At 56.7% G+C, this 57,334-nt stretch carries 53 protein-coding genes and 6 tRNA genes (2 of these 59 running past the window's edge); 32 read left to right on the top strand and 27 right to left on the bottom strand.

Going from position 1 to position 57,334, the window contains the following annotated elements:
* Positions 1–431 carry the 5' end (the start) of a hypothetical protein gene (locus MID00_RS03775; protein ID WP_009455144.1) on the bottom strand. 469 nt of this gene lie to the left of the window's left edge, so the window shows 431 of its 900 coding nt (coding positions 1–431); its start codon is at positions 429–431; its stop codon lies off the left edge, out of view.
* 142 nt (positions 432–573) lie between these two features.
* Between MID00_RS03775 and MID00_RS03780 the strand changes: the two genes are divergently transcribed.
* Complete coding sequence (locus tag MID00_RS03780) at positions 574–1,734, top strand: pyridoxal phosphate-dependent aminotransferase (RefSeq protein ID WP_022983433.1); 1,161 nt, start codon at positions 574–576, stop codon at positions 1,732–1,734.
* A 94-nt stretch (positions 1,735–1,828) separates the two neighbouring features.
* On the opposite strand, the gene MID00_RS03785 is transcribed toward MID00_RS03780, so the two are convergent.
* Positions 1,829–2,668 (bottom strand): lytic transglycosylase domain-containing protein, encoded by an 840-nt coding sequence (locus MID00_RS03785; RefSeq protein WP_254499717.1) that lies wholly within the window; start codon positions 2,666–2,668, stop codon positions 1,829–1,831.
* A 96-nt stretch (positions 2,669–2,764) separates the two neighbouring features.
* On the opposite strand from MID00_RS03785, the gene MID00_RS03790 reads away from it, so the two are divergent.
* Positions 2,765–4,309, top strand: a complete 1,545-nt coding sequence (locus MID00_RS03790) for a UbiD family decarboxylase (protein WP_250756741.1) — start codon at positions 2,765–2,767, stop codon at positions 4,307–4,309.
* A 125-nt stretch (positions 4,310–4,434) separates the two neighbouring features.
* Here MID00_RS03790 and MID00_RS03795 read toward each other — a convergent pair whose 3' ends face one another.
* Together MID00_RS03795 and MID00_RS03800 are read right to left on the bottom strand one after the other, a co-directional pair.
* The gene (locus tag MID00_RS03795) at positions 4,435–4,908 is read right to left on the bottom strand and encodes a VOC family protein (RefSeq protein WP_368044558.1); all 474 of its coding nucleotides are present in this window, start codon (positions 4,906–4,908) and stop codon (positions 4,435–4,437) included.
* Positions 4,909–4,945: 37 nt separating this feature from the next.
* On the bottom strand, positions 4,946–5,869 hold the full coding sequence (locus MID00_RS03800; RefSeq protein ID WP_230940579.1) for a LysR family transcriptional regulator: 924 nt from the start codon (positions 5,867–5,869) through the stop codon (positions 4,946–4,948).
* A gap of 306 nt (positions 5,870–6,175) precedes the next feature.
* On the opposite strand from MID00_RS03800, the gene MID00_RS03805 reads away from it, so the two are divergent.
* Both MID00_RS03805 and MID00_RS03810 read left to right on the top strand, forming a co-directional pair.
* Positions 6,176–7,555 carry an MFS transporter gene (locus tag MID00_RS03805; protein WP_022983431.1) on the top strand — a complete coding sequence of 460 codons (1,380 nt, stop codon included), beginning with the start codon at positions 6,176–6,178 and terminating at the stop codon, positions 7,553–7,555.
* A gap of 246 nt (positions 7,556–7,801) precedes the next feature.
* Positions 7,802–8,236: a hypothetical protein gene (locus MID00_RS03810; RefSeq protein WP_035271159.1), complete on the top strand. Its 435-nt coding sequence runs from the start codon at positions 7,802–7,804 to the stop codon at positions 8,234–8,236.
* Between the two features lie 58 nt (positions 8,237–8,294).
* Here the strand turns inward: MID00_RS03810 and MID00_RS03815 are convergent, their stop codons facing one another.
* The 13 genes from MID00_RS03815 to dacB all read right to left on the bottom strand — a co-directional run bounded on the left by MID00_RS03815 (position 8,295) and on the right by dacB (position 20,472).
* Positions 8,295–9,605, bottom strand: coding sequence for an amidase (locus MID00_RS03815; protein ID WP_254499719.1), 1,311 nt, complete (start codon positions 9,603–9,605; stop codon positions 8,295–8,297).
* A complete protein-coding gene (locus MID00_RS03820; RefSeq protein ID WP_250756738.1) occupies positions 9,586–10,752 on the bottom strand; it encodes a DUF1116 domain-containing protein in 1,167 nt (388 codons plus the stop codon). Before MID00_RS03820 ends, MID00_RS03815 begins: the two co-directional genes overlap by 20 nt.
* Before the next feature lie 9 nt (positions 10,753–10,761).
* Entirely contained in the window at positions 10,762–11,376 is a 615-nt protein-coding gene (locus MID00_RS03825) for an NAD-dependent dehydratase (protein ID WP_254499720.1), read from the bottom strand.
* A gap of 47 nt (positions 11,377–11,423) precedes the next feature.
* Positions 11,424–12,296, bottom strand: coding sequence for an NAD(P)-dependent oxidoreductase (locus MID00_RS03830; protein ID WP_254499721.1), 873 nt, complete (start codon positions 12,294–12,296; stop codon positions 11,424–11,426).
* Between the two features lie 20 nt (positions 12,297–12,316).
* Positions 12,317–13,282 (bottom strand): PDR/VanB family oxidoreductase, encoded by a 966-nt coding sequence (locus tag MID00_RS03835; RefSeq protein WP_254499722.1) that lies wholly within the window; start codon positions 13,280–13,282, stop codon positions 12,317–12,319.
* 18 nt (positions 13,283–13,300) lie between these two features.
* The gene (locus tag MID00_RS03840) at positions 13,301–14,524 is read right to left on the bottom strand and encodes an aromatic ring-hydroxylating dioxygenase subunit alpha (protein ID WP_254499723.1); all 1,224 of its coding nucleotides are present in this window, start codon (positions 14,522–14,524) and stop codon (positions 13,301–13,303) included.
* Positions 14,525–15,044: 520 nt separating this feature from the next.
* Complete coding sequence (locus MID00_RS03845; protein ID WP_254499724.1) at positions 15,045–15,923, bottom strand: LysR substrate-binding domain-containing protein; 879 nt, start codon at positions 15,921–15,923, stop codon at positions 15,045–15,047.
* 158 nt (positions 15,924–16,081) lie between these two features.
* On the bottom strand, positions 16,082–16,471 hold the full coding sequence (locus MID00_RS03850) for a hypothetical protein (RefSeq protein ID WP_035271170.1): 390 nt from the start codon (positions 16,469–16,471) through the stop codon (positions 16,082–16,084).
* Entirely contained in the window at positions 16,468–16,857 is a 390-nt protein-coding gene (locus MID00_RS03855) for a phage holin family protein (protein ID WP_009455164.1), read from the bottom strand. The genes MID00_RS03850 and MID00_RS03855 overlap by 4 nt, the downstream gene beginning before the upstream one ends.
* Positions 16,858–17,015: 158 nt before the next feature.
* Positions 17,016–17,333, bottom strand: coding sequence for a YqjD family protein (locus MID00_RS03860; RefSeq protein ID WP_009455165.1), 318 nt, complete (start codon positions 17,331–17,333; stop codon positions 17,016–17,018).
* A gap of 145 nt (positions 17,334–17,478) precedes the next feature.
* Positions 17,479–18,201: a hypothetical protein gene (locus tag MID00_RS03865; protein ID WP_009455166.1), complete on the bottom strand. Its 723-nt coding sequence runs from the start codon at positions 18,199–18,201 to the stop codon at positions 17,479–17,481.
* Between the two features lie 101 nt (positions 18,202–18,302).
* Positions 18,303–18,953: a uracil phosphoribosyltransferase gene (gene upp, locus MID00_RS03870; RefSeq protein WP_009455167.1), complete on the bottom strand. Its 651-nt coding sequence runs from the start codon at positions 18,951–18,953 to the stop codon at positions 18,303–18,305.
* 70 nt (positions 18,954–19,023) lie between these two features.
* On the bottom strand, positions 19,024–20,472 hold the full coding sequence (gene dacB, locus MID00_RS03875; protein ID WP_022983426.1) for a D-alanyl-D-alanine carboxypeptidase/D-alanyl-D-alanine-endopeptidase: 1,449 nt from the start codon (positions 20,470–20,472) through the stop codon (positions 19,024–19,026).
* A gap of 158 nt (positions 20,473–20,630) precedes the next feature.
* Between dacB and queA the strand changes: the two genes are divergently transcribed.
* From queA to secF, 5 genes are all read left to right on the top strand, one after another.
* Positions 20,631–21,695 (top strand): tRNA preQ1(34) S-adenosylmethionine ribosyltransferase-isomerase QueA, encoded by a 1,065-nt coding sequence (gene queA, locus MID00_RS03880; protein ID WP_009463844.1) that lies wholly within the window; start codon positions 20,631–20,633, stop codon positions 21,693–21,695.
* The gene (gene tgt / locus MID00_RS03885; protein WP_009463845.1) at positions 21,692–22,828 is read left to right on the top strand and encodes a tRNA guanosine(34) transglycosylase Tgt; all 1,137 of its coding nucleotides are present in this window, start codon (positions 21,692–21,694) and stop codon (positions 22,826–22,828) included. The genes queA and tgt overlap by 4 nt, the downstream gene beginning before the upstream one ends.
* A gap of 89 nt (positions 22,829–22,917) precedes the next feature.
* Positions 22,918–23,262, top strand: coding sequence for a preprotein translocase subunit YajC (gene yajC, locus MID00_RS03890; protein ID WP_003803689.1), 345 nt, complete (start codon positions 22,918–22,920; stop codon positions 23,260–23,262).
* Between the two features lie 60 nt (positions 23,263–23,322).
* Positions 23,323–25,194: a protein translocase subunit SecD gene (gene secD, locus MID00_RS03895; RefSeq protein ID WP_254499725.1), complete on the top strand. Its 1,872-nt coding sequence runs from the start codon at positions 23,323–23,325 to the stop codon at positions 25,192–25,194.
* A 52-nt stretch (positions 25,195–25,246) separates the two neighbouring features.
* Positions 25,247–26,185 (top strand): protein translocase subunit SecF, encoded by a 939-nt coding sequence (gene secF / locus MID00_RS03900; RefSeq protein ID WP_009463846.1) that lies wholly within the window; start codon positions 25,247–25,249, stop codon positions 26,183–26,185.
* A gap of 594 nt (positions 26,186–26,779) precedes the next feature.
* Here the strand turns inward: secF and map are convergent.
* Positions 26,780–27,547 carry a type I methionyl aminopeptidase gene (gene map / locus MID00_RS03905; protein ID WP_254499726.1) on the bottom strand — a complete coding sequence of 256 codons (768 nt, stop codon included), beginning with the start codon at positions 27,545–27,547 and terminating at the stop codon, positions 26,780–26,782.
* On the bottom strand, positions 27,544–27,765 hold the full coding sequence (locus MID00_RS03910) for a ParD-like family protein (RefSeq protein ID WP_009463848.1): 222 nt from the start codon (positions 27,763–27,765) through the stop codon (positions 27,544–27,546). Before MID00_RS03910 ends, map begins: the two co-directional genes overlap by 4 nt.
* A 262-nt stretch (positions 27,766–28,027) precedes the next feature.
* Between MID00_RS03910 and miaB the strand changes: the two genes are divergently transcribed.
* The 5 genes from miaB (at position 28,028) to lnt (ending at position 33,532) form a co-directional block, all read left to right on the top strand.
* On the top strand, positions 28,028–29,428 hold the full coding sequence (gene miaB / locus MID00_RS03915) for a tRNA (N6-isopentenyl adenosine(37)-C2)-methylthiotransferase MiaB (RefSeq protein ID WP_009463849.1): 1,401 nt from the start codon (positions 28,028–28,030) through the stop codon (positions 29,426–29,428).
* Between the two features lie 3 nt (positions 29,429–29,431).
* On the top strand, positions 29,432–30,427 hold the full coding sequence (locus MID00_RS03920; RefSeq protein ID WP_254499727.1) for a PhoH family protein: 996 nt from the start codon (positions 29,432–29,434) through the stop codon (positions 30,425–30,427).
* The gene (gene ybeY / locus MID00_RS03925) at positions 30,420–30,896 is read left to right on the top strand and encodes an rRNA maturation RNase YbeY (protein ID WP_254500290.1); all 477 of its coding nucleotides are present in this window, start codon (positions 30,420–30,422) and stop codon (positions 30,894–30,896) included. The genes MID00_RS03920 and ybeY overlap by 8 nt, the downstream gene beginning before the upstream one ends.
* A gap of 148 nt (positions 30,897–31,044) precedes the next feature.
* Entirely contained in the window at positions 31,045–31,926 is an 882-nt protein-coding gene (locus MID00_RS03930) for an HlyC/CorC family transporter (protein WP_009463852.1), read from the top strand.
* On the top strand, positions 31,913–33,532 hold the full coding sequence (gene lnt, locus MID00_RS03935; RefSeq protein WP_009463854.1) for an apolipoprotein N-acyltransferase: 1,620 nt from the start codon (positions 31,913–31,915) through the stop codon (positions 33,530–33,532). Before MID00_RS03930 ends, lnt begins: the two co-directional genes overlap by 14 nt.
* Positions 33,533–33,589: 57 nt before the next feature.
* Here lnt and MID00_RS03940 read toward each other — a convergent pair whose 3' ends face one another.
* Complete coding sequence (locus MID00_RS03940) at positions 33,590–36,412, bottom strand: EAL domain-containing protein (RefSeq protein WP_009463855.1); 2,823 nt, start codon at positions 36,410–36,412, stop codon at positions 33,590–33,592.
* Positions 36,413–36,967: 555 nt separating this feature from the next.
* On the opposite strand from MID00_RS03940, the gene MID00_RS03945 reads away from it, so the two are divergent.
* The 6 genes from MID00_RS03945 to MID00_RS03970 all read left to right on the top strand — a co-directional run bounded on the left by MID00_RS03945 (position 36,968) and on the right by MID00_RS03970 (position 37,639).
* Positions 36,968–37,043: transfer RNA gene (locus tag MID00_RS03945), tRNA-Ala, on the top strand.
* A 27-nt stretch (positions 37,044–37,070) separates the two neighbouring features.
* Positions 37,071–37,146, top strand: a tRNA-Glu gene (locus MID00_RS03950).
* 20 nt (positions 37,147–37,166) lie between these two features.
* Positions 37,167–37,243, top strand: a tRNA-Asp gene (locus MID00_RS03955).
* Between the two features lie 123 nt (positions 37,244–37,366).
* Positions 37,367–37,442: transfer RNA gene (locus MID00_RS03960), tRNA-Ala, on the top strand.
* Between the two features lie 25 nt (positions 37,443–37,467).
* Positions 37,468–37,543 (top strand) — tRNA-Glu (locus tag MID00_RS03965).
* A 19-nt stretch (positions 37,544–37,562) separates the two neighbouring features.
* Positions 37,563–37,639: transfer RNA gene (locus tag MID00_RS03970), tRNA-Asp, on the top strand.
* Positions 37,640–37,790: 151 nt separating this feature from the next.
* Here MID00_RS03970 and MID00_RS03975 read toward each other — a convergent pair.
* Positions 37,791–38,105: a hypothetical protein gene (locus MID00_RS03975; protein WP_250756732.1), complete on the bottom strand. Its 315-nt coding sequence runs from the start codon at positions 38,103–38,105 to the stop codon at positions 37,791–37,793.
* 245 nt (positions 38,106–38,350) lie between these two features.
* Between MID00_RS03975 and MID00_RS03980 the strand changes: the two genes are divergently transcribed.
* From MID00_RS03980 to MID00_RS03995, 4 genes are all read left to right on the top strand, one after another.
* Positions 38,351–38,962, top strand: coding sequence for a TetR/AcrR family transcriptional regulator (locus MID00_RS03980; RefSeq protein ID WP_009463857.1), 612 nt, complete (start codon positions 38,351–38,353; stop codon positions 38,960–38,962).
* Between the two features lie 54 nt (positions 38,963–39,016).
* Positions 39,017–40,102, top strand: coding sequence for an efflux RND transporter periplasmic adaptor subunit (locus MID00_RS03985; protein ID WP_254499728.1), 1,086 nt, complete (start codon positions 39,017–39,019; stop codon positions 40,100–40,102).
* Entirely contained in the window at positions 40,084–43,161 is a 3,078-nt protein-coding gene (locus MID00_RS03990) for an efflux RND transporter permease subunit (protein ID WP_254499729.1), read from the top strand. Before MID00_RS03985 ends, MID00_RS03990 begins: the two co-directional genes overlap by 19 nt.
* A 115-nt stretch (positions 43,162–43,276) precedes the next feature.
* Entirely contained in the window at positions 43,277–43,759 is a 483-nt protein-coding gene (locus MID00_RS03995; protein ID WP_009463860.1) for a DUF3293 domain-containing protein, read from the top strand.
* Here MID00_RS03995 and MID00_RS04000 read toward each other — a convergent pair.
* A complete protein-coding gene (locus MID00_RS04000; RefSeq protein WP_009463861.1) occupies positions 43,736–44,158 on the bottom strand; it encodes a thioesterase family protein in 423 nt (140 codons plus the stop codon). The two genes, MID00_RS03995 and MID00_RS04000, sit on opposite strands and share 24 nt — an antisense overlap.
* A gap of 288 nt (positions 44,159–44,446) precedes the next feature.
* On the opposite strand from MID00_RS04000, the gene bioB reads away from it, so the two are divergent.
* The 3 genes from bioB (at position 44,447) to MID00_RS04015 (ending at position 47,500) form a co-directional block, all read left to right on the top strand.
* Positions 44,447–45,463 carry a biotin synthase BioB gene (gene bioB / locus MID00_RS04005; RefSeq protein WP_254499730.1) on the top strand — a complete coding sequence of 339 codons (1,017 nt, stop codon included), beginning with the start codon at positions 44,447–44,449 and terminating at the stop codon, positions 45,461–45,463.
* Position 45,464: 1 nt separating this feature from the next.
* The gene (locus MID00_RS04010; protein WP_022983422.1) at positions 45,465–46,316 is read left to right on the top strand and encodes a hypothetical protein; all 852 of its coding nucleotides are present in this window, start codon (positions 45,465–45,467) and stop codon (positions 46,314–46,316) included.
* Between the two features lie 164 nt (positions 46,317–46,480).
* A complete protein-coding gene (locus MID00_RS04015) occupies positions 46,481–47,500 on the top strand; it encodes a BMP family protein (RefSeq protein ID WP_254499731.1) in 1,020 nt (339 codons plus the stop codon).
* A 101-nt stretch (positions 47,501–47,601) separates the two neighbouring features.
* Here MID00_RS04015 and MID00_RS04020 read toward each other — a convergent pair whose 3' ends face one another.
* The 5 genes from MID00_RS04020 to MID00_RS04040 form a co-directional block, all read right to left on the bottom strand.
* Complete coding sequence (locus MID00_RS04020) at positions 47,602–49,146, bottom strand: MFS transporter (RefSeq protein ID WP_009463865.1); 1,545 nt, start codon at positions 49,144–49,146, stop codon at positions 47,602–47,604.
* A gap of 167 nt (positions 49,147–49,313) precedes the next feature.
* Positions 49,314–49,823 (bottom strand): peroxiredoxin, encoded by a 510-nt coding sequence (locus MID00_RS04025; RefSeq protein WP_009463866.1) that lies wholly within the window; start codon positions 49,821–49,823, stop codon positions 49,314–49,316.
* A 411-nt stretch (positions 49,824–50,234) separates the two neighbouring features.
* Complete coding sequence (locus MID00_RS04030; protein ID WP_022983420.1) at positions 50,235–51,560, bottom strand: TRAP transporter large permease; 1,326 nt, start codon at positions 51,558–51,560, stop codon at positions 50,235–50,237.
* Positions 51,557–52,192, bottom strand: a complete 636-nt coding sequence (locus tag MID00_RS04035; RefSeq protein WP_035271196.1) for a TRAP transporter small permease — start codon at positions 52,190–52,192, stop codon at positions 51,557–51,559. Before MID00_RS04035 ends, MID00_RS04030 begins: the two co-directional genes overlap by 4 nt.
* A gap of 119 nt (positions 52,193–52,311) precedes the next feature.
* Entirely contained in the window at positions 52,312–53,295 is a 984-nt protein-coding gene (locus MID00_RS04040) for a TRAP transporter substrate-binding protein (protein ID WP_254499732.1), read from the bottom strand.
* A gap of 115 nt (positions 53,296–53,410) precedes the next feature.
* Between MID00_RS04040 and MID00_RS04045 the strand changes: the two genes are divergently transcribed.
* The 5 genes from MID00_RS04045 to MID00_RS04065 all read left to right on the top strand — a co-directional run.
* Complete coding sequence (locus MID00_RS04045; RefSeq protein WP_254499733.1) at positions 53,411–55,381, top strand: PAS domain S-box protein; 1,971 nt, start codon at positions 53,411–53,413, stop codon at positions 55,379–55,381.
* A complete protein-coding gene (locus MID00_RS04050; RefSeq protein ID WP_254499734.1) occupies positions 55,374–56,012 on the top strand; it encodes a response regulator transcription factor in 639 nt (212 codons plus the stop codon). The genes MID00_RS04045 and MID00_RS04050 overlap by 8 nt, the downstream gene beginning before the upstream one ends.
* Before the next feature lie 79 nt (positions 56,013–56,091).
* On the top strand, positions 56,092–56,595 hold the full coding sequence (moaC, locus tag MID00_RS04055; RefSeq protein WP_009463872.1) for a cyclic pyranopterin monophosphate synthase MoaC: 504 nt from the start codon (positions 56,092–56,094) through the stop codon (positions 56,593–56,595).
* Between the two features lie 19 nt (positions 56,596–56,614).
* On the top strand, positions 56,615–56,872 hold the full coding sequence (gene moaD, locus MID00_RS04060) for a molybdopterin converting factor subunit 1 (RefSeq protein ID WP_009463873.1): 258 nt from the start codon (positions 56,615–56,617) through the stop codon (positions 56,870–56,872).
* Position 56,873: 1 nt separating this feature from the next.
* On the top strand, positions 56,874–57,334 hold the 5' portion of the coding sequence (locus MID00_RS04065; protein ID WP_254499735.1) for a molybdenum cofactor biosynthesis protein MoaE. The gene runs 19 nt beyond the window's last position; the window shows 461 of its 480 coding nt (coding positions 1–461); the start codon lies at positions 56,874–56,876; its stop codon lies off the right edge, out of view.

The raw sequence follows: 57,334 nt of genomic DNA on the forward strand, positions 1-57,334 counted from the left end.
CGTCGATCCGCCAGCCAGGCGGCCACGGTCATCCCGGCAGGCGCATTGGCCAGTCCTTGAAAACCTTTGGCTTCCATTTCACCCAGCAGACAGCCAGGCTGAACAAACCAGCGATTGGAGTTGGGTTCCAGACGGTCGCAGCGGGCCATCTGTCGGCCCGGTGCCAGAACAATCAAGGGTCCATCGGTTTCACTGGCCTGCGGCACACCTTCCAGACACACCGTCACACCGTACTCGGCGGCCAGCGTCAACACCATATGGACATCCGCGCTGGAGGCAGGCTCCAGACGAGCCTGCTCGTGATCCGGTTCCGCACTGAGTTCTGACCACTCACCTTGAACCCGAGCTTTCAGACGTGAGCAAAATGTCTGCCACGCTGTTTGGGGAGGACGACGTCCCATCAAAAATGCACGCCGCGACGAAGAAACCATAGACTTTTCCTGCAACAAACCTAAACTTGAGTCTCACTGGCCCGACGGTTTGTACCCCTACAGGGCACACGCACATGCCACAGCCACCTGACGCCCTTTTGAGCAAGGTCCTACAATACACTTTTTACCCGAGATTTGCCGTATGTCCCGCCTCGCCAGTCGTACCGAACATGTTCTTCCTTTTCATGCTGTTGAACTCTTCAAACAGGCTAATGCCCTGAAGGCCACGGGCCGCGACATTATCAGCCTGGGCATAGGCGAACCGGACTTCACCGCCCCGCAAGCCGTGGTCGATGCGCTGCATCAGGCCAGTAATCAAGGCTTGAGTCAGTACACCGCCCCTGCCGGTCTGACGGCTTTACGTGAACGCATCGCCCTGTATTACGAGCAGCAGTTCCAGGCCCGTGTCGACCCTTCGCGTATTGTGGTCACGGCCGGCGCATCCGGTGCCCTGTCTCTGGCTACGCTGGCTCTGATCAATCCTGGTGACGAAGTGCTGATGCCCGATCCGTCCTACCCGGCCAACCAGAACTTCATCATGGCAGCCGGTGGTACGGCCCGCCTGATCCCGGCCTCGGCGGAGGAACGCTTTCAACTAAGTGCCCAGCATATTCGCGAGCACTGGGGCCCCAAGACCCGCGGCGTTCTGATTGCGTCGCCCAACAATCCCACCGGCGCAACGATTTCCCGCCTTGCCCTGCAAGAACTGATCAAGGAAGTGCGCGCCCGTGACGGCTTCATCATCATGGACGAGATTTATCTGGGTCTGTTTTATGAAGAAGCACCGCTCAGCGCCCTGACCCTGGATCAGGACATTATTGTTATCAATAGCTTTTCCAAGTACTTCCACATGACGGGCTGGCGTCTGGGCTGGTTGATCCTGCCCACCTGGATGACAGAGGCTTGCGAGCGCATGGCTGCCAGTCTGGCAATTTGCGCTCCCTCCCTGGCCCAACATGCCGCCCTGGCCTGCTTCGAGCCTGAAACCATGGCGATTTATGAAGAGCGTCGCCTGGCCTTCAAGCAGCGTCGTGATTATCTGCTGCCCGAGCTGGAGCGTCTGGGCCTGCGCGTGCCCGTCCGCCCTGACGGCGCTTTCTATATTTATACGGATATTCGTGAATACAGTCAGGACAGCGATGCCTTCTCGCAGCAACTGCTGCACGAGGCCGGAGTGGCCGCTGTGCCGGGCCGGGACTTCGGTACGGCCCACGCACCTTATACCTTGCGCCTGTCCTACGCCACTGGCATGGACCGCTTGCAGGAAGCGATCAGTCGTCTGGGACAATTTCTGGGCCGCTAAACCCGGCATCGTTTCAGTCTGCCGGGCAGTGCAGCCCGACACCAGTAAAGTATTTCGGGCCGCAAGGCCCGATTTCTTTTTCCATTCAGACCACTTAGCGTGCCCGGATCGGAATGCCCGAGGCCAAGGCAATACGGCGACGTTCAGCCAGCACCTTCGCGCCATAGCCGCCATCGCTAGGCCCGGTTGCGCCCACATAACAGGCCAGGCCACCTTCAAGAGACCCTCGGCGGCGAATACAGTCCGACAGAATCTGCGCACCCACCCGAATATTTGCCTCGGGGCTCAGCACCGCCAACGTCCCTTCCATATAGATATCGAACTTCTCTTTATGGACTTTGGTCATCACCTGCATCAAGCCCTGCGCACCTACATGACTTTCCGCATAGGGGTTGTAGCGTGACTCAATGGCGATCACCGCCAGAATCAATTGCGGGTCCAGGTTCTTTTCCTTGCCCACAATAAAAGCGGTGTGGATCAAGGCCCCCGCCACCGAATAGGCAATCTTGTACTTGCGCGCCAAATAGCTGCGCAAGGCCTGCTGCTGAGCCGCCGTGACGCCCGCAATGGGCTGCCCGGTGACCGAAGCACGCAGGTTCTTCATAAAGCCCTGATAAGTAGAGACAGCTTGCTGCTGTTCTGTCTGGCTCAAGTCCTCGCCCTCTTCGGACAGGTTGGGCTGTATCTTGTCCGCTGGCCAGACTGCCTGGCTGTACGCATCGTATTTCACCGCCTCGGGGCGCAGGGTTTGCACGAGACCGGTATAAAGCTGGTTAAACTGAGCGCGCATCGACGGCACAACCACACAGGCTGCAATCGTCACCAGTACGGCAATGCCCAGGTACATGGCACACACGTGCACAAACTCACCGATGCGATACGTCAGGGTGCGGGCCGAGCGACTAAGTACATAGTCCATATCTTGGAAGCCCATGGGATCATCCTTAGTATTGCTAACTGCCCGATGTTAACCTTAGAACCTGTTCAAGGTCTTAACCAAAAATATCTGCAAGCGGAGCCCCGTTCTTCTGTGAAATACCGTGACTTGAGAGACTTTATTGCCCAGCTGGAAGCCAAGGGCGATCTGAAGCGGATTACGCAGCCAGTTTCCACCTCGCTGGAAATGACTGAAATCAGTGACCGGGTACTGCGTGCCGGTGGACCGGCGCTTTTGTTTGAAAACGCCCAGCATCAAGGCTCCAAAGCCGCCATGCCTGTCCTGGCCAATTTGTTCGGCACGCCACAACGCGTCGCCTGGGGCATGGGTGCACAGGATGTGTCGGCATTACGCGACACTGGCGAACTGCTGGCCAATCTGAAAGAGCCACAGGCCCCCACCGGAATGCGTGATGCACTGTCCAAAGTGTCCATGCTCAAGTCCGCCCTGTGGGATATGAGCCCCAAGAATGTCCGCTCTCCCGCCTGTCAGGAAGTAGTGCTGGAAGGCAAGGACGTGGACCTGAACCAGATCCCCTTGCAGCTATGCTGGCCCGGCGACGTGGCCCCCTTGCTAACCTGGGGTTTGGTGATTACCAAAGGCCCCCATGCTAAACGCCAGAACCTGGGTATCTACCGTCAGCAACTGATTGGCCGTAACAAGCTCATCATGCGCTGGTTGTCCCACCGTGGCGGTGCCTTGGACTTCCGCGATCATGCACTGACCAACCCTGGCAAGCCCTTCCCGATTGCCGTTGCCCTGGGCACCGACCCCGCCACCATTCTGGGTGCGGTCACCCCCGTGCCCGATAGTCTGTCCGAATACCAGTTTGCCGGTTTGCTGCGCGGCTCGCGCACCGAAGTGGCCAAAGCCCTGGGTAGCGACTTGTCTGTCCCCGCCTGGGCCGAGATTGTGCTGGAAGGCCATATCCTGCCCAGCAATCACCCGGATGCCCTGGCCGCCGAGGTGCCTGAAGGGATGAAGCCGCCCGCAGACAGCAGCTACGAAATGGCACTGGAAGGCCCTTACGGCGACCACACCGGCTACTACAACGAGCAGGACTGGTTCCCGGTCTTTACTGTCGAGCGCATCACCATGCGCCGCAACCCGATTTACCACAGCACCTACACCGGCAAGCCGCCCGATGAGCCTGCCGTTCTGGGCGTTGCGCTGAACGAAGTCTTTGTACCCCTTCTGCGCAAGCAATTGCCTGAAATTGTGGACTTCTACCTGCCTCCCGAGGGCTGCAGCTACCGCCTGGCCGTGGTGTCGATTCGCAAGCAATACGCAGGCCATGCCAAGCGCGTGATGTTTGGTGTCTGGAGCATCTTGCGCCAGTTCATGTACACCAAGTTCATCGTGGTGGTGGACGAGGATGTGAACACGCGCGACTGGAAAGAAGTGATCTGGGCCATGACTACCCGTATGGACCCGGTACGCGATACCGTGCTGGTGGAAAACACGCCTATCGACTATCTGGACTTTGCCTCGCCCGTTTCGGGACTGGGCGGCAAGATGGGCATGGATGCCACCAATAAATGGCCCGGAGAAACCCAGCGCGAATGGGGTACGCCTATCCAGATGGATGAGTCCACCAAGAAGAAAGTGGACGATATGTGGAGTTCGCTGGGGCTGTAAGCCAGAACGCGCCTTCATATGGCATGTTCCAAAAACAAACAAAGACCATCACCGCGACGGTGCATGGTCTTTGTTTTATTCTGCTCTTCAATGCGGGCCAGTCAACGCTACGCCCAAGGCCAGTATCAGGTCGGCGAGGCCAAAGGCTCCACCAGTTCAATCAGGTACTCATCCGGGTCAAACACAAAGGCGATCGTGCGTTTACCGTGATTCATCTGCTTGGGAGGTGTCTTGATCCTGACGCCCTGCTCTTCCAGATAACGCACCGCCTGATGCACGCCCTGGACCATCAAGGCCAGATGACCAAAGGCCCCGCCCTTTTCATACGGCTCTTTTTGATCCCAGTTCCAGGTCAACTCCAGACTGAACTGCGTGCTCTGATCAAAGCTGAGAAACACATTGGTAAAGCGGCCGGACTCATAGTCCGTGTGGCGCACCACATGCATGCCCAGAATATCGCGGTAGAACGCCAGGGATCGCTCCAGATCCAGGACGCGCAACATGACATGATCAAGGCCAAACTGTATTTGGGAAGTGCTCATAGCAAGGGGTAGAGGGTTGAAAATTGCAATGTAGCAAAGCCGCCATCCTTGCATCATGACCGCTCATCAAGGGTCCATGAGAAATACTCAAGCCTTACGCACTGGCTGCCATCAGCTCCGACGAGATGGTCTGGATGAATAAAGGCACACAGGGATTGGCATTGCTTTCCTGCCACATGATGTTGATGAAGGACTGCGGATGCTGGCCCGACAAGTCCAGATCAATCGCCACCAGATCACGGTGCACGTACTTGCGCAAGGACTGCGACAAAACGGCAATGCCGATATTGGCCGCCACCATGCTCATGATGCCGGTAATGGTGCTGGCTTCCTGTACGGAATTGGGATGGAAACCGGCATGTCGACACAGGGAATAGAAATAACGCCGCCAGACCTGCCAATGCGTCTTGCTGCCCACCACAAAACGCTCATTGGCCAGTTCCACCAAGGGAATGGATTTTTCCTTTGCCAAAGGATGATCGCTCTGCAAAAGAACGATGGGATCATCACGACATACCGGCTTCCACAGCACGCCCAGTTCCTCGGGGTCATCAGAGAAAGCAAAGCCAAAGCCCAGGTCCAGACTGCCCTGCTGCAAGCCCTGTATTTGCTGCTGCGTGGGCATATATAACAAATCGGTTGTGATGTTCGAATACTGCTGCTTGAAGTGCTCCAGCGTTCTGGGCAGCACGTCCTGCACCGCATAGTCGTTATAGGCAATGATCAGGTGTCCGATATCGCCAAACTTGGCTTTCTGGGCCAGCTCGATACCGCGCTCCAAATGCACAAAAACCTGTTCGATTTCCTGCAGCAATAAAAAGCCTGCCGCTGTGAGCTTGACCTGGCGGGTGCTGCGTTCAAACAGGTCCACCTGCAAATCATCTTCCAGCTTTTTGATGATGCGCGTCAGGCCCGGTTGCGTGATGTGCAGCAGCTCCGCCGCCTTCTTGAAATGCAATTGTTCGGCCACCGTTTTAAAGGCGCGCAGGTGATGCAAATCCAGGCGTGCGGGAATCATGGTTTTGCTCATATTTTAGATTGATAACATCGCGATCAATAATAGTGCGCGAATAGTGAATGGACAAGCAATTTGCAGAGGATTAGCTTATCTAGCACGCACTGGATGGCGCTTTGCAAGCATGCCAGGACCGGATGCCCAGCCCCACGGAAAGGAGGAACTCATCCTGTTGCAGCCGATGCTCTAGCCGAGCTTTCAACCAATACCAAGAAAAGATAGACACGTAGAAATAATAAAAAAACCAGCTACCCCCACAGGGTTTGATTTCAAAAAACAGATAGTCCCAATACTTGAGGAGACATAAGTATGCAAAGGGAAAGCACCGTGGCCGAATCGGAACATACCGATACGGGTCACATCAAGAAAGTAATGATGGGTTCAGCGGCCGGTACGATCGTTGAATGGTTTGACTTTGCCTTGTTCGGCTATATGGCCGTCTACATCGCACAAAACTTCTTCCCCTCGGAAGACAAGATGGCGGGCCTGCTGGCCACCTTTGCCGTATTTCTGGTGTCCTTTATTGTTCGCCCCCTGGGCGGCATCTACTTTGGCAGGCTGGGCGACCGCATTGGCCGCAAGAAGATTCTGGCCCTGACTGTCTTGCTGATGTCCGGGTCCACCGCCGCCATTGGTCTGATTCCAACCTATGAAAGTATTGGCATCTGGGCTCCGGTTCTGCTGATCATCATCCGCTGTATTCAGGGGCTGTCGGCCGGTGGCGAATATACGGGCGCCACCATCTACACCGTTGAACACAGCCCCATGAACAAACGCAACTCCTACGCCTGGGCCATGTCCGGTGCCACCTACTTTGCGTTTGCACTGGCAGCCGGGATCAGCGCCGGTCTGGCCGCGATTGTCGGTACCGAGGCCATGGGTGATTGGGGCTGGCGCACCATCTTCCTGCTGGCCGTTCCCATGGGCATCGTGGCCTTCTTCATTCGGGATCATCTGGCCGAATCGCCCGAGTTCCAGCAGATGCGTGCGGAGAAAAAAGGTCAGCTCAGCTACAGCGCGTCCCAGGTCTTCAAGGCAGAGGGTTCCAATATTGTGAAGCTGGGCGGCTTTATCGTGCTGTACGCCCTGTCCTTCTACATTTTCTCCACCTACATGAACACCTTCCTGCGCACGGTCATTGGCTTGTCCTCCGTCCAGTCCCTGACTGCGAACATGGTTGCCCTGCTGTTTGTCACCGCCCTGACCCCGCTTGCCGGTGTGATCTCGGACCGGGTGGGCCGCCGTCGCATGATGCAATTTGCCGCTGTCTGGCATGCGCTGTTCACCATTCCGGCCTATATGATCGTCAGCAAGGGAGCTTCGTTGGAGGCCGCCATTTTCGGCATGCTGATTATCGGTATTGGTCAGGTGGCAGCCAGCGTGGTGGCCGTCACCCTGCTCTCGGAGATGTTCCCGACCGACATGCGCTATACCGCTTCGAGCATGTGCTACAACATCACCTTCGCAATTTTTGGTGGCACCGCACCTTACCTGGCTATCTGGCTGACGGCGCAAACAGGCAGCTATCTGGCTCCCGCGTTTTACGTCACGGTGGTCGCGGTTCTGTGCTTTTTCTGGGTGACTGTGCTGATGCCCGAAACCGCCAACAAGCCTTTGCGCCGCTACCACACCGAGCCGGCTCATGATGCCAAACCGGCCGTCAGCATGGGCAAGGCAGGCGCCAGTTAAGCCTTCTTTATTCCCGCTGGTTTTCCGCAATCAACAGCCCTGTTTTACAGGGCTGTTTTTTTATGGAAAAAGAGCATTGATTTACATTAAAAGCAATTCACATAAAGCTGATTCTGCCCATACAGAAACAGTATTCCCATACCGGCTTCTATAGAATAACCTTCTATAGCCCGCGTCAAATATAGACTCACCTCCTGCCTTAAGCAGACTGAAGAATGCGCTTGCACTGCCCAAGGGATTTGCACCATGACCACCATCAGCCTCACCGACGTAACCGTAAGCAGCGACGCCGCCTCGCATGCCCAAGGGTGGCTGACGGTTCAATTCAGCAATGGCTACCGCATCCAGGCCTCCTGCCCCGAGAGTAATGACAACTGGGCTCAGGGAACCCGGCAGTTGTGCAAGCCAGGACATCACGACGGTCTGGCTCCCACGCAGGTGGACGAGCTGCTGATGCAAGCGGCTGACGATGGCAGCTATGTCGTCTTGCAGGCCACTTTACCCAAGACCTCCATTCCCATGACCTATGCCCGTCCCGCTGACGAGCACGTTTATATGGAGCTGTCCCATAAACAGCAAAGCGTTTTCAGCGCAGATTTTCTGGCCATTGCCGCTATTATTTTCGGGGCCTTGTATGGTTTGAAATGGCTCTTTGAAAAGTACCTGCTGCCCAAACTATAAAAACGCAGCCCAAAAAAAACGTCCTGTAAAAACAGGACGCGTAAAAGAAAAAAGAAAACTACACCGCCAGAACTGAACTGCTGTTTAAAAAGCGCTGCTGCAACTGACGCGCCTGTAAAAGCAAAACATCATCCTGGTGCGGCTTTCCAATCAACTGCAAACCCATAGGCAATTTCTGGAAATACCCCAAAGGCAGGGACACCACCGGCAAACCCAGCAACTGCCAGGCACGACTCATGAAAGGTGCCCCCGTTCCTTCGGTTTTATAAGGCGCAACACCGGCTGCCGCAGGTGCCAGAATGAAATCCGCCCCACTATCTGCAAACCACTGCAGCATTGCCTGTTTGAGCGTGTCCGCTCTTTGCAAGGCAGCGATGTACTCCTTGTAGGGAAAAGCCAGACCCGTGCTCATCAAGGACTGCATATGGGCGCTCAAGGTTTCATGCTGCTGTTGCTCGTACACCAGATTCCGGGCCACTTCATAAGCCATGATCTGAGCATGCAAGGCCGTCAATTCAACAACGGCGTCCTGCAAGGGAAAATCCACCAGCGTATGCTCCTGTTCCAACAAATCCTGCTGGCACGCCTGCAAGGTCTCCAGCATCTTGCCCTGAACTTCACCCAATGCCTGCCCGGAGAAAACACCGAACACACAAGCCGCCTGCGCTCCCGGCGAGCTCAGACTCAAGGGCTTGTGCAGCAGAATATTGCGCAGCAAGAGCGTGTCGAGCACGTCATTGCTGAGTATGCCCAGGGAGTCCAGAGACTGAGCCAGCGGCTGAATATTGCGCAAGGAAAACTCGTTCTTGCTACCTACATAGCCAATGCAGCCACAGTAGGACGCTGGCCGTATGACCGATGCCGCCGTCTGGGTCCCGAAGGCGACTGGCACCATGAAATCAGCCACGGCGGCAGCAGAGCCGCTGGAGGAGCCGCCGGGGGTGCGTTCGGCATCATGCGGGTTATTTGTCTTGCCAGCCTGAAAATAAGCGAACTCGGTCGTGACCGTCTTGCCCATCAAAATGCCGCCTGCCGCTTTCATCGCGGTAACGCAGGAGGCATCCATATCCGGAATCCGATCCTGATGAATAGCCGAGCCCATTGTGGTGGGAATACCGGCCGTATCAATGACGTCCTTGACCGCAAAGGGCAGACCCATCAAGGGCGAGGCCTTGTAAAAATCACTGCGGCTTTCGTACTCGGCCAGATAGTCGTCCTGATCAATCAGATACTGCCAGGCACCAATCTTGTCATCGCGTATAGCAATGCGCTCATAAAAGGAGGCCACGATCTCCGGCAGACTGGCTTCGCCCGTATGCAGAGCATGCAGCAATTGATGCAAAGGCAGCTTAAACCACTGTCGTTTCATGCTGCCACTCCTTGAGAGCTTGCAATAAAGAGGCATCCACCGTCGCCACCCCACCACCAACACGGCCACGTTCTCCGGCACCGTCAATCATGCCCAGCAGCACCAACGGCCCGGTATTGTTGGCAATCACTTGCGCAAAATTGCTAATACCATTGCGCCCGGCCAGAAAGGGCAAGCGGGTTTTCAGGAACTTGTTTTGACGCGTCAGGTAGTCCGAGGGTAGAAAGGCGTGCAGATTCCTGGCACTCATTCCCGCCAGATCCAGACACTGGCCACCCAGCCCTACGAAATCCACGACAGCACTATCGCCCAGGGCACCCAGTGCTTTTGCCTGCTCATTACCGGGCTCTTTATTGCCAGCAATAACAGGAGCATCCGTAACCAGCCAAGTTATGGAGCTGGCCAATTGCAAACCAAAGCGCAAGCCATTACCGCCAACTTTAACGATGGCATCCGCGCCATCAGCAGGAGCCTGATTTGCCAGAATCAAGGCACTGGCGGCCATCCAGTAATTCAAGGCCCAGGCCATCGCGCCATATAGAAAGCTTTGGCTGGCGTCGTCATTAATGCCCCAGGAGACAATAATGTCGGCCAACTGCCGGGAGCCATGCATGGTACGAGCATGACCATCATCACCATTGAGCAGGGAAGCCTGAACAATAGGCCCCAGAGCGACCGGCCCCTGAAACTGTGCAGCCAGCCGCGCACCCAAACCCTGATGCAACCAACGCAGATGCGGCACCATTTCATCGGCAAAAATACCCAGGCGGGTACACCATTGCATGCCTTCATTCAGCACCGAGTACTTCTTGTTTTCGGGCTGATTACTGTCGCTGACCTCAATCAGATACATGGACGGCGTGACCACTCCGGCCAATGGCACCACCACGCCGTAATCCTGCGCGGGAGCCAGTTGCACGCCCCCTGCGTCCAGCAAGGCTTGCGCCTCTTGTTTGCTAGCTGCCCAGCCCTCATACAGAATGCCGATCAAAGCCGAATTTCGGATTGCGGCAGGCAACTCCTGTGCATCCCGAAACGGTGGCCCGGCATGCAGGACCAGGCGGCCTTGCGAGGGCAAAATGGATTGCAGAGGCCGGACCCCTGTCCAGGCTGGCATCACGGCCTGCGTCTCTACATGCTGAGCCATATCGTCTCCTTACGCCACGCGCACCCAGGTTTCGCTGTTCGCCAGGCTGGCGGACTGCGCACGCGAGCCGTTAAAGTCCCGCTCTATGGTGTTGCCCGGCAAGGCCGTGCCATTGATCAGCACCCTGGCTTGCTGGGCCGGGTGGAACACGCACATCATTTCGTGCTGCTGGGTTTGGGTCTGGCTTTGCGGCAGGTCCACACAAATCGCTGGCTGCGTCATGTGATGCCATTGCAATTCCACCGCCAGACCTGCACTGGCGGAGGTGACAGATTCGCTGACCAGCTCAGGGAAACGGTTCACTGTCTGGAAAACACCGTCACTCAACACTTGCAACTTGTCCAGCGCCACCGCCTTGCGAAACAGACCAAAATGGCGCACGAAGTCCCGTACCAGATACTCGGCCAAAGGCTGGTTGTCCGTAATCAGCAAACGCGCGTCGCTGTCCTGCCCGTCTTCGTAAGGCTTGTCCAACACCAGGATGGCCTGGCCGCTGCCATACGCCGAGCTGGCGATGCGAAAGTACAGGGACAAGGACGACCAGTCCTGTTCAGGGTCAGTCTTCAAGTAAATAAAAGGGTTGTCACCCGTCCAATCCAAGGTGCCGGTTTTAATTCCCGTCATGCTCAAGTCTCCGTGTTCAATATAGTCGTCATGGGTGCCTGGGCGTTTCACGCCAGGTCTTTTTCCACCGCGTATTCCTGGCGCAGTAGCTGGAAGTCCGTGCTTGGTTGCCAGCCCAGAATTTCCTTGGCCGCATGGCTGCTGAAAATGGAGGCACGGGGATTGTTCTGATACCAGCGCGGGTTCTTGATTTCAGGCACAGGGCCGATAATCTGCTGATACCAGTCCGTGGTTGCCAGGGGGTGGGAGCTATCGTCTGCGCTGATGAAAAACACGCCGTAGCGTAAACCTTGCAGATTCACGGCGGCCTCAAAGGCACGCGCCAGATCCGCAGCCCAGATGTAATAGAACAGCCAGTTACGCTGCGGGCTGTCAACGAACTGGATGTACTCGGCAATGGTTTCCGGCAGCACCACGGCCAGCGGACGCAGACAGATCACTTCCATATCGCTGGCATCGCTAAAGCTTTTTGCCATCTGCTCCATGATGATCTTGCTGACGCTGTAGGCCTGATAAGGCTTGTTTTCATGGGCCTCGTCCACAGGCAGATAACGGGGTTTCCAATCAGCTCGCATCTCGGACAGACCGCAAGCGGAAATGCTGGAACACAGCACCACTTTCTTGACACCGTTTTCGCGACAGGCTTGCAGCACATGCCAGGTGCCGCGCACATTGACGTTGATGTACTGCTCCTCAGCAGCCTTCCAGTCGAAATCAATCGCCGCCAGGTGAATCACGGCATCGGCATCTTTGGTGGCCGCACGCACGGCCTCCAGATCCATCACATCCGTTTGAATAAAGGAAACCTGATGCTGGCTGGGTTTCAGATCCGCCACGACCACATCCATGGTCTGCATCAATTGCTGTACGACGTACGAGCCCACACGACCCGAGCCGCCTGTAACCACCACTTTTTTCATGGTGTTTCTCCTGTTTATTGTTATAGATCCAAAACCAGTTCGGCCGACAAGGCGCGCGAAACGCAGATCATCATGGTTTCATTCAGCTGCCGTTCTTCTGGCGACAGCACAAAATCCCGATGCTCCGGCAAACCGGAAATCACCACAGTTTCGCAGGTGCCGCAGGTGCCGTTCTGACATGAGCACTTGACCCGTACGCCTTCCCGTTTCAAGGCGGCCAGAATCGTTTCATCCCCCGCTACCGCGATGCTTTTGCCCGACTTTTGCAAAGTCACGGTAAAGCCCTTACCTTGCAGCAGGGCCGGATCGGTCTCTACCGAGAAGCGTTCCAGCACCAGTTGCCAGCCAATATCGGCCTGTTCCTGTTGATAGTTTTCCAAAGCGGTCAGCAATGGTTGCGGACCGCAGGAATAGACGACGGTTTGTGCATCCAGCGTTTTCAATACGCCTTGCAGATCAAACAGCCCGTCCTGATTGGAGGCATGCGTGGTGATACGCGCAGCATCCACTTGTTGCAGCTCTTGCAGAAAAATAAAATCCGCTGCGTTTCTTGCCAGATACAGCAAGTGCCAGTCCAGGCCGGCTGCCGCAGCGGCCTGGACCATGGGCACGATAGGCGTGATGCCTATGCCCCCGGCCACAAAAAAGCACTTCTTGTTTGCAGCAAAGGGAAAGTGATTTTTCGGCACGCTGACAGCCAGCGCATCACCTTCCTGCAACACCTCATGGATATACGCAGAGCCGCCCCGCCCGGCTTCTTCTTTCAGAACGGCAATTTGCCATTCACGGGTATTGGCCTGCTGGCCACACAAGGAATATTGACGGTAAAGCGGTTCGGTCTGCGACACCGCCAGCTCCAGCTCAATATGCGCACCCGGCTCCCAGACAGGGAACGCGTCCCCGTTTTGCAAACCCAGGGTCAGGCCCACAACGCGCTCTGACAGCCTGGTTTTCTTCAGCACGCGTGTTTGCAAAGTTTGCTGCATGATGCTGCTCCTGCTCCCTTAGGCAATCGCTCGGATCGGCAATACCCGGCTTTGCTCGTCCACACGGCGCTCTTCTGCGCGGTACAGATCAATCAGCCAGTTTTGCAAACGCTTGATGACCAGCTCTTCATTGGTCAAACGACCACGGGAGGCAAAGTTGGATTGCATGCCCTGATGCGAACGACGCCAGGCAAACAGGTCCTCAATCATCACGGGGTACAGATCATCGTGTTCCTGATCGAACTTCTCTTTGTGGTCCTCGCGCTCCAACGTTTCCTGCGGGTACATCCAGGACACGCCATAGGTGGACTGCTTGGCGCTCTTGGGCAGCCACATGAAGTACTTCACCTTGTCGGGCATGGCCACCAGCAAGAGGTTGGGAGCCACGGTCACGTAAGAAAGCTGGGTCCGCTCCTGGTCAGTCAAGCCCTTCATGGGCGGCTGCAAGATGGAGCCGGTATGCGTAGGGGCGGCGTCTTTGTGGGTGGAGAGCAGGTTATAGGAGACAATGCCATTGGCCACATCATTGAAGACAGCGGTTTCATCAACACGATCCGGATTGGTTTCATACATGCCGCCCCAGGAGGAGGCGTGCAAAAAGCTGCAGTGATAGCACTCGTCATTGAAGATCTTCCAGTTCCAGTCGAAACTTTCCATCTTCAACGGTTCCGAGGACTTCAGCTCGGACATGCGGTAGTTCGCCAACTGCTTGCCCAGATTGCCCAGGCGGGTGTGCAAGGCCGGTGCCATGGCGTCGTAGTTGATGAAGATAAAGCCTTCCCAAACCTCGGCGCGGATCTTGGGCAAACAAACACTCTTGGGGTCAAAGCTGGCACCGGTATCGGTCAGACCTGGGGCGGAAACCAGCTCGCCTTCCATGTTGTAGACCCAGGCGTGCAAGGGGCAGCTGATGCGGCGTACATTGCCTGCCCCTTCCAGCAACAGCATATTGCGGTGACGACAGACATTGGACAGTACATTGATGCCACCTTCACGAGTGCGGATGGCAAACAGCGCATCATTGCCTACGTCGAAGGTGAAGAAGTCACCGGCATTGGGGATGTCAGTGGCACGGCCCACACAGAACCACTGCTTTTTCCAGACGGCATTCAGCTCAAACTGGAAAAACTCTTCCGAGGTAAAGCACTCGGGGGGCAAGGCGAAAACCTCGTCGGTTTCCTGCTGAAAGTAGCTGCGGTCAAATTCTTCAATCGCAATGGGCGAGCGTAGAGCGGTATTCATCTCAGTATCTCCTCTGGTTTGCATAAGCACCATGAATGGCTTTTATTAGGTCAGGCCAATCATGCGACAGGGAGCGACGCTTGAAAATTGAGCAAATTTGACGGAACGATGAGTTTTTTTTGTTGCTGAATATAGGTAACGAGAAAGCGGTAGGTCGCAAGCACTGCAAAGTGTGGAAATTCGCAGCGTCATGAAACCCGATTCATGGCTGCGTGCCAGGTATTTGGCAAGCAGGCATGAGCGGTGTGAGAACTATGCGAAGCTTGATATAGCCTCCAGTCACACGCATCAGATCGGGGTTCCACACCCTGATCGTTGAGAAATGAGCAATGAACGACGTGCGATGAGCGATGAGCGATGAGCGATGAGCATCCAGCCTGGTTCGGAAAGGCCGACACATAAAAAAACCTGCATATTTGCAGGTTTTTTTAAAGACGCAGGGACAGCGACAAGATCAGCAAAGAGCTGAGAAAGCCCGGTCACCGAGCACAACACATAGAAGCCATCTAGCAGCTATCGCCTAGCGTATTGCAATCGACGCCACCCAATCCACAAACTCCTGCTCCTGTCGGCTAAGGTTTGCCTCCTTGGGGTAGGCCAGGAAATAGGCGTACTCTTCCAGGCACACATTGAACAGCTGGACGATTTCCTTCCTGTCGATCAAAGGCTTCAGCAAGGCCGGACAGCCCAGCATCACCCCTTGGCCATTCAAGACCGCATTCATGCGCACATTGGTGTCATCAATGTGAAAGCTCTTCTTGGCCGTCAGCTCCTGTCCTGCTGCCTTGCGTAACCACTGCTCCCAGCACAGCTGATTTTCTTCATGAATCAGCACATGCAGGTTCAGATCTTCTGGGGACGTAATCTTGCCATGCGCCTGCAGGTAAGACGGCGCACAAACAGGCGTCAAATTGCCGGGGATGATACGCAAGGTTTGCAACTGCGGCCAATCGCCCTGCTTGCCCCAGACGATAGCAAAATTGATGTTGTCCCTGAAAAAATCCGGAGCCTGCAGCCTGTGCAACAAGTTGATTTCAATGTCTGGATGCTTCAGCCAGAAGTCTCCCAACTGCCCGGTAAACCACATGCTGGACACAAAGGGCCGCAAGGATAGATTGATGCGGCTCTTGCCGTGCGGCATGCGCAATTCGCTCAAAGCCTGATTGATCTCGTAAAACGGCCGTTGCAAACGGTCGAATAGAAACTGACCCTGATCCGTTAGTTCCAGAGATCGGTTCTTGCGCAGAAACAGCTTGCAAGCCAAATACTCCTCCAGCACCTTGATCTGGTGGCTGACTGCCGAGGGAGAGACCAGCAGGTCTTCTGCCGCCTTGGTGAAGTTCAACCTTTGCGCCGACACCGTAAAGGTTCTTAAGGCATTCAGTAATGGCACCTGCATGACGGGCTATGTCTCCTGATGTGGGTAGCTTTGTTCTGGAATTATTTATTATCGGAGCATAAGCCTTGCCGCCTTCAAAAACCAGTCAGGCAGAACGCCGAGCTTGCGGCAGGCAAAAAAAAACCGGCCTGGGCCGGTTTTCAAACAGACAAGCAGACTTACTCGTCCACATCGGTTTTGCGTCGTACCGGAACCAGTACATTGCGTGCTTTCTCGCGTGCCGACTTGGAAGAATCAAACAGTTTCCAGGCTCCCAGAGCCAAAGCCCCGATACGCATCCAGCGCCCGCCAAAACTGCTCAGCACGGCAGAAGCACCGGACAACAGGAACGGATAACGGCGCGACAAGGACAGCGCGCTGGTGACTACACCGCCCATGCTCAAACCCGACGGCTTGACGCTGTTCCACAAATTGCCGGGGCTTAAATCTTCGCCCAGGGAGTGGATCTGGGACGACATGGTCTGCCGCTCCAACGAGGCGCGGACTCGCAACAGTTCAATACGCACAGCCCGCTCCTGGGCGGACATGCTCTCTTGCTTCGTGCTCATTTGCCGTCTCCCTCGGAATCCCTCAAGCGCTCAATAAACGCGACATCGCGACGCAACTCGGACAAGGTGGCCGAAAAAGGAATCGGGCCTGTAGTCAGACGACGGCGTACGGCCAGGAAAAGACCCACTCCCAAACCGGCATACAGAACGACCAGCACTCCCAAAGCCCAGTAACGATAATCCGTAGGCCAGAAGTACAAGGCCAGCAACAAGCTGAAAACCAGCACCGCCAGAGTGGAGAACAGCAGTGCGCCAAACACCATGCTGAAGATGGTTATCAGGCTTGCCTTTTGCTGACCGGCTTCCAGAGCGAACAGCTCCAGCCTGGTACTGACAGCCCCTATCAAGGTAGAACCAAGCTGACTGATAGTTTGCCTAAGCGCCATGATTTATCCCTGCTCTGCGACATCTTGCCATTGCATGCAATGGCAAGAGCCTGATTTCTAAGAGGCTGCCGATCTGGACCGCAAAGTCCAGATCGGCAGGGCTGCTTTTTATGCTGCTGCAACCCCGCAAAGGGCCCGCAGCGCAGAGCAAAGACAGATTAACGACGGCTGATCAGCATACCGAACATCAGGCCCACAATACCGGCCACGCCAATGGCTTGCCAGGGCTTGTCGTGGACATAGTTGTCGGTTGCCTTGGCGGCACGCACACTGTGCTCGACCACGGCTTCCTGAGCATCGTGCAGGGAATCCCGGGTCACACGCAGAGAGCGCAGCGCCTTCTCACGCAGCTCACCGGCCTTGTCGCCCGTGGCTTCAGCGGCCTCACGCATCAGTTTTTCAGCTTCATCCAAGCTCGCTTTCACTTCTTCGATGAATTTGTCTCCGCTGTTTTCCACACTTTTCTTGGTAGCCATAAATAACTCCTTGCAGTTGAAAGGGACACGCGACAAATACGTATCGCCAAGTGAATGGCGCCATAGCAGCGCCGCACAAAATTCTTTAACCCGCTGTTTTCAGGATAAAGATACTCGATGTACCTGAGACCAGTCAGTCGCAGGTTTACTTCAGTTGCGTCACATCCACCGTGGACGGGACACCGTTCTGAATACTTTCTTGCTTCATCACCATCTGCACATCCGGGCAATACCAATCCGTAACCTGGGAGTTGATGCCCGGTATGGGCAGACTGATGCCACTGAAACTGGCCTGAGTAGGCTCGATCTCGCGTTGATAACGAATAGGCCAACATTGGTAATTGCCCAATGCGGTCTGTACCGATTGTTGAGCTCCAACCGTCTTGGCACCAGTATGAATGCGCAAGACATTGGCGTTGGACTGGGAGCGCTTGTCCAGATTGATCTGGAAATCCTGGCGCGGGAAGGTTTGCCCTTCCTGCAGCCCACCGTGTTCGTAGGAAAACAGGCCCAGCAGGCGCAGGTCAAACGAACCTTGAACGGCTTCCAGACCACCACGGCCATCATCGCGCTGGAAACGGGTGCGGCCATCGCGCACCGTCATCACGTAGTCAATATTGGGCTTGCTGGCCGGCAAACCGGCCAGGGCTACACTGGCCTTGCCCTGTACACGCGCCTGGCACTGATCACCGCCCTGCTTTTTCACGTCAGAAAAAGCCAGATCAGCGCCCAAGGCCAAAAAGCCCGAGCCAGTCAGTTGTATCTGCCCACCGTCACGCATGAAAGGCACGTCACACAAACCAGCCTGAGCCGAGCTCAGGCCCAACATGACCAACAGCGGTGCAGCCATCCAAGCATTCAGTTTCATGTACATCCTGATTCAGTGAAACTTAGATTCGACTCTTTATTATGCCTATCCCCTCTGGCGTACTGGCAAGGGATTGTAAAAAAGCACGACAAGTTCTGGACTTAGAGTTCGCCGTCCTGAACCTTCTGGCGAGTACCAAAAATACGGTCGCCCGCATCGCCCAGCCCCGGCACGATATAACCATGCTCGTCCAGATGCTGATCAATGGACGCGGTATAAATATGAACATCAGGGTGATGTTTTTCAAGAGTGGCGATGCCTTCCGGAGCCGCCACCAACACCAAAGCGCGAATATTCTTGCAGCCTGCTTTTTTCAGCAGATCAATTGTGGCGACCATGGAGCCGCCCGTTGCCAGCATGGGGTCAATAATCAGGGCCAGGCGCTGATCCAGCTCGCCGACCAGACGCTCCAGATAGGTCTGGGCTTCAAAGGTTTCTTCGTTGCGAGCAATACCAATCACGCTGACTTTGGCGCCAGGAATCAAGCTCAACACCCCGTCCAGCATGCCAATACCAGCGCGCAAGATAGGCACAACTGTCACTTTCTTGCCAGCCAGCTTTTCCACTTCCACATTGCCACACCAACCTTCAATGGTGGTGGGTTCCAGAGGCAGATCCTTGCACGCCTCGTAGGTCAGCAAAGAGGCAATTTCCTGAGACATTTCGCGGAAATTTTTCGTGCTCAGATCTGCCTTGCGCATCAAGCCCAGCTTATGGCGGATCAAAGGGTGGCGTATTTCGTGTATGGGCATGATTGCTTCATCAAATTAGGGACTAACTAAAAACAGGGCTGCTGCACAGCAGCCCGCACTATCGTGATCGTCAACGTACTGCCAGCCACTTCACCACCGCATCAAAAAAGGGTCGGGCAGAGGCAGAACGTTCGTCATTGACCATCATGACGACAATATACCGCTTTCCGCTGGCTCCCAGCACGTAACCGGCCAAGGCACGACTATCGCGCAGCGTGCCGGTTTTCAAGTGGGCACGGCCCTGAACCTCGTCATCGCGCAAGCGCGAACGCACCGTGCCGTCCACACCGGAGATCGCAAAGGACGAAATGTACTCGGGCATCCAGTTCGAGCGCCAGGCGACTTTCAGCATGTCAGCCATGCCGCCCGCCGTGACGCGGGCATTGCGTGACAGGCCCGAGCCGTTGTCCACGGTCCAGCCTGCGGTATTCACGCCCTGGCGACCCAGCACGTTCATGACGGCGCGCTCGCCGGTGGCCACCGTGGCACCGGGACCATTCATTTCTGCGCCCACGGTCAGCAAGATGGTACGGGCCATCACATTGTTGCTTTGCTTATTAATAAGACGGATCAGGTCAGACAGGGACTGCGAGTCATGCCAGGTAATCGCCTGCGCACGAGCCGGCACACGGCCTGCTTTGATGTCGCGGGCCAGGGTGCCGCCCAGATCGCGCCACAGGCTGCGGAACAGCTTGTCGAAAAACTCGGTTTGGGAATGAACCAGACGGTAAACGCTGAACTCACCGCAAGAAGCGGCGGCCTTGCCACTGACACGGACCACCATGCCACCGGCTTCAGGCTGAATCTGGGTACCAACAACAGGCGAACCAGGGCAGGTCGCCGTCGACCACTCGACTTCACCCTGTACGCGCACTCCGGGCAAAGGCGGGTCAATAATCGCAATCCATTTGCGCGCCTGTGTATCTGGCTGGAACACCAGCCGGGAAGCGCCTAGCCCCACCATCATGGCATCCGGGCTGGCGTTATAGGGACGGTCACCCGCATTATCGAAATCACCCGGATTGATGGTGACGTTGCCGAAGATGGAACGATCCACAATAACTTCGGTCAGATTCTTCACCCCACGCAAGCGGAGCTCGCGCAACATGTCCCATAACTGCGGCACGGTCAAAAACGGATCGCCCCCCGCCTTGATGTACAGAGGCCCTTTCAAAGTGCCTTGTTCGTCCACCTGCAGGCCGTCCTGGGCCATTAACGTCGTACGCCAGGTATATTCTGGCCCCAGAGCGGACAAACCGGCCCAGGTACTGACCAGTTTCATTACCGATGCGGGGTTACGGGGCTCCTGGGGATTGACGCCGATCAGGCGCGGACCGTCCACCTCGTCTACCACGATGGACAGAGACGATTGCGGCAAGCGGCTGGCGTTCCATACCGAAGCCAGCTCGGGCGGCAAGGCCTGGGCTAGGGCTAGTGATGCGCCTTGCACCATGAGCAAGGTGGCCAGAGCCACGTGCTTGCAACGACTCAAAACAGGCTTTGCCTTTAAAACGCCCATGCCCTCGTCTCCAACAGATCAATTCAGGAAAGACCCAAGCATACCGAAAGAAAAACACCACGGATATGGCCGTTTCAGCAATCTGGCGGCAAAGCGTTAAAATAGTCGGTTACCCCATCAGGCCCGGCCTTCTGGCCAGTGGCCCTTTACGACAAACCATGAGCATCGACCCCTCTTTAACTATCGCCCAGTTCGACTACGAGCTTCCCCCTGATCTGATCGCTCAAAGCCCGCCGGCCCAGCGCCAGGGCAGCCGTCTGCTGCATCTGGACGGTGCCAGCCAATTGCATGACCGCCAGTTCACCGACCTGCCCAGCCTGCTGCGCAAGGGTGACCTGCTGGTCTTTAACGATACGCGCGTCATCAAGGCCCGCCTGCATGGCCAGAAAAGCAGCGGCGGCAAGGTGGAAGTGCTGATCGAGCGCGTAACCGGCCCCGATACGGCTCTGGCCCATATCCGCGCCAGCAAGTCCCCCAAACCTGGCACGTTGCTGGAACTGGCCGACGGCAAGGTACTGGCCGATTGCACCGGGCGGGAAGACGCCCTGTTTGCGCTGCGCTTTCACGAGCCTGTGCTGGACATGCTGGAGCAATACGGCGCCACGCCTTTGCCACCCTACATTACCCACGCAGCGGACGAGGAAGACGACTCGCGCTACCAGACTGTTTACGCCCGTCACCCCGGTGCCGTGGCCGCCCCGACGGCTGGCCTGCACTTTACCGACGACATGCTGAACACCTTGCGCGAGCAAGGCGTGGACCAGGCCTTTGTGACCTTGCACGTGGGTGCAGGCACTTTTCAGCCTGTGCGTGTGGACAATATCAGCGAGCACGTCATGCACGCCGAGCGTTACCATGTGCCCGCCGCCACCCTGGCCAAGATCGAAGCCACCCGCGCTGCCGGTGGCCGCGTCATTGCCGTGGGCACCACCAGTGTGCGTTCGCTGGAGTCTGCCGCCAGCAAAGAGCCCGGCATGAACCAGCGCTGCACCGATGGCAGCATTGAAGGCGACACGCGCCTGTTCATTACCCCCGGCTTCCAGTACCAGTGGGTGGATGCACTGATCACCAATTTCCATTTACCCCAGTCCACCTTGCTGATGCTGGTATCGGCCCTGGCGGGGATCGAACCCATACAACGTGCCTACCAGCACGCCGTCCAATCCCGGTATCGCTTCTTTAGTTACGGCGATGCTATGTTCATTGAGCCTCCTACCCCATGAGTGGACTGAAGTTTGACCTCTTAAGCACCGATGGCGCCGCTCGCCGTGGCCAGATCACCCTGAACCACGGTGTGGTGCAAACCCCCATTTTCATGCCGGTAGGCACCTATGGCAGCGTCAAGGCCATGATGCCGCACGAGCTGAACGAGATTGGCTCGCAGATCATATTGGGCAATACCTTTCACCTGTGGCTGCGTCCGGGCACGGAGGTCATGGACAAGTACCAGGGTCTGCATAATTTCATGCAATGGGACAAGCCCATCCTGACGGACTCGGGCGGTTTTCAGGTGTTCAGCCTGAAAGGCATGCGCAAGATTACCGAGGAAGGGGTGAAGTTTGCCTCCCCCATCACCGGCGAGCGCCTGTTTCTGACGCCTGAAGTGTCGATGCAAATCCAGTACTCCTTGAACTCCGATATTTCCATGGTGTTCGATGAATGCACGCCCTACTTGATTGACGACCGTCCCGCCACGCATATCGAAGCGGCTAAATCCATGCGCATGTCCTTGCGCTGGGCTCGCCGTTCACGCGAGGAATTCAAGCGTCTGAATAACCCCAATGCCCTGTTTGGCATTGTGCAAGGCGGCATGTACGAGGACCTGCGCGACGAATCCCTGGCTGGTCTGACCGAAATCGGCTTTGAAGGCTATGCCATTGGCGGCCTGTCCGTAGGCGAGCCCAAAGAAGACATGATGCGCATTCTGGCGCACACCACCCCGAAACTGCCTACGCATGCCCCCCGCTATCTAATGGGTGTGGGTACACCGGAAGATCTGGTCGAAGGGGTCAGCCAGGGCGTGGACATGTTTGACTGCGTCATGCCCACCCGCAATGCGCGCAATGGCTGGCTGTTTACCCGTTACGGCGACATCAAGATACGCAATGCCCGTTACCGCGACGATACCCGCCCGCTGGATCCCAGCTGCACCTGCCATACCTGCAAGCATTTCTCGCGTGGCTACTTGCATCATTTGCAGCGTTCCAATGAAATTACCGGCTCGCGTTTGAATACCTTGCACAATCTGCATTTCTATTTGCAGATCATGCAAGAGATGCGCGATGCTATCGAGCAAAAGCGTTTCGCGGCCTGGCGGGAGCAGTTCCACCAGGATCGGGCGCGCGGTATTGAATGACACGCTGTTTGTGATACCGCAATAAAGTGCCGCTACAATACACCGTTAGTTTTTGACAACCCACACAAAAAAATCCTCAGGAGCCCCACATGTCCGCTGTTGACATTCTGACTCTCATCCCCGCCCAGGCAGCTGCCGGCGGCGAAAATGCCTTGATGGGCATGCTGCCCATCATCTTGATGTTCGTTGTGCTGTACTTCTTGATGATTCGTCCTCAAATGAAGCGTCAGAAAGAGCACCGCAACCTGGTCTCCAACCTGGCCAAAGGCGACGAAGTAATCACCTCCGGCGGTCTGCTGGGCAAAGTCAGCAAAGTTCACGACAACTACCTGACCGTTGAAGTGGCCAACCTGACCGACAAGCCTGTTGAAGTTCTGGTCCAACGCGTGGCCGTTACGACTGTTCTGCCCAAAGGCACGATCAAGTCGCTGTAATGCCTCCGACCCCGGACCTCGGTCCGGGGTTGCCATTTCTGCACCCGTCGTAGATATCCCATGAATCGTTATCCTCTCTGGAAATATGTCATCGTCTTGGTCGCGCTGGCGATCGGCCTGATCTATACCTTGCCCAATCTGTTTGGTGAGTCTCCTGCTGTCCAGGTTTCCAGCGCCAAATCCACGGTCCGGCTTGAAACCAACCTGATCAGTCACGTTGAAGAGCTGCTCAAGAAAAACAATATTCCTACGACGGGCTCGTATTTTGAACAAAACGGACCTAGCGCCACTGCGCGTTTCCGTTTTGAGTCCACCGATGTTCAGCTCAAGGCCAAAGACCTGATCGAGCGCGAACTGAACAAGGACTCCACAGCTACCGCCCCCGACTACACCGTCGCCCTGAACCTGGTGTCTGCGTCGCCTGCCTGGCTGACCGCACTGGGCGCCCACCCCATGCACCTGGGCCTGGACTTGCGCGGTGGCGTGCACTTCCTGCTGCAAGTGGATATGCAAGGCGCGCTTCAAGCCCGCTACGACTCCATGGTGGCTGATGCCCGCAGCGTGCTGCGCGAAGCCAAAGTGCCTGTTGGCGGCATCGAGCGTGATGGTCACTCGCTGCGCATGAGCTTTGCCTCGGCAGACGATCGCGACCGCGCTCAATCGGAAATGCGTCGCGCCATGCCTGATCTGGCTTTCACCCCTGCCGGTGACAGCGGTCTGACAGCCCGTTTGACCGAAGCCGCCACCATTCAGGTGCAATCGAACGCCCTCAAGCAAAACATCACCACCTTGCATAACCGAATCAATGAGCTGGGCGTAGCCGAGCCTGTAATTCAGCAGCAAGGGGCCGATCGCATCGTGGTTCAACTGCCCGGCGTGCAGGATGTAGCCAAAGCCAAGGAAATTCTGGGTCGTACGGCCACACTGGAACTGCGTATGGTGGAAGACTCGCCTGCTGCCGTTGCGGCCTTGAACTCGGGTACCGTGCCCTTTGGTCTGGAGCGCTACACCGAGCGTGGTGGTGCCCCCCTGCTGCTGCGTCGCCAGGTCATCCTGACAGGTGAAAACCTGCAGGACGCCCAGCCCGGTCGTGATTCGCAAACCCAGCAACCCACCGTCAACCTGACGCTGGACAATAAGGGCTCGCGCATTTTCCGCGACATTACCCGCAACAACATCAACAAGCGCATGGCGATTGTGCTGTTTGAAAATGGCGTGGGTGAAGTGGTGACGGCTCCGGTTATCCGTAGCGAAATTCCTAACGGCCAGGTACAGATCAGCGGCAGCATGAATGCTCAGGAAGCCGCCGATATTTCCCTGCTGCTGCGTGCCGGTTCGCTGGCCGCCCCCATGAGCATCATTGAAGAGCGCACCATTGGCCCTAGCCTGGGTTCCGACAATATTCGCCAAGGCTTTAACGCCACGCTGTACGGCTTTATTGCGATCGCCATCTTCATCATGCTGTACTACCACCTGATTGGTCTGTTCTCCACCATTGGCCTGACCTTCAACGTGCTCTTGCTGCTGGCTGTCTTGTCCATGCTGCAAGCCACCCTGACCTTGCCGGGTATTGCAGCTATCGCCCTGACCCTGGGTATGGCCATTGACGCCAACGTGCTGATCAACGAGCGTATCCGCGAGGAGCTACGCAATGGTGCCTCGCCGCAACAAGCCATTCACCTGGGTTTTGATCGTGCCTGGGCCACTATTTTCGACTCCAACCTGACCAGTCTGATTGTGGGTGTCGCTTTGCTGGCCTTCGGTTCCGGTCCTATCCGTGGTTTTGCGGTCGTCCACGTGATCGGTATTCTGACCTCCATGTTCTCTTCGGTGGTTGGGGTTCGTGCCCTGGTCAACCTCTGGTATGGCAACCGTCGTCGCCTGCAGGGTATTTCCATTGGTCAGGTCTGGAAACCACAGGACAAGAAGTAAAGTGCCGGGGCCGGTGCAAACCGGCCAGGCCCAACTACAGGCATAAAGCATCATGGAATTTTTTCGTATTCACCGCACTATCCCGTTCATGCGCCATGCGTTGGTGCTGAACCTGATCAGTTTTCTGACATTTATTGCAGCGGTCGTCTTCATTATTGTGCGCGGCTTTCACCTGTCCATCGAATTTACCGGTGGTACGGTCATGGAAGTGCACTATCAGCAAACCGTGCAGGTAGAAGATGTGCGCGGCTCGATTCAGTCGCTGGGCTATACCGACTTCCAGGTACAGAACTTCGGCACGTCGCAGGACATCATGATCCGCTTGCCCGTTCTGGACGGACAAGACTCTACCCAGCAAAGCGAACAAGTACTCCAGGCCTTGAAGCAGCAGCACTCGGACGTGGAGCTGCGCCGTGTGGAGTTCGTGGGCCCACAGGTGGGGCAGGAACTGCTGCATAACGGTTTGATGGCCCTGGCCTTTGTGGTCGCCGGTATCTTGCTGTACCTGGGCTTCCGCTTTGAGTGGAAGCTGGCGCTGGCTTGTGCGATTGCCAACTTGCACGACGTGGTCATCATTCTGGGCTTTTTCGCATTCTTCCAGTGGGAGTTCTCGCTGTCGGTGCTGGCCGGCGTCCTGGCGGTGCTGGGTTACTCCGTGAACGAATCCGTTGTGGTGATGGACCGTATCCGTGAAAACTTCCGCAAGCAGCGCAAAATGTCGGTGTCGGACATTATTGATCTGTCCATCACCCAGAACATCTCGCGCACCATCATCACCCACGGTTCTACCCAGATGATGGTACTGTCGATTTTCTTCTTCGGTGGCCCAACGCTGCACAACTTCTCGCTGGCGCTGACCATCGGTATCTGGTTCGGTATTTACTCCTCCGTGTTCGTGGCCGCCGCCATTTCCATGTGGCTGGGCGTGAAACGTGAGGATCTGGTCAAGCCGATCAAGAAAGACGAAGGCGGCGAGGTTGTAGAAGGCTAAGTTGCTTCTTGGCTCGCTGTTAACGAAAGCCCGACATTAAAACAATGTCGGGCTTTTTTGTTTCTAAGGCTGCTGGATTGCGAGTAATAGGGTGGCAGGCGTTTGTTTTATTGAGGGCCGGGGCAGGTCGGCTTGGCGGGTCATTCGCCCGTGCTGCGCACGGGTTCCCTTGTCAGGGGCCAGATGCGGGCGGGTCGTGAACTCGGAGCGCGGTTTGTCCCCCGGACAAACCGCAAGCGTGCTCCTCAAACAGCACGCCCCTTGCACCCCGCATCTGGCCCCTGCCCGCGGCGAATAACCTGACTCGCCCGCCGACCTGCCCCGGCCCTCAATAAAACAAAAAGAGGCTTACTGCTGCCACCCTATATTTATCTGAAGGGATACTTCGGCACGACGGTTAGACAACGGGCAATACTGCCATCACGATATGACGGGATCTCGCAGCTGTGGCAGCATCAACGAGGTTTACAGAAAATCTCATTTCCATCGGGCTGAAATAACTTGCTGCTGTCGTTTTCAGTGCACAAGCTGCAATGACTGGATGACACACTACAAGCCATAAGTAATGCAAGGGAGGGACGACCAACTACGTAATTAATTCGGGATGGTTTCATCAGGCCGTAAGGTCAATACGCGCACACCACTGTCTGTCACCGCTACCGTGTGCTCAAACTGTGCTGACAGCAAGCCATCGCAAGTGCGCACGGTCCAGCCATCTTTCCCGGTTTGCACTGCATGGCCACCTTGATTCAGCATGGGTTCAATGGTGAACACCATGCCCTCTTTCAATCGCAGTCCTGTGCGCGGCATGCCCCAATGCAAAACTTCAGGCGCTTCGTGCATTTCCCGCCCGATGCCGTGCCCACAGTAATCACGTACAACGGAATACCCATTCTTGCGTGCGTACTGGGAAATGGCAAACCCCACATCACCCAAAGTCGCGCCGGGGCGCACGGCTTGTATACCTTTCCACATCGCCATATAGCAGGCATCGACCAGTTTTTGCGCAGCAGGAGTCACCTGCCCCACCGTGTAGGTTTTGCTGGAATCCGCGATAAAACCGTTCTTCTCCAGGGTGATGTCGAAATTCACGATATCCCCCTCTTTCAGTACATCCGTCGTGGACGGCATACCGTGACACACGACTTGATTAGGCGATGAGTTCAGAACATAGGCATAACCGTACTGCCCTTTGCTGGCGGGCCGGGCTTGCAGCTCATGGACGATGTAGCTCTCGACCAGATCATTGATCTGCATGGTGTTCATGCCAATCAGATCTAACTGATCCAGGCGCGTGAACACTTGAGCCAGCAAACGGCCCGACTCGGCCATCAAGGCAATTTCATCTGCCATCTTGATCATGCTGACTCCACCTGATCCAGAGGCACGGCAGGCTCACCCAAACCAGCCGCCTTCATTTCACGGGCGACAATCTCGTTAAAACTCATGGTCGGGTTCAGTTCGCACAACAGCCCCATACGTATCCAGAAAGCCGCCTGCGCATTGATGGAGCGACATGAAACCGTACTCGCCTTGCGTAGCTGGTCGTGCAGCTCGTCATCAATATTCACGATACCCATTTTTCAATCCTTATATGATACATATACGAATCATATAATCCACAAAATCAGGACGCAAGTAGAAGCTGACTGAAAATCCTGATCCAGCTTCATGCCCCGACAAGACTATTTCCAGCCTTCTCACCCCAAAGGGCGGCCTGTCTGCAACAAGTCCTCCCACATGATCCCAGCTTGCTTGTGGCTCACGGGAGGCTGGGCGTTATAATGCCCGATTCATCATTTTCAATGGCCCGCGGGATATACACCCGTCACGGCTCCTTCTATGACCGACACCACAATCTCTACCCCTGCCAGCGCGGATGCTGCTACCAAGCCTGCCCGCAAGCTCTTCATTCGCACCTTTGGCTGCCAGATGAACGAGTACGACTCCGAAAAAATGGCCGATATCCTGAATCAGGATCGCCCCGTGGAGTTGACAACCAACCCCGAAGAAGCAGACATCATCCTGTTCAATACCTGTTCGGTGCGCGAAAAAGCGCAAGAAAAGGTGTTCTCGGATCTGGGCCGGGTTCAGCATTTGAAAGCGCTCAATCCCGATCTGGTCATTGGCGTAGGTGGCTGTGTGGCCAGCCAGGAAGGCGACACGATTATTCGTCGTGCTCCCTACGTGGATGTCGTGTTCGGACCACAAACCTTGCACCGCCTGCCCGAGCTGATCGTCAAGCGCCGCAACAGCGGCCGCTCGCAGGTAGATATCAGTTTTCCTGAAATCGAAAAATTCGACGCCCTGCCTCCAGCACGCGTGGAGGGTTATTCGGCCTTTGTGTCCATCATGGAAGGCTGCAGCAAGTACTGCAGTTTCTGTGTAGTGCCCTACACCCGTGGCCCCGAAGTCTCCCGTCCCTTTGACGACGTACTGATGGAAGTGGCTGACCTGGCCGACCAGGGTGTGCGTGAAGTGACGCTGCTGGGCCAGAACGTGAACGCCTACCGTGGCCCGACCGACGTCGCTGGCGAGATTGCCGACTTTGCCATGCTGCTGGAGTACGTGCACGAGATCCCTGGTATCGAGCGCATTCGCTACACCACCTCGCACCCCAAGGAAATGACCTCGCGCCTGATCGCCGCCCACGGCAATCTGCCCAAGCTGGTCCCCTTTCTGCACTTGCCCGTACAGGCCGGCAGCGACCGTATTCTGGCTGCAATGAAACGCGGCTACACTGCGCTGGAGTTCAAATCCATCGTGCGCCGCCTGCGTGAAGCGCGTCCCGACATCGTCCTGTCCTCGGACTTTATTGTGGGCTTTCCCGGTGAGACGGAAGAGGATTTCCAGAAGACACTGAAGCTGATTCGCGATGTGAATTTCGACCAGTCTTTCTCTTTTGTGTATTCGCGTCGCCCCGGCACACCGGCCGCCGACCTGGAAGACAACACCAGCAAAGAAGAAAAGCTGGACCGCCTGCACCGCCTGCAAGCGCAAATCAACGAGCAGGCCCAGGCCATCAGCCAGGCCATGGTCGGCAGCGTGCAACGCATTCTGGTCGAAGGCACCTCGCGCAAAGACGACTCGGAACTGAAAGGCCGTACCGAAAACAACCGCATCATCAACTTCCCCGGCGACCCTCGCCTGATCGGACAAATTGTGGATGTGCACGTGACCCAAGTACTGACCAATACCTTGCGCGGAGAAATCGTGACCCATGACCGGGTTGCAGGAGCCTGATCTATGACTAGCCAACGCCGCCGCCTGCCCACTTCCTTGCGTCTGGACGGGGACAATACCCATCTGGCCAATATGTGTGGCCCTTTGGACGAGAACATCAAGCAGATTGCCATTGCCTATGACGTCACCCTGCGTCGGCGTGGCAGTCATGTTTCGATTGAAGGCGAGCGCGCGGAGGAGGCTGCCAAGGCCATTGACTGGTTCCATTCGCGTGCCGTGCACCGTGCGCTGAATATCGACGATATTCAGCTGGGCCTGGTTGAGCTGGGCGCCAGCCGCCGCCACGAAAAAGAGGAAAAGCCCGAGCCCCTGCCCGAGCTGCCCCCCGTCGGCCAGGAAGAAATTTCCCTGCGCACCGCCAAACGCGACCTGCGTCCTCGCACACCCGGTCAGCGCGAATACCTGCGCAATATCCTGAACAATGACATCAACTTCGGCGTAGGCCCAGCCGGTACCGGAAAGACCTGGCTGGCGGTGGCCTGCGCCATTGATGCACTGGAGCGCGAATCCGTCCATCGCTTGGTGCTGACACGTCCTGCCGTCGAAGCGGGTGAGCGCCTGGGCTTTTTGCCCGGTGATCTGGCCCAAAAGGTAGACCCCTATCTGCGCCCTTTGTACGACGCCTTGTATGACTTGATGGGTGTGGAGAAGGTACAGCGCCTGTTCGAGAAACAAATCATCGAAATCGCACCGCTGGCCTATATGCGCGGCCGCACGCTGAACCATGCTTTCGTGATCCTGGACGAAGCCCAGAACACCACACCGGAACAAATGAAAATGTTCCTGACGCGCATCGGTTTTGGCAGCAAGGCGGTGATTACCGGCGACCCCACTCAGGTGGACTTGCCCAAAGGCCAGCGCAGCGGCTTGAATCATGCCGTCAAGGTGCTGGAAAACGTGCAGGGTATTTCCTGCTCGCGCTTTAGCAGCCGTGATGTCGTGCGCCACCCGCTGGTTGCGCGAATTGTGGACGCCTACGAACGAGCCGGTGATGCCTGATCTGTCCCTGAGCGTCCAGTACGCTATTGATTGCCCCGAGCTGAGCCGCTCCCGTATCCGCCGCTGGATGCAGCGCACGATTGATATGGCAGTCGAACGCATCCACCCCGAAGATCGCTTCACCGCCCTTTCCGCCACCTTGCGTATTGTGAACGCCGAAGAAGGCCAGAGCCTGAACCTGAGCTACCGGGAACGCGACTACGCCACCAATGTGCTGACCTTTGAATATGGTCAGGACGAGGACGGCGTGGTCCACGGCGATATCGTCTTGTGCCTGCCCGTGCTGGAGCGTGAAGCCCAGGAACAGCAAAAGCCATTTCTGCACCATGCCGCTCATCTGGTGGTGCACGGCTGTCTGCATTCCCTGGGTTACGACCACATTGAAGAGGACGAAGCCCAGGACATGGAAGCGCTGGAAACCGCTGTTCTGGCCAGTTTGCGCATCCCCGATCCCTACCAGGAGCGCTAGCTCGCCCACTTGTCACAAAGGGTCTCCCATCCCTGACAAAGCTGCGCCAATCCTCACTTCCCTTCCCGCATTCCGAATGATGACAGGTACATACCTTGTCATCATTTTTCGGTTATGCTTGTTTCTTCCTTAACTCGTCCTTCGGACAATGTCAGACTCTGCTCCCGACCCCGAGCCCCGCCCTTCCAAGGCCAGCTCAAACAATCCCATCTCTCGCTTAAGTGCTTTTTTCAATCGGCGTCACGAACCCGAAGACCGAGAAGACCTTAAGTCTGTCCTGGTTGCGGCCCACGCCCGCAAAGTTATCGACGACGAATCGCTGTCCATGATCGCCGGAACACTGGATATGGCCAACAAAACAGTGGCCGATATCATGGTGCCCCGATCCAAGATCGATATGCTGGACATCGCCAAGCCCTTGACCGAGATGCTGCCCATCATTATTGAAACGGGCCACAGCCGCTTTCCGATCTACGAGACGGAGCGCGACAATATCATCGGTATCTTGCTGGCCAAGGACCTGCTGCTCTCGATCGCCAATCCCACGCTGGATTTGCGCCCGCTGATTCGCCCTGCGGTATTCATTCCCGAGACCAAGCGCCTGAACGTCTTGCTGCACGAGTTCCGTGGCAGCCGCAATCACCTGGCCGTCGTTATTGACGAGCACGGTGGTACAGCAGGCCTGGTCACCATGGAAGACGTGCTGGAACAAATTGTGGGCGACATCGAAGACGAATACGATGAAGACGCCGAGCAGACCATTTTCCAGGCCGGCCCCGACAGCTGGCGTGTCATGGCACTGACTGAAATCCCCGATTTCAACGAAGCCTTCCAGACCCACCTCCCTAACGACGACTTTGACACCGTAGGTGGTTGGCTGGCGTCCGAATTGGGACATATCCCTCGCCGGGGCGATGTGGCCCAGCTTGATGGCATCAGCCTCACGGTTGTCCGTGCGGATGCCAAACGAGCCCTTTGGTTGCACGTTCAGCGAGCCACACCCGCCGAGCCTAATCTTGAACAAGCCTGATTCCAAACCTTTACCCCAGGCGCTTGGCGTCGCTTTACTGCTGGTCCTGGGGGGCTTGCATGCCCTGTCCTTTTCCATTGGCCCGCTGCCATCCTGGATTTTGCCTTTCTACCAGATCACCTTGCTGGCCATTGCCTGCTCGCAAATCATGGGTTCGACGTCCGTGCGCCAGGCCTTTGGTCGCAGTTATCTGTTTGGGCTGGGGCATTTTGGCGTAGGGATTTACTGGCTGTACATCAGCATGCACCAGTATGGTGGCATGCCCTCCTGGATGGCCGCCCTGGGCGTTTTGCTGCTAGCCGCCGCCCTGGCCCTCTTTCCTGCTCTGGCTTCAGCGGTTTGGCAAAAACTGCGCCCCAAGCACGATAGTGATTCCTGGCTGCCACGATTGTTGCTATCAGCAGGCTGGGCAAGCTGCTGGGCACTCAGCGAATGGCTGCGCGGCAATTTGCTGACTGGCTTTCCTTGGTTGAATATCGGCTACGCCCACGCAGAAGGGATGTTTACCGGCTGGGCACCCGTTGTGGGTGTGTATGGCCTGGCCTGGCTGTCGGCTTTCAGCGCCGCCGTGATTGCCCAGTTTGCCGCCTCCAAAGACAAGAACCAAAGCCCTTCCAGCGCGATCGGCATTGGTATCGCCATGATTTTTGGCCTGATCGGGATCAGTCTGCCGCATATTGCCTGGGTCCAGCCCCATGGCGCGCCCTTTATTGCCCGCCTGGTGCAAGGCAATATCGATCAAAGCGCCAAGTTCGGCCCCAATATGAGCGAAGGCATAGAGCGTTATTACGAGCTGGCAAACCTGCCGGCCAAGACCCCCGAAGACGCGCCACGCCTGATTGTTCTGCCTGAAACCGTTATCCCCGTATTGCAAAACCGCCTGGAAACCAGCTTCTGGTTGCGCTGGACGGAACTGGCACAGCGCCATCAAGCCAATCTGGTGCTGGGTGTCCCCATGGACCGTGGCACGGTCAACGGCAAGCTGAGCTACACCAACAGCGCCTTGCTGATCAGCCCCGAGACTCAGCCCCAGGACATCATCAATAGCACGGCCAGCTACTACGACAAGCATCATCTGGTGCCTTTCGGCGAATTCATCCCCACCGGCTTTCAATGGTTTGTGGACATGATGAATATCCCGCTGGGGGACTTCCATCGTGGCGCCTTGCCGCAAGCGCCCTTCAAGATGGCAGAGGGGCGTGTTGCCCCCAACATCTGCTATGAAGACGTGTTTGGTGAAGAGATCATCCAGGCCGTGCAAGGCAGTCCTGGCCAGGAAGGCGCTACCTTGCTGTTGAACATCAGCAATCTGGGCTGGTTTGGCGATTCCTGGGCCTTGAGCCAGCACTTGCAGATCTCACGTATGCGGGCTCTGGAAACAGGCCGTCCCATGCTGCGTGCCACCAATACCGGCATGACAGCCGCCATTGATCCTTATGGGCGTGTTCGTGCAGCTCTGCCGCCCCTGACGCCGGGTGTGCTGGATGTGGAAGTTCAAGGCACAACAGGCCTGACTCCCTACGTGAAATACGGCAATCTGCCCTTCTTGATCTGGGCAGGCCTGCTTCTGATTATTTTTGCCTGGCGCTCTCGTCGTCAGGACTGAGCACCAGCAAACTCACCACAGGCTTTGCGGTAGCGGAGACTCCCTGAAAGGATTCTGCTATTGCAAAGCCTGCGGTGCATTCGGGTACAAGCGCGCGGCAAAACCACCGGCACGCTCCCGATTCCAGGTCTTGCACCAGTCCACGAACTCATCCGCCGGGATGGGCGTAGAGCACAAATAGCCCTGCATATAGTCGCAACCGGCGTTGTTCAACAAATCCAGTTGCTCGTGACTGGTCACACCTTCTGCCACTACCCGCAAGCCCAGCTTTTGCGCCATGACAATCATGGCCTGAGTCAGCACCAGATCCTCGCTGCTCAGGGCCAGATTGCGGATATAGCACTGATCAATCTTGAGCACATTGATGGAAAACCGCTTCAGGTGCGACAGAGAGGAGTAGCCGGTGCCAAAATCATCCAGCGCCACACTCATGCCGTACTCCCGCAAGGAGCGCAACTGCTGCAAGGCTTGCCCCTGATCGTCCAGCAACAAGCGCTCGGTAATTTCCACCACCAGCGCATCACCCGGAATGCCTTGGGTTTGCAGATACTCCACCCACTCGCGCGCGCAGGAGCCATTGAGCTTGAACTGCGCGGGCGAGACATTCAGGCTGACCCGGAAACCGGGGTCCAGCTCGTTGCGTAGTTTCACCGCGGCCTGGGCAGCCGTCTCGAACACCCATTCGCCAATCAGCACAATCAGACCGGAATCTTCGGAAAACGGAATGAATTCTGAAGGGGGCACCAAGCCCAACTGCGGGTGTTCCCAGCGTATCAAGGCCTCGGCACGGGTGACCTGCCCTGTACGCAAATCCACAATGGGTTGGTAATAAAGCTGGAACTGCTGCTCGCTTAGTGCCTTTTGCAAATCCTGCGAAAAACGCAGGCGCGCTTCCACGGCTTCGCTCATGGCAGGCAGGAAGCGACAGTATTGATTGCGGCCGCAAGCCTTGGCGGCGTACATGGCCATATCCGCATTCTTCAAAAGCTGGCCGGCATCATCGCCATCTTCGGGGAACAGCGTGATTCCCAAACTGGCGGAAACAGACACCGAGTTCTTGCCCAACTGGAAAGGCTCTTCAATCGTGTCCAGCAAACAGCGACAAGTGCGCTCCACAATCGAGGTATCGCTGATATCCGAGATGATGACGGTAAACTCGTCACCACCAATACGGGCCACGGTATCCGTTACCCGCACACAGCGCTGCAAACGCTGGGCCACTTCCTGCAGCAGGACGTCGCCCTTCTCGTGCCCCAAGGAGTCGTTCACATCCTTGAAAAAATCCAGATCCATAAAGATCAGCGCGAAAGGTAAGCCTGTGCGACGCGACTGCTCGCGCGCTTGCTGCAAGCGATCCTGGAACATCTGCCGATTGGGCAAGCCCGTCAAATGATCGTAATGCGCCTGCTTCCACATCTGCGCTTCACGCTTCTTATGGCTGGTGATGTCGGTGAACAAGCCAATATGGCGATACACCGTGCCATCCGGGTTCCAGGCAGTGCTGATGGTCAAACGCTCGGCAAAATCCTCGCCGTTCTTGCGTCGATTCCAGATATCACCCTGCCACCGCCCGGTTTCCGAAATCTCGCGCCACATTTTGCGGTAGAACTCCGTGTCCTGACGCCCCGAGTTCAAGATAGACAAGGTGCGGCCCCGCACTTCGTCCAGCTCGTAGCCGGTGATGCGGCTAAAAGCCGGGTTGGCATCTACCACATGGCCAAAACGATCCGTCACAACAATGGCTTCGCAAGTGTTCTCGTACACCACGGCCGCCAAACGACCCGTCACTTCGTTGCGCACCCGCGTGGTGATGTCCTGCACTACTGCCACCATGCCCATACGACCCTCGAGCTCGATGGGAATGGCACAGATCTCGACATCAATGGATTTGCCGTCATAACGCAATGCCCGCGTTTCATAGCGCAAACTGCTGCCACCAGAACGCGAATCGGCCACCACTTGAGTCAAAGAAGGAAATCGCGGCGACAGAAAGACTTGATCAACCGTGAACTCCTGGCGCAATTGTGCACGGCTATATCCCAATGTCTCTGCCAGCTTTTTATTGACGAAATCAAAGCGGCCATCGCGGGATAAATAAACTCCCAATAAAGGGTTGTGGCTCAAACTGCGGCATATGGCGTTGAGCTGGGATAAATTGCGCTGCTGAATAGAAAGCTGCGCATCCAGCTGTTGAATCTGCAAACCGCAGTAATTCAAAATCTGCGACAAATAACGCGTTTCACTAGTGCCTGAACTGGTGCTTTTCGCACGGTAATTGCCGCCAGTAAAAGCCTGGCCTTGAGCCACCAGCTGTCGCAAGGGATCGGCTGCCCAGGCACGCAACATGAAGTAGGACAGACACAGCGCGATCAAATCCAGACCCAGCATGAAGAACACCGTCCAGCGGTGCTGCGAGCGGATACTTTCACGCGAGGCATCAAACGCATCCAGCAATTGCTGGGTGTTATGACGAAACAACGAGTCTTCCGCGTTCAGGCTGGCCGCTGGCAGGAGCACTTGCTCGGAGCTGACCGGAAAATCCAGACGCATCAAGCGCCGCTGCCATTCATTACTTAGTTGGGAGACCAGCCCCAGCAAGGGCTTGTCCAGCGGGACCAGGACCACACCATCGACTACTCCGCCATCGCGTAACAACTGCACCACCCCTTGGAACTGCTGATCCAAGTGGCGCAAACGGGCAGGCGTCGAACTGGAAGGCGCGGCCAGCGCCACGGAATAGCTGATATCAGAGAGCTGGCGCAGGAGGCCGCTACTTGCCTGCAGGCGAATTTCTGCCTGGTTTTGCTTGTAAATGACAGTAACCGTTGCGGAGATCAACAACAGCCAGACCAACAGCACCCAAATCAGCAAAGCACTCAAACTGATTCGTCTTTGTGCATCCACTGGAACAGGCAGAGGTGATGATATGCACTGCTTTGCTGACATAGCGCCATTAAATAAAAAAATGCAGGCTAAGTGAGGGGCCTACAAAACGTAATTATTGCAGGTGAAATGTTACTCAACGAAGCATACCATCATTAGATTACAGAGCAGCGCAAATTTCTCACAAACCCTGCATTTATGCGCCTAAGAAGGGAATTAGACAAGCCTGAAAGGGACAAAAAAACGACGCTAATAGTTGAAAGCATTTCCTTCTATTGAGCCACAAATGAAATGTTATGACACAAAGAAGATACAAAACTCCGTATAAAACAAAAAGATACAAGCGCATTTCAGGCTCACCCTGAGCCCTGTTTTCGGCTTCCGCACGCCGGGGGTATCGCCTCCTCTGCCTGCCCCATGCCCCCCTCTGGCAGCCCCTCTGAAGTTTTTTCACTTTATTTTGGTTTTTTTCTTCAAAAGACTTGCACAAAGATAAAAACACCTTCATAATCTCAATTCTTCGTTGGTGGTCGACAAAAAGAACGCCGAAATGGGGGTATAGCTCAGCTGGGAGAGCGCTTGCATGGCATGCAAGAGGTCAGCGGTTCGATCCCGCTTACCTCCACCAAAAAACGAAGGTTAGCTGTAGAGTCCTGTCCCCTTCGTCTAGAGGCCTAGGACACCACCCTTTCACGGTGGGTACAGGGGTTCGAATCCCCTAGGGGACGCCAAGATTCTTGGCAACCGCTGCGGAGCGGTAGTTCAGTTGGTTAGAATACCGGCCTGTCACGCCGGGGGTCGCGGGTTCGAGTCCCGTCCGCTCCGCCAAAAAATTTAAAAATCAGTCCTGGACTGGTTTTAGCAGTTTGAAGTGGCAAGCCTCGTCAAGCCTGACACTTATTTCGATACTTTGGTTTTTTGACGCAGTTAAAAAACGAAGTAAAGAAAATTGGGGGTATAGCTCAGCTGGGAGAGCGCTTGCATGGCATGCAAGAGGTCAGCGGTTCGATCCCGCTTACCTCCACCAAAACGACGATTTAGTTGTAAGTCCTGTCCCCTTCGTCTAGAGGCCTAGGACACCACCCTTTCACGGTGGGTACAGGGGTTCGAATCCCCTAGGGGACGCCAAGATTCTTGGCACCGCTGCGGAGCGGTAGTTCAGTTGGTTAGAATACCGGCCTGTCACGCCGGGGGTCGCGGGTTCGAGCCCCGTCCGCTCCGCCAAAAAATTCAAAAAGCCTGATAGATTTCGATCTGTCAGGCTTTTTTCATTGGTGGACTCCCGGCCTGCAAGCATGCGCACCAGAACACCTCTCTCAGCCTCTGGTGCCTATCGCTCGTCTACGAATACCGTGCAAAGAAAAACCGATAAGCACTAATGCCCCTCCAAACAGGCATACCGCATGCCACCCACCCAGACGCCAGGCAATACCAGCCCGACCAGCAAAACCACCGCCTGCCCCAGAATCAATTTTCTACGGTCAATCCGGTCTCCAAGAGGGACCAGAAAAAACAGGCCGCAAACAAACCCCAACTGGGTCGCCATCGGGGCCAGATTAATCAGCCCTCTTTCCTGCGAGAATGCCTGTTGCAACAGTTCCAGAAGCGGCTGGTTGTAATAGACATTCGAGACAAATACGCCGCAGGCAATGAGGCATCTCCCATCCGAACAACCATACGCATCAGCCACCTTGCAAAAAGCGCTATCCCTGGCACGCTCTCAACAAGCCAAAGCCTGGAAGGTCAGCCTCAAAGCATGATTCCATCCTGCGGATGCCCTGCTGCCTGCTCAAACCATCGGCTGATCTAAAAGGTTTGCCCGTCAAGAAGAGTCCCATCAAGCAAAAAAACGGGATATGTAGCCTCAATTTACTTGCCGCGGCTTAACAAGGAAGTTAATGTATTGCGTTATCGTTACTTCAACATTCAACTTCTATGCCAGCCAGTACCCTGGGCCAGCGTGGTCCGACCGAGCATCATCGCCGCGAACAGATCATTGAGCAGGCCAATACGCATTTCCGGCTCTACGGGTATCGCAAGACCTCTGTTGCCAGCCTGGCCAAATCCATAGGCGTGTCCAGCGCTTATCTCTATCGTTTTTTCGACTCCAAGCAGGCTATCGGCCAGGCGATCTGCCACTCTGTGCTCAAAGGCATGCACGTGCAGCTGCAACAGATTGTGGAGGGCGACTTGCCCCCTATCGAACGTCTGCGCCACTTCATTGAAACCGCCTGCACGCTAAGCCTGGAGCTGTTCTTGCAGGAAGGCCGCATGCAAGAAGTGGTCATTGAAGCGCTGCAAAACAATTGGACAACAGTGGACCAGCACAGAGAAGATTTGCTGACCCAAATCACCGCCCTGGTGCGCGCGGGCCGTGAAAGCGGCGACTTTGAACGCCGCACGCCCTTGGACGAGGTGGTTCAAGGCATCCTGTTTGCCTTGACCGCCTGTCTACACCCTGTCTTGCTGGAAATACATCCGCCTGAAAAAACCCGCCAAGGTTTGCTGGTGGTAACGCAGCTTATCCTGCGCAGCCTGATGCCTTGAACGTCACGTCCCAAGTTACAGTTCATCCAACTATTTACCTACCCGGAGTCCTGCATGGCTCTTTTTCGCTCTCTTAGCCCTGTCTTGAGTTTGTCCGCCGCCCTTGTACTGATGGGGTGCAGCCAGCAGACACAGGAGGCCGACCCTCGCACTCAGGCTCCTTTGGTCATTCAAAGCGTGATTCAGCCCAAGGCCGATCAGCAACGACGTTTCCTGGGGCTGGTCAGCGCACGGGTGGAAAGCCCGCTGGCATTTCGGGTAGGCGGCAAGATTGATACGCGCAAAGTTCAAAACGGCGAGCACGTTGAAAAAGGCCAGCTCTTGATGACGCTGGACCCCAAGGATCTGCAACTGGATTACCGCGCCCGTCTGGCTGCCGTGCAGGCCGCCCAGGCTCAGGCCGAACAAGCCCAGTCAGATTACAAACGCTTGTCCCTGCTGGTGGAGCAAGGCGGTGTTTCCCGTCAGGCGCATGAACAAAGCCAGAAGGCACTGCGTAGCGCACAGGCAAATCTGAAGTCCGCCCAAGCACAAGCTGAAATAGCCCGCAACGCCGACCAATACAGTTCCCTGAAAGCAGAAGCCAGCGGCATCATTACCGCCCAGATTGCGGATGTTGGCCAAGTTGTCAGCCCGGGGCAAGCCGTGCTGCGCCTGGCCCAGGACGGTCCACGTGATGTCATTGTCAGCCTGCCCGAGCAGTGGGATATTCCGCTGGGTACTCGCGCCACCATTGAACTAACGGACTCCCAGGAAAGCCTGCCCGCCCAACTGCGCGAGCTGGCCCAATCCTCTGACCCTGCAACCCGCAGCTATCAGGCCCGCTTTTCCTTCGAGGGCGAGAATGTCACCGCAAGACTGGGTTCCAGCGCCATTGTGCATTTGACGCCCCCGGATGCAGACGCCTTGAATCAAGTGCCGCTGACTGCAATTTACGATGCGGGTAAAGGGCCCGGTGTGTGGGTAATTGATGATCAGAAAACCGTGCACTGGCAGCCCGTGACCATTGCCAAGCTTGCCCAGGAACACGCTTACCTGTCCCAAGGCCCTGAAGCCGGTACGGCCATCGTGGCGTTGGGCGCTAACCTTTTGCATGAAGGCCAGGAAGTTCGTCCTGAAACATGCGAGGTCAAGCAATGACAGGCCGCTTCAATCTTTCCGCTCTGGCGGTGCGTGAACGGGCCATCACGCTGTTTCTGATCATTGCTCTGGCAGCGTCCGGCATTTACTCCTTCGTGAAACTGGGTCGAGCCGAAGACCCGGCTTTTACCGTGAAAGTGCTGACCGTCACTGCCATGTGGCCCGGGGCCACCGCCCAGGAAATGCAGGATCTGGTGGCCGAGCCCATGGAAAAGCGCATGCAGGAACTGCGCTGGTTTGACAAGGTAGAGACGGTTACCCGTCCCGGCACAGCCTTGATGGTGGTGACCCTGAAAGACACCATGCCGCCCGCGGACGTTCAGAGCGAGTTCTATCAGCTCCGCAAGAAGCTGCAGGATCAGGCTCCGCGCTTGCCCAAAGGCGTGCAGGGGCCGTTTGTGAACGATGAGTACTCGGACGTGTCCTTCAGCCTGTTCGCGCTGCAAGCCCCCGGTCTGCCACCGCGCCTGCTGACTCGCGAGGCCGAGAAAGTACGCAGCCAGCTACTGCAAGTCCCCGGCGTCAAGAAGGTGAATATTCTGGGCGAGCAAAGCGAGCGTATTTTTGTCGATCTGGACGAAGCCAAGCTGCACAATCTGCAGCTCAATCCTCAACAGATTCTGGAAGCCTTGTCCAAGCGCAGTGCCATGACAGCCAGTGGTGCCATCAGCACCGATGGCCCGCGTATTCACATGCGCCTTAGCGCCGGGCTGGAGGATGTGGAGGCCATCAGCAATACCTATATCTACGTGCAGGGTCATAATCTGCGCTTGGGCGACATTGCCACTATCAGCCGTGGTTACGAGGACCCACCCAGCTTCGAGATTCACCACAACGCACAATTTGCCATGTTGCTGGATGTGGTGATGCAGGAGGGCTACAACGGCCTGTATCTGGGCAAGGATCTGGAAAAGGCACGGGAAGATATTGCCGCTGCCCTGCCCCTGGGCTTCTCCCTGGAGACCGTCACCAACCAGTCGGTGAACATTGCCTCCGCCGTAGGCGAGTTCATGTTCAAGTTCTTCGCGGCGCTAAGCGTCGTGCTGCTGGTGTGTCTGGTCAGCATGGGCTGGCGGGTCGGGATTGTAGTGGCTGCCGCTGTGCCCCTGACGCTGGCCATGGTGTTCGTCATCATGATGATGACAGGCAAGGTGTTTGATCGGGTAACGCTGGGCGCGCTGATTATCTCGCTGGGCCTGCTGGTGGACGACGCCATTATTGCGATCGAGATCATGATCGTGAAAATGGAAGAAGGCATGGACCGCCTGAAAGCCGCCGCCTATGCCTGGAACCATACGGCAGCCCCCATGCTGTCCGGCACCCTGGTGACGATTATCGGCTTTCTGCCGGTGGGTTTTGCCCGTTCCTCTGCCGGGGAGTACGCCGGCAATATCTTCTGGATTCTGGCCGCTGCCCTGCTGACCTCCTGGCTGGTTGCGGTGGCCTTCACTCCCTATATGGGCGTGAAATTGCTGCCCGCCATTCCAGCCCGTCCCGGCGGCCATCAGGCCATTTACGACACCCCCAATTACATGCGCCTGCGCCGCATGATTGCCTGGTCGGTACACCACAAGTTTCTGGTGGCCGGAATTGTGGTGGCGGCCTTCGTGCTGGCGGTTGTAGGCATGGGTTTCGTCAAACAGCAATTCTTCCCCACCTCCGACCGACCCGAGCTGCTGGTAGAAGTGCAGTTACCCGAGGGCAGCAGTATTCAGTCCACGCAAGCCGTTACTCGCAAGGTGGAGAGCTGGTTGCGCGAGCAGCCCGAAACCAAGCTGGTCACCAGCTATGCCGGGCAAGGCGCACCGCGCTTTTTCCTGTCCTACAACCCTGAACTGCCTGATCCCTCCTTTGCTCGTCTGGTGGTGCTGACGGCTGATCACCACGACCGCGATGCGCTGCTGCAACGCTTCCGCCAAGTGGTGGCCGATGGCCTGACACCAGAAGCGCGTGTCCGTGCCACTCAGCTAGTGTTCGGGCCATCCACCAAATACCCGGTGGAGTTCCTGGTACGTGGCCCTGATCTGGACAAGCTACGTGATATTTCCGAGCAGGCCATGGCGGTGATGCGGGCCGACAAGGACATGCGTCAGGTGAACGTGGACTGGGGTTCGCGCGTACCCGTCCTGAAGCTGGACGTAGACCCACAACGTCTGCAAGCCTTGGGTTTGAATCGCCAGAGTCTGGCCGAACAAATCCAGTTGCAGCTGGATGGCACAACCGTTGCGGAATACCGCGAGGACCTGCGTAATGTGCTGGTTGTGGCGCGCAGCTCGGCCAGCAACCGCCATGACCCAACTCGCCTGTCCGGCCTGACCGTCATGAATGATCAGGGCCAGAACCTGCCCTTGGAGCAAGTCGGCAAGCTGGAAATCATGCAGGAAGAACCCAAGCTGGCCCGTCGCAACCGCCTGCCCACCATGACCGTGCGAGGGGATATTGCTCCGCACGTGCAACCGGCAGAAGTGGCCAACCGGGTGATGAAGGAGTTTGCCTCCTTGCAGGCTTCCCTGCCCCCTGGCTACCTGATCGAGATGAGCGGCATCACCGCCGAGGCCAAGAAGTCCAATGACGCGCTGCTGCCCGTCTTCCCGGTCATGATTGCCTTGATGCTGCTGGTCATCGTGATTCAGGTACGTTCGCTCTCGAACATGATCATGGTGTTCCTGACCGCCCCCTTGGGCTTGATTGGCAGCGTGCCCGCCTTGCTGATTTTCCAGCAACCCTTTGGTTTTACCGCGATTCTGGGGCTGATTGGTCTGGCGGGGATCCTGATGCGCAATACCTTGATTCTGATTGAGCAGATCAAGACCAACCGGGCTGAAGGTGCCTCGCCCTACGATGCCGTGATTGAAGCCACTGTGCAGCGTGCCCGCCCCGTCATTCTGACGGCGCTGGCGGCGGTACTGGCCTTCATTCCGCTGTCCTTCTCCGTGTTCTGGGGCTCCATGGCCCTGACGCTGATCGGCGGTACAGCCATTGGCACCATCCTGACGCTCTTGTTCTTGCCCAGCTTGTATTCGATCTGGAATCGAATCCAGGATCCACGCGCCTCATAACTTGCTTGAAGGCTGAAACTGTGTAAATAATGGATGCATGGTTTGAACACCAACAAACCATGCATCCCACTGCCAGTCTTGTGGGTCCGGAGAACAGAACGACGCAAGATAGCTTATGTCTACACAGAAAGACCTGCCCGCCGCCCTGTCTCACGCTTTCGAGAAGGCGATCTACCGTATACACAGCCCAAAGGGCGATATGGACGTGCGCATCGGCCAGCTCAACCGCCCTCTGAATCAATTACTGGAACAAGAAAACAGCCGTGGGGCGGCAATTTTGACCGCCTGCAATCCAGGCGCGCAAATTTGCAGCCGTGCCTTTAACGATGCGGTTCAGGAAAGCTTGCTGCGCGATTTGCAGAAACTGGATCTGCGCTGGTGGCCCGCCGTGAATCTGGACCCCAAGGGCAAATGGCCGGATGAACCCAGCCTGCTGGTGCTGGACATCAGCCTGCAACAGGCACGCTGGCAAGCACGCCTGTTCAAGCAATTGGCTTTTGTCTATATACCGCTCAATGGCAAGCCGCAGCTGCATCAAGTGCAGCAGCGCCTGCCGGTGTCTGATCAGGCCGCTTCAAACAGCCCCGTTCCCTTCTAAGCGCTGACGAAAGTCTTCAGCAATGGCGGCACCTTTCAGCCGCCCTTCCGGCAAGACCTGCGCCCAGGCGCGCCACTCGTGGCCGGTTGCTACCAGCACACCGTCCATATTGAAGACTTGATATTCAAGCTTGAAGCGCCGCTCCAGCCATTGAGCCACCTGCACGCAAACGCGAATCTCGCGATCATAGGTAACGGGTGCGCGGAAGTTGGCACCGACATCCACCAAGGGCGTTACCGCATCATATTCCTGGCGCAAGATACGCTGACTCAAGCCTGCTTGCCGCAGCCACGCCTGATACGTGCAGTCAAACCAATAAAAATAATTGGGATAGAAAACAATCCCGGCCTCATCGCAATCACCCCATTCCACGGTGATGCGGCGCTCGAACACGTGCATGTTTATCCTTTTGCAAAATCGCCTGCCAGTTTACCCCGGATAAAAAGATGGAAACCACGGTAATCAAGCACTGAATCAGCCGCTGAAACATTTTGCAAATACTGCCTTTGAAATAGTTTGTATCCCTCACAATAATTGAAATTAAGCGAAGTTAGCGACAATTTCGTCTAAAAATCACTGAAATAGGCCCCATAGCGAGACAAGCCTCCGGAGCCTGCCAGCCCCAGGAGTCGTCTTTCACAGGCAGAAAACCTAGCATAGCTGCGTCACTGAATAAGGTAGCCTGCCATGTCTGTAAATACCCCCGCACCCTGGACGATTCGTCGCATCATGGAGCTTTACGAGCTGCCCTTTATGGACCTCGTGTTCCAGGCGCAGACCGTACATAGACAGCACCACCCGGCCAATCAAATCCAGCTCTCCAGCCTGCTCTCCATCAAGACAGGCGCCTGTCCCGAAGATTGCTCCTACTGCCCGCAATCGTCCAAATACCAGACCGAGCTGGAACCTGAACCCTTGATGCCCCTGGAACAGGTATTGGAAGCGGCCCGCGCCGCCCAGGCACAGGGTGCTCAGCGTTTTTGCATGGGTGCCGCCTGGCGCTCTCCTACCGAAAAACAATTGGACCAGGTAGTTGAGATGGTCAGCGCCGTCAAAGCGATGGGGCTGGAAACCTGTGTCACCTTGGGCATGCTCAAAGACGGTCAGGCGCAACGCCTGAAAGATGCCGGGCTGGACTACTACAACCACAATCTGGACACTTCCCCCGAGTTCTATGGCCAGATCATCAGCACGCGCACGTACCAGGACCGCCTGGACACGCTGGAACGCGTACGCGCAGCCGGTTTGAACAGTTGCTGCGGCGGGATTATCGGCATGGGTGAAAGCCGTCGCGAGCGTGCTGGTCTGCTGGCTCAGCTGGCCAATATGCGCCCTTACCCCGAGTCCGTGCCTATCAACCAATTGGTGAAAGTACCGGGCACACCGCTGGATCAGGTCGATGATCTGGACCCCTTCGAGTTTGTACGCACAATTGCCATTGCTCGTATCCTGATGCCCACCAGCGCCGTGCGCTTGTCGGCGGGTCGCGAAACCATGGATGACAGCACCCAGGCCCTGTGCTTTATGGCCGGTGCCAACTCCATTTTCTATGGTGAGCAATTGCTGACTACCGGCAACCCGCAGTTTGTGGCGGACCAGGATCTGTTTACCCGCCTGCAACTGGAAGCGGCCAAAACCACGCTGTCCGAACCCCCTTTGTCATTGGAACAAACCCGTCCACGCGCTATGGTCGAGGCCCTCTAACATGCTCACTCTGATCGCCAGCATTCTGTGCAGTGTTGCCGTTTCCATTCTGCTGAAAGTCGCTCGCCAGCGGCAGATCGATGTCGCCCAGGCCATCATGGTTAACTACGGCGTGGCAGTCACCTTGAGTCTGGTATTGCTGCAACCGCATCCCAGCAGCCTGCTGAATCCTGCTACCCCCTGGTGGATTCTGATTGCCTTGGGTGTGCTCTTGCCCAGCGTCTTTCTGTTCATGGCGGCGGCAGTGCGGCAAGCCGGGATTGTGCTGAGCGATGCTGCCCAGCGCCTGTCCCTGTTCATTCCCTTGTTGGCGGCCTTTCTCTTGTTTGGCGAGCAACTGGCTGGTCAGAAACTGCTGGGCATCGCCCTGGCCCTGATTGCCTTGCTGTGCCTGCTGATACGTCCGCGGCAGGCCAGTAGCCAGGAAGCAGGCTGCGGGCATCCTGCCCTGATGCTGCTGGCTGTGTGGCTAGGCTATGGCGTGATCGACATCATGTTCAAGCAGCTCTCCAGAGCCGGTGCAGCTTTCTCCAGCAGTCTGGTGGTGTCCTTCTCGCTGGCCGGTGTGCTGATGCTGTGCTGGCTGCTGGCCAAGCGCACCAGCTGGCATAAAGGGAGCCTTTTAGCCGGTCTGGTGCTGGGCCTGCTGAACTTCGGGAATATTTTCTTTTATATCCGCGCCCACCAGATCTTCCCGGAGAACCCCACTCTGGTGTTCTCGGCCATGAATATTGGCGTGATTGCCATGGGTGCCGTCATCGGCGCGGGCTTCTTCAAGGAAAAGCTCAGCGCGCTCAATATGGTGGGGGTTGCCCTGGCCATTGGCGCTATCGTGGCCCTGATTCCGCGGTGAACAATATCGGGCATGTCTCATACATGCCCGCGTAAACGCACTATACGAGAATTCTTATATTTGACATTTAAAACTTCAGGAACCGCGGCTTTTCATCTCCTGTAGATTAGAAAAAAACGATTTTTACCGACGCCCACGTCGGAGACTACACAGGAGACATGATCATGACCGGATTTACCCGTCGACAGTTACTGCTGGCCGCCGCTTCCGCTGGAGCCGGCGCACTGGCTGCCCCTTGGCTTGGCCGCAGTGTGCTGGCGGCCAACAAACCCGTCGTTGCCGCCCTGTTCTGCGGCCACATTGATGACAACGGCTTCATGCAAGCTGGTTATCAGGGCTTCAAGAAGGCCATGGACCAGTTGCCTATTACCGGCCACTACAAAGATCAGGTGGCTAACGAAACCCAGGCGCAAATTGCCGCTCTGCGCGAACTGGCAACACAATACAAACCGGCCTTGCTGATCGCCCACGGCGGTCAGAACACCGATGCTGCCCTGGCCGTTGCCAAGGAGTTTCCGGATACCCGCTTTGTGATCACGCAAGGTGCCGTCACTGCCAGCAATCTGAGCAGCTATGACGTGCGTCAGGAAGAGTCAGCCTGGCTGGCCGGTGCCTATGCCGCCCTGATGACCAAGACCGGCGTGGTGGCCCACCAGTCCGGCGTACGCGTGCCCCCTGGTTTGCGCGCCCGCGCTTCCTATGCCGCTGGCGTCAAGCATGCCAATCCGGATGTGAAGCTGCTGACAAACTTCTCCGGCAACCAGGATGATATTGAGCTGGCCGCGCGGGTCACCCAGGCACAGGCCAAAGCTGGTGCAGACATCATCTACACCATGCTGAACAAAGGCCGTAGCGGCACAACGCAGGCCTGCCGTGAACTGGGCATCAAAGAAATTGGTAATGTGATCGACTGGGTCGCCCGTGAGCCCGACGTATTCGTCGGTTCCGCCTGGGCCGATGTAGGCATTGGCGTATTTGAAGCTTGCAAGGATCTGAGCGAAAACAAGTTCGAGTCCGGCAAGATCTTCAAGGTTGGCCTGCAGCAACCGGATGCGGTGCGCCTGATCATGGCCCCGGACACACCGGATGCCGTGCGCCAGCGTATTGCAGCGCTACAGCAGGATATTCTGGCTGGCAAGATTGAGGTTGAGGCCGAATTCAACGGGCCTGAGCTCCAGACTTAAGATCCGGGCAGAAATAAAAAACCCAGGCCAAGCCTGGGTTTTTTTATGAGTGAATCATGCTCGTAAACCGCTATGAGAACATGCTCGATTCTGGCGGCGACCTAAGGGGCTGGATCTGAGGGTTTACGTGCTTTCTCTGCGTCTTTCTCAGCGCTCGAGCTTTCCACATCTGCCGCGCTCCCAAAAGCATCCAAGCCTTCAGAATTCACAGAGCTTCCCGAGCTTCCCGAGCTTCCCGAGCTTCCCGAGCTTCCAACAACAGGATCAGCCCGTTTGTCGTCCTCGGCAAGTGTCGCCTCTGCAGCCTCATCTTCCGCCTTGCGCTCCGCAGCCGTGCTTTCCGTCGTTGCGGGCACCCGCTCTTCAACTGGCGGCAGATCTTCGAAAACCGGATCATGCGACACGTCAGAGCTGATATCCACCCGTGGGTCCAATGCCACCGCCGCAGCCGAGCTTTGCAAGCTGTCTGGCATAGGCACAAAGGTAGTAGGCGCATCCTGGCTCAAGTGATCACCCAGTACCTTTTGCGGGCGGACCAGCAGAACCAAAGCCAAGCCACAGGCTGCCACGAAGATGTAGTACAGATTGCTGCCAATATAAGACATCAGGCCGCCGGCAAGCAGCGGCCCCAGACAGGCCCCCAAGCCATAGACCATATACAAAATGGCGCTCAAGCCAACTCGCCGCTCCGGATCCACGTTGTCATTGGCGAAAGCCGCGCCCAAGGGGTACAGCGTAAATTGCAGAATCCCGAACAACGCCGAAAAAATCAGCAGAAACCAGAACGGGGCCTCAAACCAGCCCCACAACGGAATGGCCAAGGCCAGCAAACAGATCGCGTTAATGCGGATCAGTTTGACGCGATTCATGCGGTCCGCCAGCCAACCCACCGGCCATTGGGCCAGCACACCGGCGGCCACAGACACGGCGACAAACAAGGCAGCCTGCTCATTGCTTAGATGAACGCGCACCGCATACACGGGCGCCAAACCATAAAAGGCCCCGGTCAACATACCGGCGACCAGCAGCACCATCATGGACAAGGGCACGCGGTCCAGGTAATAGCGTGCGTTAATGGGCGCGGGTACTTGCAAGGGTGGGTGACTGCGACGGGTAATCGCCACCGGCACCAGACTGAAGGCCGAACAGATCGCCACAAATACCAGCGGCTCGTAATTCAGATGCGGAAACAGAGTCAGCGACAACTGCCCCAGCACGGTGCCCAGGCTGGAGAACACCATGTAAAAGGCAAAAATGGTGCCGCGTTGACTATTGTCGCTTTGCTCGTTCAGCCAGCTTTCAATCCCCATGAACTGCACCACCATGGCCGCACCCGCCAAAAAGCGCAGCAGCAGCCAGACGTACATGGAATCAACCAGAATCTGAACCAGCACACAGATGGTGACAATAGCAGCACTGGCGGCGTACGCCCGAATATGACCCACGCCCATGATCAGGCGGTGACCCATACGAGCACCAAATACCAGGCCCAGGTAATACACCGCAATCAGCCCGCCAATCCATACCTCTGACACCGAGATGGCCGTCAGGCGCACCCCCATGAAGGTATTGAACAGGCCCGAGCTGAGCAAGAGCATCAGGGTCGCAAAGTACAGGGACGAAAACGCACCCACCGATGACAGCATCCAGACATCCTAAAAAAACCGCGGCACCGGCCCCCAACTCTCGCTACCATCCAGATTCCGGCCTGGGTTTTGCGACAGGAGCACGGTAAAAAAAAGCGCCAGCTTGCCGCCAGCGCCTTGTAATCCTTCTATCCCTCGCCACGCCGGACTGGCGGGGGATCAGATACTTACGACTTTACCTGTTTCAACAGGGTGTCTGCATCCGATGTGTGCAGGCCGCCGTCGTTATCAATGTTCAATTGTTTGACAACACCGTCTTCCAGCAAGGCAGAGAAACGCTTGGAGCGCACACCCAGGCCTTTGGACGTCAGGTCAAATTCCAGACCCAATGCTTTGGTCCAGACAGCACTGCCATCGGCCAGCAGACGTACTTTGCCATTGACGTTCAGGGACTTGCCCCAAGCGCCCATTACGAAAGGATCGTTCACTGCCACGCACCAGATCTCGTCTACGCCGGCAGCCTTGAACTCGTCTGCCTTGGCAATAAAGCCAGGCAAGTGCTGCTCGGAGCAGGTGGGGGTGAAAGCGCCAGGAACGGCGAACACGGCAATTTTCTTGCCTTTAACCAGATCAGCCACCTGAAAGTTGTTGGGGCCCATAGGGCAGCTTTCTGTGGCGGTTTCAATGTACTCGCTAAGGGTCGCGTCTGGAACGCGCGCACCGACTGAAATGGACATAAGGTCTCCGTATGAATAAATACCGCCAGTATGGCGGCCCGAACTACCTATGATACTAATAGACTGGCCTGTCTTAGCAAATAACACTTATCAGTACGTTTCACAGGGCTACAAAACCGCGCGGGGTCTGCACACAAAAAAAGCCCCCACGCTACGCCTTCGGCTTGCTGCCCCCCGAGGGGGAGTTTTTTGTCTTGGGACGGCCCAGCGACAAAAAAAGCCCCCACGCTACGCCTTTTGCTTGCCGCCCCCCGAGGGGGAGTGTTTGCCTTGGGACGGCCCAGCGACAAAAAAAAGGCCGGGCTTTTTGCCCGGCCTTCAAGGTGATTCACGTCTTGCGCAGCTTGCATCAAGCCGTACTGCCACATCAGGGGCTCACCTTGCCCTGCTCGCGGATAGCGATCAGGACTACTACAGCCATCCCATCATGCGGGGCAGCCAAAGCGTAATTTCAGGTACGAAGGTAATCATCAACAGGAAGGCCAAACCAGTCAGCAACCAAGGCAATGTGGACTTGGTAACTTCGGTCAGGCCCAACTTCGATATGCTGGACGCCACATACAGGTTCAAGCCCACTGGTGGTGTCGCCAGCCCAATCTCCATGTTCACCACCAGCATGATGCCAAAGTGAACCGGGTCCATGCCCAGCTTCATGGCGACAGGAAACAGGATGGGAGCCATGATCAGAATCAGTCCCGAGGGCTCCATCACCATACCGATCACCAGCAACAGGACGTTCACGAACAGCAGGAAGGCGATCAGGCCCATGCCTTGCGACACAATCCATTCCGCAATGGCCTGTGGAATCTGCTCGGAAGTCAGAATGAAGGCGAACATGACCGCGTTGGTGATGATGTACAGCAGCATGGCACTCATGGCTGCCGATTCCAGCACGATACGTTTGACCTCGCGCAGCTTCACATCCTTGTAGACCCAGACCGCAATCACAAAGGCGTAAACCGCACTGATAGCTGCTGCTTCGGTAGGCGTGAACACACCGGAGTAAATCCCGCCCATCACGATAACGATCAACATCAGACCCCAGATGGAGTCCATGAAGGCGCGCCAGCGTTCTTTGTAGGAAGCACGCGGCATACGGGGGTAGCCCAGTTTCCAGGCGCGGAACATGGTCGTGGCACCCAGGAGAAACGCCAGGATCAAACCCGGAACCACACCGGCAATAAACAACTGACCAATAGAAGCCGTACCAACTTTGACCCCATCCGGACCCTCAACCATCATGCCGCTGGTTGCCACGGCATACATCACCATCACAATCGAGGGTGGCAGCAAGATGCCCAGACCGCCGGAGGTCGCCACAATGCCGGTCCCGAATTGCACGGGGTAGCCTTGTTTGACCATGGCCGGAATCATGATGGAACCAATAGCCGCCACCGTGGCAGGCGAGGAACCACTGATAGACGCAAACAGGGCGCAAGCCAGCACCGCAGCCAGACCCATACCGCCGGGCAAGTGGCCGACCATGGAAGCGGCAAAGCGAATCATGCGTTGTGCGACCCCGCCATGCGTGAGGAAGCTACCGGCCAGGATGAAGAACGGAATCGCCATGATCTCGAACTTCTCGATCCCGGTGAACAGCTTGAGCGCAATACTGTCCATAGGAACTTCGGTCATGGTGAACAGGAACCCCATCACCGTCAGACCCAGGGCAATCGATACCGGCATGCCTGTCAGCAACAGGATAGCCAGCAAGGCAAAAATAATCAGGGCGGTCATGCGCGCGCTCCTTCGGATTCAGACACACCGCGCTCTGTTTCAGCGATCAGATCCGCCGCAGGCTCGTGATGAGGCAAATGGCCCGTCTGGATAAAGTTCATCAAGGCTTGCAGGAAGCGGAAGCACATCAGCAAGGAGCCCGCAGGTACCGCCAGATACACAATCCACACTGGCACTTCCAGGTCAGCCGACACCTGGGCTGTCTGGGCAATGCCGTAGACAAAGCGGCCACCAATCCAGGCAACAATGGCTGTGAACAAGGCACCGGCGAACAGGGAAATCACCACCAGCAGATGACGCCAGCGTGGGCCCACAGCGTTCACCAGCACGTCCACACCCACGTGGATACCAACACGAACGCCGTAAGCGGCGCCGAATTTGGCCATCCAGACAAACAGGTAAATGCACAGTTCCTGTGCCCAGAGCAAGTTGACGCCGGCCACGCTTCGATAGGTAGAACGGGCCATGGCGGTAATGGACTCATAACCCTGAGCCCGCGACCAGGACACCAGATCAGCCAGCAGGCTGACCGAGTAGCGCTGGCAGACCGCTACAAAAATAATCACTACGGCCGCCACCATCAGAAATGAGATGAACATTTCCTCAAAGCGGTCCAGAAATCGTAAAAACATGGGTAGCTCCAGACTACAGTCTGCCCGCCCGGGGGCCGGGCAGACACAAGCATGTAGCGGGAAGAAAAGAAGAACAGGTCTGAATCAGACCTGTACAAGACAATCAGATGAAGCAGGCTTTATTCGGTAGCCTTGTAGAAGGCGTCGATCACGTCCTGGCCGATACGCGAAGCCATTTCCTTGTGCACGGGACGCAGCTGCTTGACCCATTCCTGACGCTCGGCATCGCTCAGTTGGTAGAACTGGGTCTTGCCGGACTCTTCCATGGCCTTCATGGAATCGTTGTTCTCTTGCTCTGCAATGTCGTTGGCGTAAACCGTGGCTTCTTCCATGGCTTTTTCCATACCTTGGCGAATATCTTCAGGCAGACCTTCCCAGAACTTCTTGTTTACGATCACGGCATAACCCAGGTAACCGTGGTTGGACACGGTGGCGTGCTTTTGCACTTCGTGCATTTTCTGGGTGTACATGTTCGATGGCGGGTTCTCGGTGCCGTCGACCACACCCGTTTGCAGAGCCTGGTACACCTCGGAGAAGGCCATCACCTGAGGCACAGCGTCCAGCGCCTTGAACTGGGCTTCCAGAACCTTGGAGGACTGGATGCGCATCTTCAGACCCAGGAAATCATCCACGCTTTTCAGGGGCGTGTTGGCGCTCATGACCTTGAAGCCGTTATCCCAGTAGGACAGACCCTTGATGCCCTTGGGCTCCAGCTTGTCCAGCAACATGCGGCCTACAGGACCTTCGGTCACCTTACGCAGGTCCTCACGGTTCTGAAAAATGAAAGGCAGGTCGAACACTTCAAATTCGCGTACGCCCAGAGGGCCAAACTTGGCCAGCGACGGAGCCAGCATGTGCACGGCGCCCAGTTGCAGGGCTTCCAGTTCTTCCTTGTCCTTGTACAGTTGCGAGTTCGGGTAGACCTCGACAACCACCTTGCCCTCGGTGTACTTTTCGGCCAGTTCCTTAAAGCGCACGGCGCCCTTGCCCTTGGGTGTATCTGGCGATACAACGTGGCTGAACTTGATGATCATGGGGTTAGCCAGAACAGGCGCGGACAAGAATACGGACGCCAGCAAGCTGGCCACAAGGGTCTTTTTCATGTTTGCCTCCGGTCGGTTAAGAGCCGACACGTTTTATTGATTGATGTGCTTGAAAGCGTGTAGCTTAAAAAAGCGGCCCCGAATTATCTATTGTGGAAATCCGAAACCTTTTGTCATGATGCGTCTTGCCCGTCCGTCCGGATTCATACGCCAAGCGGCCTCGCGCACTCTGGCGGCCTACCCGATCAGCACCTATGTGCCTATTTTGGCCATCCTGATTATTGTGCTGCTGATGGGCGTGTTTGCCTGGGCGGTCAATAAGGAACGGGATGAGGAGCAGTCCAACGAGCTGATACGCAATGCTTTGTGGGTGGAGCAATCCCTGTCCTTTCAGCTGCGCTCGCACGAGAACAATTTAAGCCGCATTGCCAGCGAAATTGAAGTCCAGTCCCAGCCCGTCACGACCCAGACCGCGCTGACGCAATTACAGCACTTCAAGACCATCCACCCGGATCTGCTGAAAGTGGCCGTGCAGGATCGATTTGGCACCACCTTGCTGGTGCGCCCGCCCGGTGCTGATACCCGGATTGCAGCCCACGTCAGCACGCCGCGCACGTCCACCTGGCTACCGGCCTACTACTCCAATGAACACCAGGAAAGCGTGCTGGACCTGGTGGTTCCGATCTACGAAGACAACGATATTGTCGGCACCTTGCGCGCCACCTTTTCCCTGGCCACCATCCTGATGGAAAACGTGCCCTGGTGGATTGCCGAGCAATATCACGTCTCCCTGATCGACCAAAGCGACCAGACGCTGGCCACACGCTCCAAAGGCGAGCCGGGCGAAAGCCAGTTGCGCTACGCCATGTCGGTAGACCCGCCCTTGCATGGTGTGCGTTTACTGATGACGCCTTACCCGCAAAAGAACATCCCCACCTTCACCTTGCTACTGACCGTGATTGCAGGCCTGGCCCTGCTGGCTGTGGTGAACCTGGCCATGCAACATCACTACGCCCGCAAGCGCCGTGAAGCCGAGCTGGCCCTGATGCAGGAGCAGGCCTTTCGCAGCGCAATCGAAAACTCCATGGTGACTGGCATGCGCGCCCGCGATCTGGACGGCAAGGTGCTGTATGTGAACCCGGCGTTTTGCGAACTGGTGGGCCGCAGCAGCGAAGAAATTATTGGTCTGGCCCCACCCATGCCCTGGTGGGTGCCGGAAATGATGGATGAAACACTGGAGCGTCGAGATCGACTGAAATCCTCCCGCTCGGTGCAAGTTTTTGACACCCTGTTCCAGCGCCCGGACGGCTCACGTGTCGATGTGCAGGTCTTTGAATCCCCGCTGATTGACGCGCAAAAACGGCACGTGGGCTGGATCAGTTCCATCATCGATATCAGCTCGCGCAAGCAGGCCGAAGCCCTGGCCAGTTCCCAATCCGAACAGCTCCACCACACGGCCAAGCTCATTACCATGGGTGAAATGGCCTCCACACTGGCCCACGAGCTGAACCAGCCGCTCTCGGCCATTGCCAGCTATGCGGCTGGTTCCCTGAACCTGCTGGGAAATGAACCGCTGGACCCGAAACAGCTGCGTCGCGGTCTGGAAAGCCTGGCGGAACAAACCCGCCGCGCAGGGCAAATCATCCACCGCATTCACGACTTTGTGCGCAAGCGCGATCCGCAGCTTAGCCCTCTGAATTTGCCCGATGCCTTGCAAGGCGCCTTGGCCATGGCCAAGGCAGGTCTGCGCCATCACCAGATTCAATTGATTGTGCCCTCCCACCCCGAAAGCCTGCCCGTAATGGGCGACAAGGTACTGCTGGAACAACTGATTTTCAACCTGCTGCGCAATGCCGCCGAAGCCATGTCGGGCCTGGAGCCAGAACGCCGGGTACTGGAAGTGACCATGCAGGCCAGCAATGGTGTCGTGCTGGTGATGGTGGCCGACCAGGGCCCCGGCGTGGCAGCAACGATCATGGCAGAAGTGTTCCAGGCCTTTACCACCACCAAAGCCCAAGGTCTGGGCATTGGCTTGAACATTTGCCGCTCCATTGTGGAGTTGCACCATGGCAAACTCTGGTTTGAAAACGGGGTTTCTCACGGTGCTACCTTCCTGTTTTCCCTACCCTTGATCGAACATGACTAAGCGCGCCCCTTTGGTCCACATCGTGGACGACGACCCGGCCATCCGCGATGCCCTGTCCTGGCTGTTCTCCACCCGGCAGGTCAATACCGAACTCTGGGAAAGCGGCGAGGCTTTTCTGAATGCCCTGAACCCCGAAACGCAGGGCTGCATCCTGCTCGACATACGTATGGATGGTCTGTCCGGCCTGGAAGTGTTCGAGCAATTGCGCGAGCGCCAATCCCGTCTGCCCGTTATTTTCCTGACCGGCCACGGCGACCTGCCGCTGGCCGTGACCGCGCTGAAACAAGGCGCGGCGGATTTCATCGAAAAGCCCTTTAACGATAACGATCTGGTGGACCGGGTACTGGATGTGCTGCGCAGCTACGAGGCCAGTCAGGAAGAACGGGACAACGAACAGGCACTGGAAGAGCGGCTGGACACCCTGTCGCAGCGCGAGCGCGAAGTGCTGGCCCTGGCCCTGGAGGGACGGCTGAACAAGCAGATTGCCCAGGACCTGAGCATCACCATGCGCACCGTGGAAGTGCACCGCGCTCGGGCACTTGAAAAAATGCAGGCTCGCACCCTGATCGAACTGGCCCGACTGCTGGACCCGGCCCGCTTGCGGGAAGACCGCAACCCGCCGGGGCCTTAGCCAGAGCCACCGCGCCGGGTGTATATAATGCAACCATAAACAATTAGAACCGCGCACTAGGCCCGGTCCCGGAGCGATCATGAGCACCACTACCGAAAACACAGATTTGCACCTTTCCCATCTGGATGAAGATGGGAAAGTTCAGATGGTCGATGTCAGCCACAAATCCGCCACCTCCCGCTCGGCCACGGCCCGCGCCGTGGTGCGTTTGAGTCCCGCTGCTTACCAGTTGCTGTCGGCTCAGCACAATGCCAAGGGCGAAGTGCTGAACACCGCACGCGTGGCCGGTGTGCTGGCCGCCAAGCGCTGTGCCGAGCTGATTCCCATGTGCCACAGCCTGCCCCTGGATTTTGTCGGCATTGATTTTGAAAGCGACGCCGCAGCAGGCACCATTGCCGTGCTGGCCACCTGCCGCACCCGCTACACCACCGGCGTCGAGATGGAAGCCATGACGGCCTGCTCCATTGCCGCCCTGACCATTTACGATATGTGCAAAGCGGCCGACAAAGGCATTGTGATCGAACAGACCCGTTTGCTGGAGAAAACCGGCGGCAAAAGCGGAACCTGGACTGCCCAGCTCTAAGCCCTTTCACGGAGATAGCATGACAAGCCCTTTGACATTGCGCGTCCTGTACTTCGCCCAAGTGGCCGAACGCACAGGCCAGCGCCAGGAAAACTGGGAATGGCCCCAGGAAGGCACCGTTCAGCAATGGACCGAGGCCCTGCTGCAACGCCACCCGAATTTAAGCGATATGGCCGGCCGCCTGCATGTGGCCGTCAACCAGTTTCACGCCAAGCCTACCGACCCTGTCCGCCCCGGCGATGAAGTGGCTGTGTTCGAGCCCGTCACCGGAGGTTGAGATGGTTCGCATCCAGACTGAAGACTTTGATGTCGCGGCCCTGAACGCGGAGCTGCGCGCCACGGCTGGCGGCAAGGCCGGTGCCATGGTGACATTTACCGGCTATGTGCGCGATCAGGCCGATGGCACCGCCACCGAATCCCTGTTCCTGGAACACTACCCGGGCATGTGCGAGCGCGAGATTGAAGCGGTTTGCGACCAGGCCCGTCAACGCTGGCCCATACTGGATACGCTGGTCGTACACCGCGTGGGCGAGTTGCACCTGACCGAGCAGATTGTGTATGTTGGCGTCACCAGTGCCCACCGTGGCGACGCTTTTCGCGCCTGCGAATTCATCATGGACGTGCTGAAAACCCGCGCCCCTTTCTGGAAGCGCGAAACCCTGGCTGACGGCAAGCGTTTCTGGGTACAGCAGCGCGACAGCGACGCCCAGAAAACCGATTCCTGGAATACCTCTTCGGA

This window comes from Alcaligenes sp. NLF5-7 (assembly GCF_024266725.1).
GTDB lineage: Bacteria > Pseudomonadota > Gammaproteobacteria > Burkholderiales > Burkholderiaceae_B > Alcaligenes > Alcaligenes phenolicus.

Bases quoted from the DNA above. Each gene is read 5' to 3' on its own strand.
- map (WP_254499726.1), bottom strand. From the start codon at position 27,547: ATGATCAAGATGGCAGATGAAATTGCCTTGATGGCCGAGTCGGGCCGT.
- MID00_RS03990 (WP_254499729.1), top strand. From the start codon at position 40,084: ATGCGAGGTCAAGCAATGACAGGCCGCTTCAATCTTTCCGCTCTGGCG.
- MID00_RS04025 (WP_009463866.1), bottom strand. From the start codon at position 49,823: ATGTCCATTTCAGTCGGTGCGCGCGTTCCAGACGCGACCCTTAGCGAG.
- MID00_RS03845 (WP_254499724.1), bottom strand. From the start codon at position 15,923: ATGCAGGTGCCATTACTGAATGCCTTAAGAACCTTTACGGTGTCGGCG.
- MID00_RS03810 (WP_035271159.1), top strand. From the start codon at position 7,802: ATGACCACCATCAGCCTCACCGACGTAACCGTAAGCAGCGACGCCGCC.
- MID00_RS03780 (WP_022983433.1), top strand. From the start codon at position 574: ATGTCCCGCCTCGCCAGTCGTACCGAACATGTTCTTCCTTTTCATGCT.
- MID00_RS03815 (WP_254499719.1), bottom strand. From the start codon at position 9,605: ATGAAACGACAGTGGTTTAAGCTGCCTTTGCATCAATTGCTGCATGCT.
- MID00_RS03865 (WP_009455166.1), bottom strand. From the start codon at position 18,201: ATGAAACTGAATGCTTGGATGGCTGCACCGCTGTTGGTCATGTTGGGC.
- moaC (WP_009463872.1), top strand. From the start codon at position 56,092: ATGAGCACCACTACCGAAAACACAGATTTGCACCTTTCCCATCTGGAT.
- MID00_RS04040 (WP_254499732.1), bottom strand. From the start codon at position 53,295: ATGAAAAAGACCCTTGTGGCCAGCTTGCTGGCGTCCGTATTCTTGTCC.
- MID00_RS03850 (WP_035271170.1), bottom strand. From the start codon at position 16,471: ATGAGCACGAAGCAAGAGAGCATGTCCGCCCAGGAGCGGGCTGTGCGT.
- secF (WP_009463846.1), top strand. From the start codon at position 25,247: ATGGAATTTTTTCGTATTCACCGCACTATCCCGTTCATGCGCCATGCG.
- MID00_RS03995 (WP_009463860.1), top strand. From the start codon at position 43,277: ATGTCTACACAGAAAGACCTGCCCGCCGCCCTGTCTCACGCTTTCGAG.
- MID00_RS04015 (WP_254499731.1), top strand. From the start codon at position 46,481: ATGACCGGATTTACCCGTCGACAGTTACTGCTGGCCGCCGCTTCCGCT.
- MID00_RS03860 (WP_009455165.1), bottom strand. From the start codon at position 17,333: ATGGCTACCAAGAAAAGTGTGGAAAACAGCGGAGACAAATTCATCGAA.
- MID00_RS04045 (WP_254499733.1), top strand. From the start codon at position 53,411: ATGATGCGTCTTGCCCGTCCGTCCGGATTCATACGCCAAGCGGCCTCG.
- MID00_RS03840 (WP_254499723.1), bottom strand. From the start codon at position 14,524: ATGAATACCGCTCTACGCTCGCCCATTGCGATTGAAGAATTTGACCGC.
- ybeY (WP_254500290.1), top strand. From the start codon at position 30,420: ATGCCTGATCTGTCCCTGAGCGTCCAGTACGCTATTGATTGCCCCGAG.
- dacB (WP_022983426.1), bottom strand. From the start codon at position 20,472: ATGGGCGTTTTAAAGGCAAAGCCTGTTTTGAGTCGTTGCAAGCACGTG.
- MID00_RS03930 (WP_009463852.1), top strand. From the start codon at position 31,045: ATGTCAGACTCTGCTCCCGACCCCGAGCCCCGCCCTTCCAAGGCCAGC.
- MID00_RS03830 (WP_254499721.1), bottom strand. From the start codon at position 12,296: ATGAAAAAAGTGGTGGTTACAGGCGGCTCGGGTCGTGTGGGCTCGTAC.
- MID00_RS04030 (WP_022983420.1), bottom strand. From the start codon at position 51,560: ATGACCGCCCTGATTATTTTTGCCTTGCTGGCTATCCTGTTGCTGACA.
- MID00_RS03920 (WP_254499727.1), top strand. From the start codon at position 29,432: ATGACTAGCCAACGCCGCCGCCTGCCCACTTCCTTGCGTCTGGACGGG.
- MID00_RS03805 (WP_022983431.1), top strand. From the start codon at position 6,176: ATGCAAAGGGAAAGCACCGTGGCCGAATCGGAACATACCGATACGGGT.
- MID00_RS03795 (WP_368044558.1), bottom strand. From the start codon at position 4,908: ATGATGCAAGGATGGCGGCTTTGCTACATTGCAATTTTCAACCCTCTA.
- tgt (WP_009463845.1), top strand. From the start codon at position 21,692: ATGAGTGGACTGAAGTTTGACCTCTTAAGCACCGATGGCGCCGCTCGC.
- MID00_RS03820 (WP_250756738.1), bottom strand. From the start codon at position 10,752: ATGGCTCAGCATGTAGAGACGCAGGCCGTGATGCCAGCCTGGACAGGG.
- MID00_RS03800 (WP_230940579.1), bottom strand. From the start codon at position 5,869: ATGATTCCCGCACGCCTGGATTTGCATCACCTGCGCGCCTTTAAAACG.
- MID00_RS04050 (WP_254499734.1), top strand. From the start codon at position 55,374: ATGACTAAGCGCGCCCCTTTGGTCCACATCGTGGACGACGACCCGGCC.
- MID00_RS03980 (WP_009463857.1), top strand. From the start codon at position 38,351: ATGCCAGCCAGTACCCTGGGCCAGCGTGGTCCGACCGAGCATCATCGC.
- MID00_RS04010 (WP_022983422.1), top strand. From the start codon at position 45,465: ATGCTCACTCTGATCGCCAGCATTCTGTGCAGTGTTGCCGTTTCCATT.
- MID00_RS03835 (WP_254499722.1), bottom strand. From the start codon at position 13,282: ATGCAGCAAACTTTGCAAACACGCGTGCTGAAGAAAACCAGGCTGTCA.
- bioB (WP_254499730.1), top strand. From the start codon at position 44,447: ATGTCTGTAAATACCCCCGCACCCTGGACGATTCGTCGCATCATGGAG.
- upp (WP_009455167.1), bottom strand. From the start codon at position 18,953: ATGCCCATACACGAAATACGCCACCCTTTGATCCGCCATAAGCTGGGC.
- MID00_RS04035 (WP_035271196.1), bottom strand. From the start codon at position 52,192: ATGTTTTTACGATTTCTGGACCGCTTTGAGGAAATGTTCATCTCATTT.
- MID00_RS03985 (WP_254499728.1), top strand. From the start codon at position 39,017: ATGGCTCTTTTTCGCTCTCTTAGCCCTGTCTTGAGTTTGTCCGCCGCC.
- queA (WP_009463844.1), top strand. From the start codon at position 20,631: ATGAGCATCGACCCCTCTTTAACTATCGCCCAGTTCGACTACGAGCTT.
- MID00_RS04000 (WP_009463861.1), bottom strand. From the start codon at position 44,158: ATGCACGTGTTCGAGCGCCGCATCACCGTGGAATGGGGTGATTGCGAT.
- MID00_RS04020 (WP_009463865.1), bottom strand. From the start codon at position 49,146: ATGCTGTCATCGGTGGGTGCGTTTTCGTCCCTGTACTTTGCGACCCTG.
- moaD (WP_009463873.1), top strand. From the start codon at position 56,615: ATGACAAGCCCTTTGACATTGCGCGTCCTGTACTTCGCCCAAGTGGCC.
- secD (WP_254499725.1), top strand. From the start codon at position 23,323: ATGAATCGTTATCCTCTCTGGAAATATGTCATCGTCTTGGTCGCGCTG.
- yajC (WP_003803689.1), top strand. From the start codon at position 22,918: ATGTCCGCTGTTGACATTCTGACTCTCATCCCCGCCCAGGCAGCTGCC.
- MID00_RS03825 (WP_254499720.1), bottom strand. From the start codon at position 11,376: ATGACGGGAATTAAAACCGGCACCTTGGATTGGACGGGTGACAACCCT.
- MID00_RS03855 (WP_009455164.1), bottom strand. From the start codon at position 16,857: ATGGCGCTTAGGCAAACTATCAGTCAGCTTGGTTCTACCTTGATAGGG.
- MID00_RS03910 (WP_009463848.1), bottom strand. From the start codon at position 27,765: ATGGGTATCGTGAATATTGATGACGAGCTGCACGACCAGCTACGCAAG.
- miaB (WP_009463849.1), top strand. From the start codon at position 28,028: ATGACCGACACCACAATCTCTACCCCTGCCAGCGCGGATGCTGCTACC.
- MID00_RS03785 (WP_254499717.1), bottom strand. From the start codon at position 2,668: ATGGGCTTCCAAGATATGGACTATGTACTTAGTCGCTCGGCCCGCACC.